This is a genomic window from Pseudomonas sp. MPR-R2A5 (assembly GCF_058793055.1).
In genome coordinates, this window is record NZ_JBXAFK010000012.1 from 1 (window position 1) to 56,983 (window position 56,983).

A 56,983-nucleotide genomic window follows, 5' to 3' on the forward strand; every position below is an offset into this window, starting at 1 on the left:
TTTTGTAGGAGCGAGCTTGCTCGCGAAAAACTCACAGGCGCCGCGTTGATTCAGGGAACACGCGTTATCGTTGATGTTTTTCGCGAGCAAGCTCGCTCCTACAAAAGGCCATGTACGCTTAACTGACTGGCATCACATTCAGTCTGTACCAGGTCAGAGGTATTTGAGCCACGCCAGGTCGCGGCGCCGGGCCTTGAGCCTGGCGAACCAGTGCACGGGCGGGTAGAGCGCCAGGGGCAACACCAACGCCATCAGCCACACCGCACCGATACTGTCGAAGCCGAAGTAGTTGCCATGGTTCAAGCCAAACAGCGCCACACAGGCGATATACAGCACTTTCAGCACATAAAGATGCAGCAGATAAAAGAACATCGGCACGCAACCAAACACCGCTAACACGTTGATCCAGCGTCGATGCCCCGCGCGTTCAAACGCCAGCAACAGCAACAGCCCAACCCCCAACGTCAACGCCAGGAACAGCAGCGAAGGTGGGTACTTGGTCACGTTGAAAAAGCTCATCAGCGTCTGCATGCCGCTGTCATACACCTGCCAGGGCTTTTCGCCATAGCCATTGAGCGCACGCAACAGCACGAACCCCGCCAGCGCACCCACACCGCCGAACAGCAAATGGCGCTGGCGCACGGCCGGCAATGCGGTATTGGCAAACCACGGGCCCAGGCCGTAACCCAGGGCAATCACACCGATCCACGGCAGCACCGGGTAGGTCGTGCGCAGGCGCAGGGTGTCGGACACTTCAATCCAACTGCGCTCATGCAGGATCGTCCACGGAACATGCAGCGCCGAGCCTGGATCGAAGTGCAGCCCATCCAGCAGGTTATGCCCGCCGATGATCACCAGCGCCAGCGCGATCAACAGCGGGCGCGGCAACCAGACCAGCACGGCGAGGGCGATCATGCTGATGCCGATCGCCCAGATCACCTGCAGATAGATCACGCTGGGCAGCAGCTGGAAGGTCCAGGCGAAGTTGACCAGGGTAAATTCCAGCACCACCAGGAACAGCCCACGCTTGAACAGGAATGCTGACACATCGCGACGGCCCGTGTATTTCTGACCGTACAACCAGGCGGACAGCCCGGTGAGCAGTACGAACACCGGCGCGCACAGATGGGCGAGGGTGCGGCTCGCGAACAGTGCAGGCTCGGTGCTGTCGAGGCTCATCGGGTCGGTGACCTGGCGGTGCAACAGGAAGGTTTCGCGTACGTGGTCGAGGAGCATGAACAGGATCACCAGGCCGCGCAGGGCGTCGATGGAGAGCAGGCGTTGGCGCAGGGGAACAGTGTCGGTCATAAGCAGAAATCACAGGGCCGGGCGAAAAAAACTGGATGTTATCCTATAACGCAAATGCCTGCGCTGCTGACGGTTAAGGTTTCAGCCACGCAGTCCTTCTGGTTCACTGTGAGGCACACAAGCAAGGGAGAGGCTGAACGTGAGTACTCGCAACAACGCGGTAATCCACACCCCGCAATCCGTCATCGCTTTCTGGCAGCAAGCCGGCCCCAAGCGCTGGTTCGCCAAGGACGCTGCCTTCGATGCCAGCTTTGGCGACACGTTCCGCGCCACTCACCTGCAAGCCGCCCGGCGCGAGCTGGAAGGCTGGCTGGACACAGCGGAGGGCGGCCTGGCCTTGCTGATCCTGCTCGATCAATATCCGCGCAATGCCTTTCGGGGAACCGCGCATATGTTCGCCACCGACCCGTTGGCGCGCCTGTATGCCCAGCGCATCGTCGACACGGGGCTGGATCAATTGATCGAACCCGCGTTGCGCGCGTTCTGCTACTTGCCGTTTGAACACTCGGAAAACCCGCAGGATCAGCAACGCTCCCTGGCCCTGAACCAGGCACTGGATGCCAACACCTATCGCTGGGCCAAGGAGCACGCCGCCATCATCGAGCGGTTCGGGCGCTTTCCCCATCGCAATGACGTGCTGGCCAGGCAGACCACCGACGCGGAGCACGCCTTCCTCAAGGCCGGTGGTTTCGCCGGCTGATCGACGGCCCGTCGCGCTGTTATTCCTCTCGGGAATGCCCCCATAAAAACCCTGCATTGTCTTTATGGCGGCGCATCTCGTAGCGTGGGGGCTCATCCAAGGAGATCGTCCCATGAGCCAAGGTCCGTTGCGTCTTTACGTTGATTCGCTGTTCACCAGCCCCTATGCGATGTCGGTGTTTGTCACCCTGCGCGAAAAAGGCCTGGCCTTCGACATGGTCACCCTCGACCTGGACGCCGGGCACAACCAGGCGGAGGACTTTGCCCAGTTGTCTGTGACCCAACGGGTGCCGACCCTGGTGGAGGGCGACTTTGCCTTGTCGGAATCGTCCGCGATCAGCGAGTACCTGGAGCAGGCTTACCCCGAGACGCCGGTCTACCCGGCTGATCCCAAGCAGCGGGCGAGGGCGCGGCAGGTGCAGGCGTGGTTGCGCAGCGATTTGCTGCCGATTCGCCAGGAGCGTTCGACGCTGGTGGTGTTCTACGGGCAAGCGATGCCGCCGTTGTCAGCGCCGGCCGAAGCCGCCGCGCGCAAGTTGATCGACGCGGCGCAGGTGTTGTTGGCGGGGAACCCGCCGTACTTGTTCGGGGAGTGGTCGATTGCCGACGTAGACCTTGCAGTGATGCTCAACCGCCTGATCCTCAACGGTGACAGCGTACCTGCCGAGTTGGTGGACTATGCCCGGCGCCAGTGGCAGCGCCCCTCGGTGCAAGCCTGGGTCAATCTGCCAAGACCCGTGCTTTAGGCCATTCCTGCGCCACGCGGCGGTCCAACTCTTCCCAATCGGCCATGCCCAGTACCCGCGTGGTGTTCAAGCCGCGCAGGTAACCGCGTAGCTGCTGGGCACTGGCATAGACGTGGTCCGGGTCGGCCATCGGGTCCTGCAGCACCTGTTCATAGTCAACCAGGTAATCGGCGACCCGATCGCGAAACTCCGGCAATACGGCATCGCGGATCCGGTCGAAGGTTTTCTGGTGGGGCTTCATGGCATGGTCCTTATAAATTTTATGTTCAGCACTATCGGTTCAGATGATAGTCACCATCGAAGATCGCAAGTTCTGTTTTTTCATGAAAAGCGGAAAATCATCCCCATCGACACGCCGTTCAAGGAAATCGCGCGATGAGGACGTTTATCCAGCTGGCTATGATGACCCTGATGCTGGGGGTTGTGGGCATGACCACCCCGGCAATTGCCGATGACCTGCGTAGCAGCCATTTGCTACCTATCGACGCTAGCGTAGACTCTCTGCGCCGCACGCAGTCGGTTGGGGTGCTGTACAGCGAAAATACGCTCGACAACCTCAACTACCTTGAGCGCTACCATACGATGGCCATGAACGGTGCCAAGGGCAGCCTTGATGCACGTATCCGCGAGGCGTTCGTTAACAGCTCCGACCCTGAACTGGCGATCGACTGGTTGATGAACTCGCTGCAAGGTACCTTCCTGTCGGTGACGTTTTACGACAGCCTGGATGCCTTGGTGCAGGCTCATCCTGATGTCGTGGTGATGCTCGATACCCATAACCAGTTGCTGACCCAGCAAAACGACCAGGTCGAGGCGCGGTTTATTGCGCGGTTCTATGATGCGAACCTGCAATACATCGCCAAGGCCGAAGGTTCGGTGCACAAGCAAGTGCCGTCGGTGTGGGTGCATGACAAGGCCGCGCCGGAGATTGCGGCGCAGATCGAGCAGCAGCGAGATGTGCAACAAGATGCCTTGAAGCAGTTTGATGCATCGCTCAAGGCGCTGGTCCAAGCAGGTTGATGTAAATTTTTCCTTTTCTATTTTTCAGGATTTTGTATGCGCTCTTTTTTTGTACCGGTTCTGGCTGTCGCTTCTTTGTTGCTGGCCGGTTGTGTCTCCGCGCCGAATTCGCCGAGCTTGACCCTGCAAACCGCCAAAACCCCCGAAGGCTATGTGCAATGCGTATTGCCCAAGCTTGAAAAGCACGACATCACCTCGACCGTGACGCAGAACTCGCGCCACGCCAAGGTGGTGCTGACCAGCAAGATCGCCGCCGATGATGTGCTGGAAGCCTACAAGTCCCAGGACAGCACCAAGGTGTTCCTGTATGAGCGCAAGCCGTTGGCGTCGACCATCACCCCTTCGCGCCTCGAACTGGCCGCCAAGGAATGCCAGTAATCACTGATCACGCAAGACCTTGCGTGGGAGGGGGTTGCCCCCTCCCGCAGTCTGATTGATGTAACGCCTAGGGTTTTGCTTCGTGGCTGAAGCTGTCGACCGTCTTGACCAGCCCTTGAGCCGCCAACGCCACCAATTCTGCGCCTTTCTCCACCGTCGCCAGGGCCGGGTCGGAACCCATGCGCCCGTCGGGGAAGCGGGCGCGGAAGTCCAGGGCTTCACGGATCGGCCCGGTATTGGCGATCTGCGGCGAATACGTGGCAGTCTTGATCGACTCCGGATAAGCCCACTGCGTCACCGCAATTTCCGACGGCGTGGCATGGCTGCCATGACCTACCGGGAACTGCCGATGGGCCAGGTCGTTGACGCCTTCCAGGTCCCACCAGTTCACCAGCTTCAGCGCGAACCCGGCCGGGCGGCGGGCGTAGCTGGCTTCGGCGTACAGCTCGGAAAAGGCCGCTTCAATCGTGGCGATATTGCCGCCGTGGCCGTTGAGGAACAGGATCTTCTCGAAACCATGCCCGGCCAGCGAGCGCACCCAGTCGCCAATCGCGGCAATAAAGGTGGAAGGGCGCAGAGAGATGGTGCCGGGGAAGCCCAGGTGGTGCTGGGCCATGCCGATATTGAAGGTCGGGCCGATCAGGATGTCGGCGTTCTCTTGCGCTTGATGGGCGATGATCTCCGGGCACATCCAGTCGGTGCCGAGCAGGCCCGTGGGGCCGTGCTGCTCGTTGGAGCCGATGGGGATCACTACCGTGCGACTGCGCTCCAGGAACTGCTCGATCTCGATCCAGGTGGACTTATGTAGCAGCATGCGACGCTCTCTTTTATCGGTGGGACAGGTTAGCCGCCACGGATTGTACGACTACTTGCCACCTGTTGGGGTTTACAGTTGAGGTACGTCGAGGACTTCAACCAGCGCTGGTCGGGGTACCACGAGAACATGAACTGCCCGTCCTTGAGTTTATCCACGACCTGGCGTGCTACCTGCGGGCGCACTGCCGGGCACCCCTGGCTGCGGCCGATACGGCCTTCGCGCTTGCTCCACAGTGGGCTTACGTAGTCGGCGGCATGAATCACCAGCGCGCGGTCGCGGGCCTGGTCATTGAAGCCCGGCTCCAGGCCATCCATGCGCAGCGAGTAGCCATGGGTGCCCAGGTAACTTTCCTGGGTGCGGAACAGCCCCAGGCTGGACTGGTGGCTGCCCTCGCGATTGGAAAATTGGGTGGCGAAGTTTTCCCCGGACTTCGCGCCATGGGCCACCAGGTCGCGCAGCACCAGGGTTTTCTTGCGCAAGTCGAAGATCCACAGCCGACGGGCGGTCGAAGGTTGGGAATAGTCAATCACAGCCAGGCGCTCGGAACGTTCCTCGCCATTATTGATCGCGCACTGCACGGCGCTCAGGGCGCTTTTCAGTACTGTGGGATTGAGTTCTGGAGCCGAGCGCGCCAGGCTGTTATACAAGGAAGGAGGGTTGCCATTGGCGGCGAGCGCAACACTGCTCAACATTGCCAGGCTCACAGTGATAAGGCCGAGACGGCACATAAAAGTCAGCATCTACAGTACATCCCCCCGCTGTGGATTGGAGCAAAGCCATTGTTCAAAAAACACGCATATTACGTGAGCATTTGCTTGCTCGTTGCACCATTGGTCGCGACAGCCGACGCGCTGATGGTGGATTCATTGCCAGTGACGGCGCCCAGTCCGGTCAACTCGGCCCCCATACAGCAGGCCCTTGCGCAGTTGCCTGGGGTCTGCCCCGAACTTGCCCCCCGGATCGACGCCGCCTTGCAATCGCGCCTGCAGGCGTTCTACCAGCAGCAGGGTGATGTACCGCTGTGGTCCGCCGACGAACGCCGCCAGGCCCTGCAATCTCAGTTGCTGATGCTGGCCGATGACGGCCTGGACCCCACCCACTATAGCCTGCCCCCGGCGAATGCCACGGCGAACCTGCTGTGCAACGATATCGACACCAGCCGCCAGTACCTGCAAGCCTTGCAAGACCTGCACTACGGGCGCCTGCAACAATCGCGCTTCGAACCGCTGTGGCATGCCCAGCCTCCCGCCCGTGACCCCAACACCGAAGTGCTGGGGTTTGCCGCCACCGGCCTGCAGGATATGGCCCAGGCGTTTGACCAGGCCCGTCCCAGCGCCGACTTGTATCGCAGCCTGCGCAATGTTTACTCCACGGCGCGCCAACAACCGTTGCCGCACTGGGAAGCGGTCGCCAGCGGCCCGTTGCTGCGCCCCGGCATGGAAGACCCACGGGTTCCAGAATTGGCGCGGCGCTTATACAGCGGCGGCTACCTGGCCCAGGCTCCCGCCGGCAACGGCAGGCAATACCGGGATGAACTGGTCACGGCCGTCAAAGCCTTCCAGCTCAGCCACTCCTTGCAATCCGATGGCGTTATTGGCGCGGGCACCGTGGCCGAACTCAATATCAGCCCAGCGATTCGTCGCGAACAATTGCGCATCAACCTGGAGCGCTTTCGCTGGCTGAGCCAGGACCTGGAACCCGAGGGCGTGCTGGTCAACGTGGCCGCCGCACAACTGAGCGTTTACCAGAGCGGCATTCCCGTGTGGCAAACCCGCCTGCAAGTCGGGCGTGCCGAGCGCCAGACACCGCTGCTCAAATCGCGCATCACCCGGCTGACCCTCAACCCCACTTGGACCATCCCGCCGACCATCATGCGTGAGGACAAACTCCCGGCGATTCGGCTCAACCCCGAGTACCTGCGCCAGCAGAACCTGCAAGTGCTCGACGCCGAAGGCCACCCGCTGGCCCCCGAACAGATCGACTGGGCACGCCCCGGCAACATCCTGCTGCGCCAGGAAGCCGGCCCGCGCAACCCGTTGGGCAAGATCGTGATGCGCTTCCCCAACCCGTATTCGGTGTACCTGCACGACACCCCCAGCCAGCCACTGTTCACCAAAGGCCCGCGCGCGTTCAGCTCCGGTTGCGTGCGGGTCGAGCAACCGCTGCTGCTGCGCGACCTGCTGGTGACGCCGGCGGAACGTGCTCGCACCGATGAATTGCTGGCCACGGGTGTGACCCATGAATTCCGACTGGCCACGCCGGTGCCGGTGTTACTGGGCTACTGGACGGTGGAAGTGGATCGCCAGGGCGGGCTGGTGTATGCGCCGGATATCTACGGGCGCGATCTGGTGTTGATGAAGGCTATGGGTTCCCAAGCCCTGTAGACGCGAGGCGCGCAATCACCAGGGTGACGGCCTGGTTCACCGTCAGCAGCGCCGTGTCGAGGGTCCATGGCGCTTCATCCCAAGCCTCATACTCATGGTCCAGGACCGACTGCCAGGTGGGCGGAACCAGGCCGGCGATGTCGCCTGCGCGGGTTTCCACGCGGCGTTGATGGACCTGTGGGTCAGAGCAGATCACCTGGATGTCGAACACGTCCACGCTAGCCTGCCTGGCCACGTTCGCCCATGCAGATCGGCTTTCCCGGACCGGATTCACGCAATCGGCTATCACCGTATGACCCAGTTGCAGATGACTCAGCGCCAGCGCATTGGCCACCCCATAGCCGCTCGTGCCCACATCTGCCGCCAGCACGCCGGCATTGCGAATCGCCTGCTCGATCACGTCGATGCGCAGGTAAACCGCGCGAGTCTGGCGCGCGAGTTCACGGGCGATGGTGGTCTTTCCGGTTCCGGGAAGGCCGCTGAAGACGATAAGCATGGTTCGGTCTCGATAAGTCTGGAGGGCCGGTTCAGGGTATCCTCCTGTTCACCCACCGGTCGACCCTAGGAGCCCAGCATGACCTTGCCGTTCGTGAAAATGCATGCTCATGGCGATGATTTCATCATCATCGACCGCCGTGGCCAGGACGACCCGATCACCGCGCAGGTTGCCCGCTGCCTGGGCAATCGCCACACCGGTATCGGTTTCAATCAACTGGCCGTGGTGCTCGACTGCGCCGATGCCGCTGCGCGTATCAAGTTCTGGAACCCCAATGGCACGCCCCTGGAGGCCTGTGGCAGTGCCACTCGGGGGGTGGCCGACCGCTTGATGCAGGAAACCGGCACCGATTCGATCGTATTGCGCACTGAGCGCGGGTTGCTGACGTGCGTGCGGGTGGCGGGGCAGCGGGTGTCGGTCAATATGGGCGCGCCATCGCTGGACTGGGCCGCAGTGCCGCTCGCCGAGCCGCTGGATACCCGAACCTTGCCGATCAAAGGCAGCCCGGCCGCGTGCAGCATGGGGAATCCACACTGCACGTTCTTTGTCGAGGATATCGCTGCCGTCGACGTCGAAGCGCTGGGCCCCGCCCTGGAAGTTCACCCGTTATTCCCGGCCAGGACCAATGTTCATTTTGTCCAGGTACTGGATCGCCGCCATATCCGCTTGCGCATCTGGGAGCGGGGCGGCGGCGTACCGCTGGGGTCCGGGTCGTGCTGCTGCGGGGCGGTGGTAAATGGTATCCGCCGTGGTTTGCTGGACGATACGGTTGAAGTGCACTGCGACGGCGGCACGCTCACCGTGCAGTGGGACGGGCAGGGTGGCGTGCTGTTGACCGGGCGTGTGGAGCCGATCATGCAAGGCACGGTGTACGCGATTCCGGTGTAGGCGTGCCGAGTACCGACAGGTTCATTTGGGGCCTCAACGCCATGGGCTGCACCCGGTCTAGCGCCGATAGGGTAAAGTCGGCAGCCCAAGGAAGACACTTCAGGTAACAAAACATGATGCTGTGGTTGCGGCGATCCGCCTTGAGTCTGCTGGCCCTGCTGGCTGTCACCCTGTTGATCAGCACCGCCCAGGCCGACACGGCACCTGCGAGCCCGATCAAGGTCGCGCTGGACCAGCGCGTGATCGACCTCACCAATACCCTCGATGCGACGGCCATCCGCCGCCTGACCGACCAGCTCGCGGCCCTCGAACAACGCAAGGGCGCGCAGATAGCCGTGTTGCTGGTACCCAGCACCGGCCGCGACAGCCTCGAAGACTTCACCAACCAACTGTTCCGCGCCTGGAAGCTGGGGCGCAAGGACGTCAACGACGGCATCCTGTTGCTGGTGGCCAAGGACGATCGCAAGGTGCGCATCGAAGTGGGGTATGGCCTGGAAGGTACCGTCACCGACCTGTTGGCCCACCGCATCATCGAAGAACACATCACTCCGGCGTTTCGCCAGGGCGACTACGCGGGGGGTATCCAACAGGGTGTGGACGACCTCAGCGTGCTGGTCGAGGGTGGCGACCTGCCGAAGGTGGCCAGCCCGGGGCTGCCGCCTCCGGCAATCGCGGTATTGCTGGCGTTCATCGTGGGCGCCATCGGCGGCGTGTTGATCAGCGCCGGCAAGCTGCCCTGGCGCCGGGCGCTGGTGGTCGCGGTCGCGGTGACGGTGCTGCTGGCGGTGTTCGCCGGTGGTCAGGATTGGCCGGTGTACCTACTGTTGTTACCGCTGACCCTGCTGATCGGCGGTGCCACATTCGGTGCATTGTGGATGGCGCGCACGGTGTTTTATGGCGTGCTGGGCCTGCTGGCCTACATTGCCGGGCTGGTAGTGACGGATCGTTACGTGGATGTCGATTTCATCCACTGGCTGGCGTTTCCCCTGGGCGCATTGGTGGTGCTGGGGATGTACCTGATCCTGTTTGTCATCATGAAAGATGCCTGGAAACGCAGCCGCGTGGGATGTGTTGCGCGAGCGCTGGCGGCGGTGGCGGTGTACGTGGTGGCGGGCGTGCTGTTCGAGCGCGGGCGTGATGGCTGGCTGTTTGCGATCCCGATTGCCTCATTCGTGGCGCTGTTTATCTTTGGCAAGGCCAGCGTTGGGTCGGGATCGAGCTCGGGCAGCGGTTCCGGTTCGAGCGCCAGCAGCTCAAGTTCCAGCAGCAGTTCGTCGGGAGGTGGCGGTTCCAGCGGCGGCGGCGGGGCGTCCGGCAGTTGGTGATCGCGAGTCGCGTAGCCCATCGACCTTGGGTGAGAGCTCCGGTAGTTGCAGTGCACGTCCTTAGGTGAGCCAGCACGGCGATCAGGGCAGCACGATATAGTCGTTCTGCTGCACGATTGGCCGGTGCGGCCCCTGCACAAGGTGGACATAGCGGCCGTCCACCAGGTCGATGGGGAGGCAGTCATCGATATCCAATACCCCGTCGGTGTGAGCCTGGGACCAGTGGCGCAGCATCTGTCGCTGACCCTTGGCTTTGGCTGCCTGTTTGTTGGGCGCGACCACCAGCAGGTAGTGATGGGCTTCGCCAAAGCTGTGGGCTTCATAGCCGCCCAGGTTGATGAAATACAGATGTTGCGCCCCGGCCTGGGGTGCCAGGGGGCTGAGCTCGACTGTCCAGCCATCGACACCCTCCACGGCCATCCAGGCATCGATATGCACACCCTTGGGGCTGCCAAACCAGGCGTCGCGCAATTGCGGGTAAGTGCCTTCCAACGTATCCGCCACGGCGAATACCACATCATGGACTTCGATCCGGGCGCGTGGGTGCTTGCCCCCGAGCATCACGACAAACAGCATTGCAGGTCCTTCCTGGCAGCTTGGCAAAGGGCAACCATACTTCGATTGAACCCTTTTGTCCGGCCAATGCCACACTGTTAACCCGCGAACTCATCATGAGATTGTCATGCGAACCATTGATCTGGCCGGCGTTCCCGTCCCTGTCATCGGCCAGGGAACCTGGCGCATGGGCGAGAACCCCGACCAGCGCCGCGCCGAAGTCGCTGCGTTGCAACTGGGGATCGACGAGGGCATGACCCTGATCGATACCGCCGAAATGTACGGCGAAGGGGGGGCCGAGGAGGTGGTCGGCGAGGCCATTCGCGGCAAGCGTGACCAGGTGTTCCTGGTGAGCAAGGTCTACCCCCATAACGCCAGCCACAAGGGTGTCCCCCGTGCTTGCGAGGCCAGCCTCCGGCGCTTGGGGACTGATTACATCGATCTGTATCTGCTGCATTGGCGCGGCCAGTATCCCCTTGAAGAAACGGTCGAGGCCTTCGAGCGGCTGCGAGAAGCCGGCAAAATCGGCCGCTGGGGTGTGTCCAATTTCGATGTCGCCGACCTGCAGGAACTTGCTTCCCCGGCCTGTGCCACCAACCAGGTGCTCTACAACATTGAAGAGCGCGGTATCGAATTCGACTTGCTGCCATGGTGGCAACAGCATCACTTGCCATTGATGGCTTATTGTCCGATTGCCCAGGGGGGTGGGCTGCTATCCAGCCAGACGCTCAAGCACATCGCTCACCTTCATGAGGTCACGCCTGCCCAGGTGGCCTTGGCGTGGGTGTTGCGCCAGGAGGGGGTAATTGCCATCCCCAAGGCCGTGACGCCCGAACACGTGCGCCTTAACGCCAGCGCCGCGAACCTGGTGCTGGATGAACACGATCTGGAGGCCATCGACCGGGTGTTCGGCGCGCCCAAGCGCAAGCACCCCCTGGCGATGGTCTGAGTGTCGCGCAGAAACGGCGCCGTCCCTGGCAGCCGTTTGCGCATCAGGCCGGGTCAGCCGGCCGCCGGGCTGCGCCAGTCGTCCGAGCCGGATGTACCGGAGACCTCATGGGTCCAAGTGATCTTGCGATAGCTGAAGTAGACGTCTTCGAGGTGGGTGAAATGCGCGTTGTCCGGGTCCTGGCAATTGGGCATGCGCGACTGGATGTCGACGATGGTCGCCCCTTCGAGTTCGATGGTGAAGTAGTGCTCCTGCGTGCCTGCCGCTGAGGTCCGCAGCCACTCCAGTCGGCACTTGACCTCTTCGCCGCTGGTGAGGGCGCTGAAGAGCAATGGCGATGACTTGTCGAAGACCTTGCTGATCATCAACGGTTTATGCACCCTCTGCCCCGTCGGTTGGCCCGATTGCGGGTCGCGGGGAATGATTACCTGGTGAGCAAACGCCTGCACGAGAATCTGGTCCTCATGACCTTCCTGGTAAATGCCACCTACCGAGTCCTGGGTAAAAGTGCCTGCCGTTATCAAACCTTGCTTGACACCGGTAATAGAAAGATACGCGGGTGTTGGCATGTCGGGTTTCCTTGCCTTATTGATAGGGAGTTCCATTCGGCGACGGGCCGGATGGGCACAACCCCTATAACAAGAAGCGTGCCTGAAAGTTGGAACTCCAATGAAATAAGGGGTTCGATGTTGCGTGCGCTTGTATTTTATAAGTTGCGGGGAGGCGGGGGCGATATTAACGGCTGGTATTTGCGCTTAAGTGCGCAATTAGTTGCTTGTTCTGTTTGGGCCGCTCTAATCAATGAAGTGCGAGCAGTCAGGGTGTTTTGCAACGGATTAAACTGCGCAAATTGCTGCGCAGGCCAGGTTTTATGGTGATTGTAGGAAATTCCTTAAGTAGGCGCATGTTGCTTGCTGAATGTTTTTTGCGTGACTAATGTTCGCTCGCTTCGTCACGTTTTTCACGAAGCTTCATGGCTTACTGGTGCGCAGCCAATACGCAGTTAGTTTGCCGGTCCTATCTTGGATAATCGTGCGCGGTTAAAAATGATTTACTCAGACACGCTTTGCGCTTATTACCTTGAGGTCGCCCGAACGCCATGTTCAGATGCAAGTTATGCCGGCAGTGAAGTGCGCTTCTCCAGCGAATATGAAGCCCTTGAAACCGAGCTGGCCAAGGCCCAATCGATCCACGGCGGCAGCCAGCCAGACTGGCAGCTCGTCAGGGTCATCAGCGAAGGCGTGCTGCGTCAGCATTCCAAGGATTTGCGGGTCGCGGCATGGTTGACCTGGGCGTTGTACCAGCGTGAATCTTTTCCTGGTTTGCTGGCAGGCCTGGGCCTGTTGCGTCATCTTTGCGAACAGCATTGGGCGGCTGTCCACCCCGCCAAGATGCGTACCCGTGGCGCAGCTTTCGGCTGGCTGGTGCTGCGCCTTGAGCCCCTGTTTGCGCAAACCCTTGCAATCGCGGATCAGCAACCACTGTTCCAAGCCATCCTTGAACACCTTTCCAGCCTGGATGAATGCTGGAGCGCATGCCTGGGAAGCGACGCGCCACTCCTTCTGCCGATTCGCAGGCAATTATCAGAGCGCCTGGCGCGCACGGCGCAATGCGGTCCCGAGCCGGCCGGTGTGACGGCGGTCGTTGCACAGGTCAAGCAGGCAGCGACTCAATTGCTCAAGCCGGAAGCTGCAATCGATAACGAAAAAGACGCACATAAGCGACTTCGCACCCTGCAGGACCAGGCTCGCCCATTGTGTACCTGGTGGCTGCGCCAGGACGCTACAGACCTGCGCGCATTGCGCCTGGGCCGTACGCTGGCCTGGCTGCCCCTGGTCAGTTACCCCGACGCCGACAGTGCAGGGATCACCAGCCTGCGTGGCCCCACATCCGACAAGCTCAACCGTTACCAGGAGCGTTTTGTCCAAGGTCATTACGCCGATCTGGTGCTTGAGCTTGAAGCGAGCCTGGCCAGTGCGATGTTCTGGTTCGACGGTTTGCGCATGCAGTGGGAGTGCCTCGAGGCGCTGCAGGCTCATCTGGCGATGTCCGAGGTGGAAGTCAGCCTCGCCCTGTTGTTGCAACGCCTGCCGAACCTCCTCGGGTTCTGCTTTCACGACGGCGTTCCGTTTGCGGATGCTGCGACTCGCGACTGGATTGCGCTGCAGGTGAATCGCCATTTGCAAAGAACCTCACCCTCGCAGATATCGATCGATGCCGACGCCGAGCCGTGGGAGAGGGCGTTGCAGGACGTCATGCCACGCTTGCGCAAGGACGGGCTCAAGGCCGCCGTCGGGGAACTCAGGCAGGGCCTGCATGCCGCACGCGGCGAGCGAGCGCGCTTCCATTGGCGTTTGGCCCAGGCCCGGTTGTGTGTACTGGCCGGCAAGTACGAGCTGGCGAGAATCCAGCTTGAACAGTTGGATCATGAACTGCAGCAGGCGGGGCTGGACCGTTGGGAGCCTGGCCTGGCGCTGCAGGTGGCGCAGTTGCTGTATCGCTGCTGCGACCTGTTGCCACAAAGCCATGCCGTGCGGGAGCGCAAGGAAGACACCCATCGCAGGTTGTGCCACTTCGACCTGGAAGCGGTACTTGAATAGGCTTTCGAGCCGCTCGAAAAAAAGGAGATAGACCATGGCCAAAGAAGGTTCGGTAGCACCCAAGGAACGCATCAACATCACCTTCAAACCTGCCGTTGGAGACGCACAGGAAGAAGTTGAACTGCCGTTGAAGTTATTGGTGCTGGGGGATTTCACCCAGCGTGAGGACTTGCGCAAGCTGGAAGACCGCAAGCCGATCAGTATCGACAAGAACACCCTGGACGAGGTGCTGGCCAAGCAAGCGCTGGAGTTGACGCTCAGCGTGCCCAATCGCCTCCAGGACGCGCCCGACGTTGAAGAGCTGGGCATACAGGTGCGGATCAATTCGATGCAGGACTTCAACCCCGCAAGCCTGGTGGAGCAGATTCCCGAACTGAAAAAGCTGATGACGCTGCGTGAAGCGTTGATGGCATTGAAGGGGCCACTGGGGAATACGCCGAGCTTTCGCAAGGCCATCGAGCAAGCCCTGGCCAATGATGAATCCCGTGCACGGGTATTGGCCGAGTTGGGGCTGGGCAGTTCCACCGTATGACTTTTTCAGGAAAAGGACACTGAACGATGAGCGCACAACATAAACCGCTGGCCACATCAACGGATGACAACGGCGGCATCCTTGACAACATTATTGCCCAGACGCTGCTGACGGTTGACGACGAGGCGTATGGCATCGCCAAGCGCGGGGTCTCGGCGTTTATCGAAGAGCTGGTCAAACCGCACAACAGCGGTGAGCCGGTCAAGAAACGCCTGGTCGATCGGATGATCGCCGAAATCGATGCCAAGCTCAGCCAGCAGATGGACGAAATTCTCCACCACCCGGATTTCCAGGCGCTTGAAGCCGCGTGGAAGGGCCTGCAGTTGCTGGTCGATCGCACTAATTTTCGCGAGAACATCAAGATCGAACTGCTGAATGTCGCGCGGCAGGACCTGTTGGATGATTTTGAAGACTCGCCGGAAATCAACCAGTCCGGGCTCTATAAACACATCTACAGTGCCGAATACGGTCAGTTTGGCGGCCAGCCGGTAGGCGCCATCATTGCCAACTACTTCCTCTCGCCCAGCGCGCCGGATGTCAAGCTGATGCAGTACGTTTCCAGCGTGGCCTGCATGGCCCATGCGCCGTTTATCGCGGCTGCCGGGCCGGGGTTCTTTGGCTTGGAAAGCTTTACCGGGCTGCCCGACCTGAAGGATCTCAAGGATCATTTCGAAGGCCCCCAGTTTGCCAAGTGGCAGAGCTTTCGCCAGAGCGAGGATGCCCGCTACATCGGCCTTACCGTGCCACGGTTCCTGCTGCGCACCCCCTACGACCCGTCGGAGTGCCCGGTCAAGACCTTTGCCTACCAGGAAAACGTGGTCAACAGCCACGAACACTATCTGTGGGGCAATACTGCCTACACGTTCGCCACGCGCCTGACCGATAGCTTCGCCCGGTTTCGCTGGTGCCCGAACATTATCGGTCCGCAAAGCGGTGGCATGGTGGAGGACCTGCCGTTGCACCACTTCCACAGCATGGGCGAAATCGAAACCAAGATTCCTACCGAGGTGCTGGTTTCCGATCGTCGCGAATATGAGCTGGCCGAGGAAGGCTTTATTGCCCTGACCATGCGCAAGGGCAGCGACAATGCCGCGTTCTTCTCCGCCAGTTCCGTGCAGAAACCCAAGTACTTCGGCACCAGCGCCGAGGGCAGGGAGGCCGAGCTGAACTACCGCCTGGGTACCCAGTTGCCGTACATGATGGTGGTCAACCGGCTGGCCCATTACCTCAAGGTGCTGCAGCGCGAGCAACTGGGCTCGTGGAAGGAGCGCACCGACCTTGAGCTGGAGCTCAACAAGTGGATTCGCCAATACGTGGCGGACCAGGAAAACCCCAGCGCCGAAGTGCGCGGCCGGCGTCCGCTGCGAGCCGCCCGTATTGTCGTCAGTGACGTCGACGGGGAGCCAGGCTGGTACCGCGTCAACCTCAGTGTGCGACCTCACTTCAAGTACATGGGGGCGGATTTCACCTTGTCCCTGGTCGGCAAGCTCGACAAAGAATGAGCAGGCACCAGGGGATGACACATTACTGCAGCCTATTCGAGCGCCTTGACGGCCAGGCACCTGCCCAGGCGAACAGCGTGGCGTCCATCGCGACGCACCTGGGCAAGATGCTCAGCACGCGTGCGGGCAGTGTCCAGACATTGCACGACTACGGCTTGCCGGATCTCAATGACCTGCGCCTGAGCCTGCACGAATCATTGAGCCGATCGCGCCTGTCGATCGAACGGTTTATCCAGGCCTATGAGCCGCGTTTGGCGAACGTGCGCGTAAGGCTATTGCCCCGCAACCGCGATCCCCTGGTCCTGGCATTTGCCATCGAGGCCACACTGCTCGCCAATGGAATCAGGCAACCGGTGGTGTTCAGTGCGCTTCTGGGTGATGGTGGGCAGGTCGAGGTTGCGCCGGATGACCTTTAATCGTTATTACCAAAGCGAACTCAGTGCCTTGCGTCAGCTGGGGCGACGTTTCGCCGAGCGCAATCCAGCCCTGGCACCGTTTCTCGCAGAGGCCGGCCAGGACCCGGACGTGGAGCGTTTGCTCGAAGGCTTTGCGTTTCTCACCGGCCGCCTGCGGCAGAAACTGGATGACGAATTACCCGAACTGACCCATTCGTTGATGCAGTTGTTGTGGCCCAACTACATGCGGCCTCTGCCATCGTTCAGCATCTTGCAGTTCGATCCGTTGAAACGGGCAGGGCCTGCTGTCCGGGTGGCGCGCGACACCGCAGTGGAAAGCGCGGCCATCAATGGCGAGCGCTGTCGCTTTCGGACCTGCTACAGCACCCAGGTCATGGCGCTGCAACTGAGCGCCGTGACGTATGTCTTCCAGGGTGAGCGAGCCCTGTTGGACCTGCGGTTGGACATGAGCGCCCCGGGGAATTTCAGTGAGTTGGTGTTCGACACGTTGCGGTTGCACCTGGCCGGGGATCGCCACGTCAGCCAGGGGTTGTACCTGGGCCTGCTGCGTCATCTCGACGGCATCGAGTTGTTGCTTCTCGGTGATGACGGCCAGCCCGTCAACGGGACCGATGGGCAGGCAATGTCGCTGCGGCTGTGTGCCAGCCAGGTACGCCCGGTGGGGTTCTGCGAAGAACAGGCGTTGATTCCTTACCCGGTAAATACCTTCCGTGGTTATCGCCTGCTGCAGGAGTATTTTGCCTTCCCTGACAAGTACCTGTTCGTGGATGTCGGCGGTTTGGATCGGTTGCATGGGGTGCCCCAGGCACTGCTCAAACGGGTGCGTGGCATGGTGATGCGTTTTGAACTGCGCACCCAGGGGCATGAGCCGCAACGCCCCAGCCTGGACAACGTGAAGCTCTATTGCACCCCCATCGTCAATCTGTTCAACCATGATGCCGTGCCCGTTCGCCTGGACGGCAAGCAGGATGAGTACCTGCTGGTGCCTGGGGAATATACCCGGGGCAACGCCGCGGTGTTTTCCGTGGACAGCGTGACGGGATGGCGCCCGGGTGGCCTGGGTTATCGGCATTACGTACCGTTCGAGTCCTTTGAACACGACACCGCCACCCCAGCCTCGAACATGGCCCCCAGCTACAGCCTTCGCCAGCGTGCATCGGCACAGCATGCCGGTCTCGACACCTGGATCGCGTTTGAGCGTGACCAGGGGCACGAACAGGAAACACTGTCGATCGAGTTGACCTGCACCAATCAGAACCTGCCGCTGCAGCTACAGGTGGGGCAGGTCAACCAGCCCTGCGAGCAGACCCCGGAATTTCTGGCGTTTCGAAATATCACCGTGCCGACCACGAGTCTTGCTCCGCCCCTGGACCAGGACTTCCTGTGGCGACTGATCAGCAACCTGTCGCTCAACTACCTGTCGTTGACCGATATCAATGCCCTGAAAGTCATCCTCGAAACCTACGACCTGCCGCGTTATCACAGCCGCCAGGCGCAGAAGATCAGTGCAAAGCGGTTGGGAGCGCTGCGCGGCATCCGGCACGAAGCCGTCGACCGATTGCTCAATGGCCTGCCGATTCGCGGTGTGCGGGTGGACCTGTCGATCGATACCCAAGGCTTCCTCGGCCAGGGCGAAACCTTTGTATTCGCTTCGGTGCTCAACGAGTTTTTTGCGCTGTACGCCAGCTTGAATTCGTATCACGAATTGCGAGTGATCAGCACACAAGGAGATGTGTACCTATGGCCACCCCGCATGGGCGAGCAGCCCCTGCTTTAACCGAACTGTCCCGTTTCATCCGCGAGTACTCGCTGTTCCAGGCGGTGTTACAGGTGATCGAGCGCTTGCGTGATGCCCATCCACTGCTGGATGAGGACGCGTTGTATGACCAATTGGAATTCCAGGCCAATCCAGGCTTGGGCTTTCCCGGACACGACATCGATCGAGTGGAGTTTTTTGTGGAGTACGGTCAATTGCGCGCGCGGCTTCGCCTCAATGTCCTCGGACTATGTGGCGCGGGGTCACCACTGCCCGCGTTCTACGCGGAGCAGGCGTACGCAGAGGTGTCAGGCGGTAACGCCACCCGGGATTTCCTGGACGTGTTTCACCACCGCCTGCAACGGCTGATGCTGCCGATCTGGCGCAAATATCGTTATCGAGCCTGCTTCCGACGGGGCGCCAGTGATGCGTTCTCGGCGCAGATGTTTGCCTTGATCGGACTGGGAGGCCAGGACATTCGTCGGGCGGCAGCGCTGGACTGCAAACGGCTGCTGCCTTACCTGGGGCTGCTGAGCCTGCGCGCGCATTCGGCGGCAATGATTGAGACTGTGATGCGCCATTACTTCAAGCACCGCCGGTTGTTCATCGAACAGTGGGTTGAACGCAGCGTGTCAATCAACGGACAGCAGCGCAATCGGCTGGGGGCGGCCAACCACACGCTCGGCCAGGACCTGGTGCTGGGGAGTCGGGTCACCGATTGCAGCGGCAAGTTCACCGTGCATCTGCTCGGGCTCGACTGGCAACGATTTCACCAGTTCCTGCCGACCGGGGAGGACTTGCGCCCCTTATGTGCACTGCTGCGCTTAACCGCGCGCGCACCGCTGGAATATGACGTGCGCCTGGTGCTCGCTGAAGGGGAGATCCGCGCGCTGCATATCGGCGAGCGCAATGTGTGTCGCCTGGGATGGACCAGTTGGCTGGGGCATGAGCGGGCGGATGGTGTGGTCACGCTGGCTGGCAATGCGCATTAAGGACTGATGATTATGATGAATGTAGACCTGCAACAATTGATACGGACATTGGCGGCGCAAACCCGCAGCGACCTGGAACGCTCGGCTGAACGTTGTATCGCCCGGGGCGGTCGCGAAGTGCTGGTGGAGGACCTGCTGCTGGCGCTGCTGGAGCACGCCGATGGCGTGTTGGCCAAGGCGCTGGCAGAGGCCAACGTAGCGCTGCACGAACTGCAGGCGACGCTGCAGCCAAAGACCGCGCAGTGTGCAACCCACAACCCGGTGTTCGCCCAGGCTTTGGTGCAGTGGTTGCAACAGGCGTTGATGGTTGCGCACCTTGAACTGGGGCGACATGACGTTGACCAAGGTGCCCTGTTGCTCGCGCTGCTACGTCATCCCCTGGAGCACGCCGGCAGCGGTTATCAAGGTATTTTGAGCCGTTTGGACGCTGATCGCGTACGTGACTTCTTATTGAGCCAGGGCGCACAAGTCCAGGCAGTGGTGGCTGAATCATGGTTGCAGCGTTTTACCCAGGACCTGACGCGCCAGGCCCGTGAAGGCTTGATCGACCCTGTCATCTGCCGGGAGGGTGAAATCCGGCAATTGATCGACATCCTCGTGCGTCGACGCAAGAACAACCCGATCCTGGTCGGAGAAGCCGGGGTCGGGAAAACGGCGATTGTCGAAGGCTTCGCCCTGCAAGTGGTCGCATCGCAGGTACCGCCAGCCCTCCAGGATGTGCGCGTGCTGACCCTTGATATGGGGCTGCTGCAAGCGGGGGCTGGTATCAAGGGCGAATTCGAGCGCCGCCTCAAGGGGGTGATCGACGAAGTCAACGCCTCGCCCCAGGCCGTGATCCTGTTTATCGACGAGGCTCATATGCTGGTGGGGGCCGCGGGGCCGGGTGGTGCGTCGGATGCCGCCAACCTGCTCAAGCCTGCGTTGGCCCGCGGTCAACTGCGGACCATCGCCGCCACCACCTGGTCGGAGTACAAGCAATACATCGAAAAGGACCCCGCATTGGCGCGGCGTTTTCAACCGGTACGGGTGGGCGAACCGAGTGTCGAGGCCGCGGTATCGATCCTGCGTGGACTGGTGCCGGTCTATGAGGCCAGCCATGACGTGTACGTGCGCGATGATGCGGTTGTCGCGGCAGCGCACATGAGCGCGCGGTATTTGGCCGGGCGCCAGCTACCGGATAAAGCGGTGGATGTGCTGGATACGGCGTGCGCAAGGGCTCGCACGTGCTTGTCGGCGCGGCCCGAAGCCTTGCAATGCCTTGTCGCCGAGCTTGCCGAAGGGACGCGGCAACACCTGGCGCTGCGCAGGGATGCCGAGGTCGGGCTGCCGGTCGATGAGGTGGCCCTGCAAGCCTTGAGCCTGCGACTGGATGCCCTGGAGCAGGAGCGCCAGGCCCTGGAGCAGTGCTGGGTTGAACAGCGCGAGCAGCCGACGGCAAGCCCGACGGTGTGCCCGCGCCTGGTGGCCCAGGTCATCAGTGCGTGGACCGGGATTCCCGTCGAGCAAGTGGCCCTTGAACCCAGCGAAAAAGTCCTGGGGTTCGCCGATGCCTTGCGAGCACGCATTCTGGGACAGGAGCCGGTCGTGCAGGCGCTTGATCGCAGCCTGCGGGCCGTAGCTGCCGGCCTCAACGAACCCGATGCGCCGGTAGGTGTATTCCTGCTGGCCGGCCCCAGCGGTGTGGGCAAGACCGAAACCGCGCTGGCGCTGGCCGACCTGCTGTACGGAGGCCAGCGGTTCGTCACCCTCATCAATATGTCGGAGTATCAGGAAAAACACTCACTGTCTCGATTGATCGGTGCACCTCCGGGTTACGTGGGCTACGGCGAAGGCGGTGTCCTGACCGAAGCGGTGCGGCAACGCCCTTATTCGGTGGTGTTGCTCGACGAGGTCGAGAAGGCAGACCCGGAGGTGTTGAACCTGTTCTACCAAGTCTTCGACAAGGGCTTGGCCAATGATGGCGAAGGGCGGGAGATCGATTTCCGTAATACGTTGATCCTGATGACCTCCAATCTCGGCAGCGACTGCATCAGTGAGGCGTGCGCCGACGGCCTGCGCCCGGACATCGAGGTATTGCAAGCCGCGATCCTCCCCGCGCTGCGGGCATACTTCAAACCGGCGTTGCTGGCCCGGATGCGGGTGGTGCCCTATTACCCGGTGACGGGTGAGGTGCTCAATGACGTGGCACGCCTCAAGCTTGCGCGCCTTGGCCAGCGATTACAGCAACGCCAGTTGGCGTTTACCCACACGCCCGAGCTGGTGGCGCACATGGTCCGGCTCTGCACACACGGTGACAGCGGAGCGCGCGCGATCGATCAGTGGATCGAGTCGGACCTGCTGCCGCAGATCGCTGATCGGCTGCTGACTGCAACGGTGGGCCATGCAGGTCTGTCACGGGTTCATGCACGGCTGGATAGCAGCGGTCGGCCAGTCTGCGAGTTCGGCCAATGATGAAAAGCCTGTTTACCCCATTACCCCATCCCCTGACCTATGCCGAGACCTTGCTCGGCTGGTTCTGCCGACTGGGCCATGAACACGACGAAACCACGCTGGCGGACTTGTGCGTGACCGGCGCTGCGCAACTGAGCCAGTGTGAACTCAGCCAGCTGTACCTGTTCGATGAGCCGGCGGGCAGGCTTGAGCTGATCGCCCAGCATCTCCACGGGGCACTGCCGCCGGGCGACCCAGCGTCGGGCCCTGGCTCCCAGCATGAACCTCTGTTGCACTACGTGCTGACCCAAGGGCAGCCCCTTACCCTGGATGACCTGAGCCAGTGCGTGCATGACACCGGGTTCCTGCCGGCAGTGGCGCAGCCTTGGCATTGCCTGTCCTGCATACCGCTGCTGGGGCGCAGCAAAACCATCATGGGGGTATTGCTGTGCGCCAGCCCGCGCCCAGCCCAATTGCAAGGTTATGTTGCCTCGCTGGCGCGCCTTGGCGGCTTCGCGCTGGCGCAATTGAGCCTGTTGCGACGGATGCAGCCCGCATCGGAGGTCACCCGGCTCAAATCGAGAGCGCCCGCCACTCGTGTGTACGGCTTGATCGGCAACAGTGTCGCGATGAACGAGACCTGCCGCTTGATCGGTAAGGTCCTGCACACGCCGTACACCGTGTTGCTGCGTGGCGAGACCGGTACCGGCAAGGAAGTGGTGGCGCGGGCCATCCACGCCGCCGGGCCGCGCAGCGCTAAAGCGTTCGTGGTGCAGAACTGCGCCGCGTTTCCGGAAGGCCTGTTGGAGAGCGAGCTGTTCGGCTACCGCAAGGGCGCATTTACCGGGGCCCAGCGCGACCACGTCGGGTTATTTGATGCAGCCCATGGCGGCACGCTGCTGTTGGATGAAATCGGTGACATGCCGCTCTCACTGCAGGCCAAGTTGCTGCGCGTTTTGCAGGAAGGAGAAGTGCGTCCGCTGGGGGCCAATGCTTCCCATAAGGTCGATGTCCGCATCATCGCGGCGACTCACCGTGACCTGCTTGCCATGGTGGCCCAGGGGACCTTCCGCGAAGACCTGTATTACCGGCTGGCGCAGTTTCCCATCGAGTTGCCGGCGCTGCGTGAGCGCGACGGCGACGCGCTGCAACTGGCGCGTCATTTCGCCGACGAGGCCTGTATGGCACTCGGTCGGCCAGCTGTTGGCTGGTCAAGCGCGGCCCTGGATCAACTGACGAGTCATGGCTTCCCCGGCAATGTCCGCGAACTCAAGTGCCTGGTGGAGCGCGCGGTGCTGCTGTGTGATGACGGTGTGATCCTGCCGCTGCACCTGGCGCTGTCGCCGCGAACGGAGGCCGCTGTAGAGACCACATTACGCCAGCGCCTGGAGAGGGTGGAGCGCATGGTCCTGATCGATTGCCTGCAGAAGAACCGTGGTAATCGAACACGCACCGCCCGTGAGCTGGGCGTCGCTCGCCGCACGCTGCTCTACCGGCTTGCCCGCTTGAATATTCCTGTTGGTGAAGCCAAGGGGGAGTGCTGAATGCCTTGTGTCTATGGGAGATACCCGATGCCTGATCGTCTGTGGCAAGCCATGTTGCTTGTGTTGTGTGTGCTGGGCGGCTGTAACGCCAATTATGTCTTCGATGATGCTGACTACCGTCCGTTGGGCGACCCGCAAGCGACCAGTCGCGGCCAGTGAATGGAGGACCCGAGCATGCAACTGGTATTTGAAGTGTATGACGGCGCTGGCACCGAGCCGCTGGCCGGCGCTCGCAAGACGTTTGCCGGTGTCGGCGGTGTGATCGGTCGCGGGGCCGGTTGCGACTGGGTGATCCCCGATGCCAGTCGACTGTTGTCCAGTCACCATGGGCTGGTGAGCTACCGTGAAGGTCGCTACTTTCTGACGGACATCAGCAGCAATGGCATTTGCGTGGCCGACAGTGGTGAACGCCTGAATAAAGGGCAGGCGCGACTGATCGCCGACGGTGATCTTTTTCAACTGGGGGCATTGGCGATACGCGCAAGGCTTATCGAGCCGCCGGCCCCGCCCGGCGCGCGGCGATTTACGGCACCGGGGCCGATTCCCGACGATGCTTTCCTGGCCCTGGACCCCATGCAGGCGCTGGATGATGAGGACCTCACCCATCCGTCATTGGACGGGCTGGATGCATTGAGTACTGTCGCCCAAGAACCGGGGCAGTGGATGACTCACAGCGCGGCGGACCGAGACCATCTGGTCTTGCCTCGATGGGTGGAGCCCGACCTGGAGGTGCCGCCGAGCCCGCAGGTTGTCACTGCGCCAGCGGACAACGAGTCCTTTTGGACGCTGTTTGCGGCAGCGCTGGGGATCCGCCTCGACGACGTTGACAGGCCAGCGCGAGAGGCATTGGCGATCAAGGTCGCCGGCTTGCTCAAGCTGAGTATCGAGGGGTTGCAGCACAACCTGCGCACCTGCGACGAACTGAAAAGTGAATCGAACCTGGCGCCCGCCGCTCCCGTTGTGAACAGCCCAAACCCCCTCAGGCAGTGCGCGGATGCCGAGACGGCGTTGGCCGCATTGTTGGGCATCAGCGAATTTGGCCAACTGCCCGCCGACCTGGCGATCACTCAAGTGCACCGGGATATGCAGACGCATCAGATTGCATTGCTGGCGGCATGTCGTGCCGCGGCGCGCAGCGCGCGGGAAGCGTTCGCCCCCAGCTATCTGCTGCTGTGTTTCGAGCGCCAGGACAAATCGCCCCGGTTCAACACCGACGGTGCCCAATGGCGCGCCTATCAACGTCACTACCAGCGCCTGGTCGAGGCTGAACCGCTCACGGGACACCTGTTGGGCAAGGACTTCGCCAGAGCCTATGACGAGCAGGTCCGCCTGATCTCCACCCTTCATGTGGACTACCCGGGATGATGATCATGTATCGAGCCGCCGTTGCATCCATGCTGGTGGTATTCAGCCTGTTGACCGGGTGCAGCACCCTGTCGCCTTTTTCTACCGTGACCAAGCTGGACCTGAAGCTGGTCGCCAGCGATCAGGTCAACCCCGACCTGCACGGGCGTCCCTCGCCGATCGTGGTGCACTTGCTCGAGCTGCGCCATCCCGTGGCCTTCGAGAACGCCGATTTTTTCAGCCTTTACGGGCGTGCCGAGCAAGCCTTGCCCAAGGACTGGGTAAGCAGCGAGGAGCTGGAAATGCGCCCCGGCGAACGGCTGGAGCTCAAGCTCAAGGTTGAACCGCAGAGCCGTTATGTGGGGGTGCTGGCCGCCTATCGAGACCTGCCCCATGTGCAGTGGCGAATGGTGGTGTCGCTTAACCCGCAGAAACTGACCCGGGCCAGCCTGGTGCTTGACAAGGCTGGCATCCGGGTCGCCAACCCGATTTCTGGTGCGAGGCAGGATTGATATGCTCGTTCATAAAGTCATTTGGCAGGAAGGCATGTTGTTGCGGCCCCAGCACCTGCAACACAACGATCGTTACTACAACCAGCAACTCAACCGCACCCGCCTGCTGGGCTGCGACACCTGGGGTTTCATCACCCTTGAAATCGACCTGCAGTACCTGCGCCTGGGCAAGATCGTCGTCAACCAAGCCAGTGGTGTATTACCCGACGGCAGCCTCTTTGAGTTGAGTGCCGCCGTGGAGCCGCTGGTCCTGCAGGTACCTGCCAACGCGGGCAGGCAAGGGATCTATCTTGCGTTGCCGTTGACGACCCACAACCAGATCGAGGCGCGCAAGCAGGACCAGGCCGATGTCTGGGCACGCTATATCACCTGGCCGATGGACGTTGGCGACTCCAATGCCGGTGTCGATTTACGTTGTCAGATTCACTGCGGCCGTCCGGACCTGCGCCTGCTGCTGGGGGAGCATCACAGTGACCAGGCGTGTGTGATGCTCAAGGTCGCCCAGGTTGTGGATTGCACGGATGAAGAGGGCGTGAGCCTGGACCCGGAGTTCAGCCCGACCTTCATGTATGTCCAGGGATCGGCTTATGTATCGTCGTGCCTCAAGGAGGTGATCAGCCTGCTGGCCTGCCGAGGCGACGCCATTGCAGAGCGTATCCAGGGCAACGGTGCCGCCGCCGGTTCGCAGATCGGCGACTTTCTGATGCTGCAACTGGTCAATCGTTGCGAGTGGGTCCTGCGTCACTATCTGGGCCAGGTTCAGGTTCGTCCGGAAACGGTGTTCCGCGAGTGCCTGTCGATGCTCGGTGAGTTATCGACGTTCGCCCATGACAGCAAGCGTGCCCCGTTGGACGTGCGGTATCGGCATAACGACCAGGGCGCCAGCTTTCGTGGGCTGATGGAGGGCATTCGCTCCATGCTGTCGATGGTGCTGGAGCAGCATGCCATGGAGCTCGCGCTGCAACAGCGTCAATACGGCGTGCTGGTATGCCCGGTGAGCGACCTCAAGCTGCTCGGCAGCGCGACCTTCATCCTGACGGCCAGCGCGCAGTGTGATTCGGATGAGCTTCGTCACCGTTTGCCGGCGCATCTGAAGATCGGCCCGGTGGAGCGTATACGCGAACTGGTCAACCTGCATCTGGCGGGCATCAAGGTCAAGCCGCTGCCGGTGGCGCCGCGCCAGTTGCCGTTCCATGCCGGCAAAACCTATTTCATGCTCGAACTCAGCGCCCGGGACATCACGCAACTGGAGCATTCGGGTGGGTTTGCCTTCCATGTCGGCGGCGAGTTTGCCGAGCTTGAACTCACCTTCTGGGCCATCAGGAACTGAACACTATGACCACGGACCGTGAATACCCACAGGACGAAAAAACTGTCCTGCTTGATCGTGAAGGACGGGGGCCGGCGCAGGGCGCGATCACCGACTTCCCCACGCCACCGCGCTTCGAGCAATTGGAAGACCGAATGATCTACGCGGCCCGCTTGCAGGGCGCGCAGACCTTCAATATGGGGCTTAACCCGCTGGTTGCGGTCGCTTGGGAATTACTGGCGGAGGTGGCCCGGCTCAGGAGCCATTGCGGTCGGGAAAGCTTGCAAACACTGAATGATCGGCTGTCGGAAGGGGTCACCCAATTCGAGACCCGTGCCTTACATGAGGGGAGCGAAAACGGCCAGGTCATGTCGGCGCGTTATGTGTTGTGCAGCGTGATCGATGAAGCGGTGGTGACCACCGCCTGGGGCAGTCGCAGCGACTGGTCGAAGGTCAGCCTGCTGAGCCGCTTCCATAACGAAACGTTCGGCGGCGAAAAGTTTTTCCAGCTGCTGGAGCGACTGTCCCGAGACCCGGTCAAGCACATTGCGCTGCTGGAATTGATGTACCTGTGCCTGGCGATGGGGTTTGAGGGTAAATATCGGGTCATGGAGCGTGGCGTGCTGCAACTTGAAGCGGTGCGCGATGCCTTGTATCGCCAGGTCAGGCATGTCCGGGGCACGCCGCTGCCTGTCTCTGTATTACCGCCACGGGTGGAGCCCGTACGCCATAAAGCCCCGCGCAAGCTGCCGACCCTTTGGGTTGGAATCCTTTGCCTGGGCTGCATGCTGGCGATCTATTCGGGGTTTGCCTGGGTATTGGGCAAAGAGCGCACACAGGTGCTGCAACCTTTTCAAATTTCGGCGCCGGATCTGACTCGGACGCCCCTGTAACGCTGGGAGCAATGAATGAACGCATTCTTCAAGGGCGCGGGCACCGTGCTGGCTACGATTTGGGTCTGGAGCTTGTTGCTGGTGCTTTCAGTCGCGCTGTTGGTATGGTTTTTCGGACCCTTGCTCGCGGTGGACGGGTATCGGTTCTGGGCCGCACCGACATCGCGCCTGTTGACCGTCTGCGTGATGTTTCTGTTGTGGGGGCTGGCGATGGTCCTGGCCGGCGGGCGCCGCGCCGCGCGGCTGAAAAAGCCCGGACACCAGGCGCATCATGAGCAACAGGGGCGCATCGAGGACGAGCAGAAACAAGTGCGTGGCCGCTTCAGGGAGGCGCTGCATACCCTGAAAACCTCTGGCCGGTATGCTGAACGCAGCGAGCGTTGGCGTGATGAGCTGCCCTGGTACCTGTTGATCGGCGAGGCGGGCAGTGGCAAGACGCGCTTGCTGGCGGCCAGTGGGTTGCCGTTTCCGCTGGACCGTGTCGAGCCGAGTTCGACGGGCCAGACCCGCTACTGTGATTGGTACTTTGCCGACGACGCGGTGCTGGTCGATACCGCCGGACGCTACCTGACGCAACCGGACGGTGCCGTGGATGCCGCGGGCTGGTTGACCTTGCTCAGGCTGCTCAGGGCGCGACGCCAGGTCCGCCCGCTCAATGGTGTCGTGGTGACCTTGTCGATGGAAACGCTGGTTGGCAGCCACCCGCTGGATCTGGACCATCACGCCCGTCACATTCACACGCGCTTGCAGGAAATCCAGCAGACGTTGCATGTCGATGTGCCGATCTACCTGGTCCTGACCCAGGCCGATCGGTTGACGGGGTTTGCCGAATACTTCGACTCACCCCAGGCCGACGCCGCCGAAGGCGTACTGGGTGAACAGCTGATCACCGGCAAGGCCGGCACTGAAGTCACCCAGGTGCGCCAGGCGTTCGAGACACTGCTGCAACGCCTGGGGGGGGAGTTGATTCAGCGCTTGCACGCGCAGCGCAGTGTCGAGCAGCGCGGGCTGACACTCGACTTTCCGCAACAGATGGCGCGAGTCGGCGAACGCCTGTGCGCATTTATCGAGCTGGCTTTTTCCGCGCATCGTTATCAACGTATCAACGGACTGCGCGGGTTCTATTTGACCTGCGCCGGTGAGCGCGGCTCGCACTTCATCCAGGGCTTGTTCAACCGGGTGATATTTGCCGAGGCCGGCCTCGCCGGTCTGCAGGGCCAGGAACAGCAGCGCATACGTCGCCGGCAAATCGGCGTGGCCGTGGCCGCAACCCTGATCATCGGTGCGGCGGGTTGGCTGTGGATGCACAGTTATTCGGTCAACCATCATCGCTTGCAGCAACTGGCCAACCTGGCGACGCCAGTTGCCTTGCCACTTGGTACGGACGCGACGCTGGCCGTGTTGCCGCTGCTGGATGCACGGCGGGCGGCGATCCAGGTTTTCCCCGCAGTGCAGGACGTGCCACTGGTGGAACGTGCAGGCTTGTATCAGGGAGAAGCGAGTCAGCCGGTGCTGGACAGCGCTTATGAGCAGGCCCTGCAACAGCAGTTATTGCCACGGGTGACCGAGTTGCTCGAAGAGCAGGTGCGTTCGAGCCTGGATGATCGCGAGCGGCTGTTGGACAACCTGCGTGCCTACCTGATGCTCACCTTGCGCGAGCGCCGTGATACGGCTTGGCTGGCGCAGCGAGTGGCTGGCCATTGGTCGGCACGTTATGCGGGCGATACGTCGACACAGCACCGCCTGAATGTGCACCTGGCGCAGTTGCTTGGGCAATCGTTCGTGGCACCGGTGGATGATCAACTGGTTGCCCTGGCGCGCCAGGCATTGCGCGGTGAGTCGTTGGCCGATGTGATCTACCGGGTGCTGCGCGAGCAGTCGCGTAACCTGGAACCCTTGCGCTTTGCCGAGGGCAAGGTATTTGCCGCCATCGATCATCCGATCCCCGGGTTCTACACAAAACGGTATTTGCAGTATTTCGAGACGCAGGGGCCGCGATTGGTGAATGCCATTGCCCAGGACAATTGGGTGCTGGGTGAAGGGACGGACTTGAGTGCCATGGATTTACGCCGGCTGATGCTTGAGCTCGAGCAGCGTTACTTCAGCGAGTACGCCGACGCCTGGAGTGAGGCATTGGGCCAGGTCAGCCTGCAGGCGACTGACGGCCTCAGGCAAGGTGCCGAGCAACTTGCCAGCTTGACGTCCGCCCAGTCGCCCGTGATCCAGCTGTTGCAGTTGGTCAGGGAAAATACCCGCTTGCTCCCTGTCAGCGAGCGACTGGATGAGGTGACGCGCCAGATCGGTGAGGTGGGCGCGGTGGCGCAGTTGGCAAGCGACGCGCTAATGGAGCAGTTGCCGCCGGATTCGGCCCGGCGTGCGTTGCAGCGCCGCTTCGAACCGTTGCACCAGATGCTGGACGAGCGGCAAAACCCCGGTGCCGAGTTAAGCCAGGCCCTGCGTCTGGCCGACGAGTTGCACCTGCAACTGACGGCCCTGAACCGTGAGAGTGCGCCGGAGCAGGCGGCCTTCCAAAAGGCTATACGGCGCATGGAGGGCCAGCAGGATGTGCTGGGCAATTTGCGTGATGCTGCTGCGCGTCTGCCACTGCCGCTGTCTGCCTGGTTCGAGGCCATTGCCGATGATGTCTGGCGCCACTGGTTGGACGAGGCCTATGTGTATGTGAACCAGCGCTATCAAAGCGAGGTATACGGTGTGTATGCCAAGGCCATTCGCCAGCGGTACCCGTTCAATGCCCACGGTACCAGCGATGTGGCGCTCAGTGATTTCACCGATTTTTTCAAGCCTCGAGGTGTGATGGCGCGGTTCTATGACAGTTACCTGCGCCCGTTTGTCAGCACCGAGGGCAGCCGCTACCGCTTGCGCGGCCTGGACGGGCGCAGCTTTCCGACATCACGTGCTTTCCTGGACCAACTGGCGAAGGCGCAAGTGATCCGGCGCGGTTTTTTTTCCGAGGAACAAGGAGGGTTGTCCGTGCGCTTTACCCTGGCCCCCTACAGCCTGGACCAGGCGGTCAGTCGCGCCATCTTGCGTATTGGCGATCAACAACTGGAATATCGCCACGGCCCCATCGTGCCCATGGCGTTTCATTGGCCCACCGAGGCCGACAACGGTCGCAGCAGCCTGGTCCTGGAGCGGGGCGCGCATCGACCCCTGGGGATCGAGAAAAACAGCGGAGATTGGTCATTGTTCCGCTTCTTCGATTTGATGCAGAGCGAGCCCGCCAATGGCCGAAACGCGCAGATACTCAAGTCTGACCTCTCGGGTTTGCGCGCCAATTACCTGTTGACCAGCCAGCGCATGCCCAACCCATTTCAAATCGCGGCCTGGCGCACGTTCCGCTTGCCGGAGCGTCTGTGAGCCGCCATCGCACCCCTTGGCGCAGTGCGGGGCGTACGCAGCGCGGCAAGGTCAGGGCGCGTAACGAGGACGCGTTCCTCGATTGCCCTCAACGCGGCTGTTGGGCGGTGGCGGACGGCATGGGCGGGCACCGGGCCGGGGATGTGGCCAGCCAATGGGTGGCCAGCAGCCTGGCGTCCTTGTCGGGGCAGGGTAGCCTCGATCAGCGCGTGGAAGCCGTTCGCCGATGCCTGCAATCGCTCAATTGGCAACTGGGCCATGTGCTGAGACGCCCCGCAGGTGATCTCGACGGCACCATGGGCAGCACCGTCGTCACGCTACTGTTGGAGGGCGGTCGTGCTGCCTGTGTGTGGGCGGGAGACAGCCGTTGCTACCTGTGGCGCGGGCAGAACCTGTATCAACTGTCCCGCGACCACTCCCTGCTTCGACAATTGATGGATGAACAACAGTTGAGCCTGGAGCAGGCCCGAGCCCACCCGGATGCGCGGGCCTTGACGCGGGCCATCGGCGCCCGTGAGCCCTTGAACCTGGAAGTGCTGGAGCTCAGCACTCGGCCAGGCGATGTGTTCCTGTTGTGCAGCGACGGTCTGTACCAGTCACTCAGTCATGGCGAGCTGGGACGTGCCTTGAGCATGGGCACGCCGCAACAGATGGTGGACCGGTTGTTCGCCGCCGTCATGCGCGGCACGGCGCGGGACGACCTGACTGCTGTGGTGGTGCAGTCATGAGCGCGACCGTGGCCCCACCCAGCCTGCTCGCCGGGCGTTATCAGCTGGAGCGGATACTCGGCAGCGGAGGCATGGGTGTGGTCTACCGCGCCCGTGACTTGCTGCACGAACAATTCGGCGAACCGTGTTCCAGTGTGGCCTTGAAGGTCCTCGGCGAAACCTTTGCCGAGTGCCCGGACGCCCATGTGCTGTTGTACAGCGAGTTTGCCCTGGCCCGCGGCCTGCGACATGAGCGGGTGGTGCGCATGTATGGATTCGACGTCGATATCAACCGGCATATCGCGTTCTTTACCATGGAGTTGATGCACGGCATGACCCTGGACCGACTGCTGCTCGAATACCCCGGTGGCATGCCTTGGCGAGAACTGCAACCGATGGCGGTGCAGTTGCTCGACGCCATGGCGTATACCCATCGCCTGGGTGTGCTGCACGGCGATCTGAAGCCGGGCAACGTCATGGTCAGCGAGGAGGGCCTGCGGTTGTTCGATTTCGGCCTGGGGCAGTCGCTGCTCACGACCGGGTTGCCGGGCCTGAGCCGCGGCCATATCGGTGCCTGGACACCCGCTTATGCCGCGCCGGAGCTGCTGGCCGGCGATGCGCTGTCAATGGCCGCCGACCTGTACGGCGTGGCGTGCGTGCTTTACGAGATGGCGCAAGGACGGCGGCCGGTGGAGCGCTCATCCGCTGAGTCACTGCCGCGGCCACGGCAATGGCCTCGGCATTATTGGCCGGCGTTACGCACGGCGCTGGCCCTGGACCCCGAGCGTCGCACCATCAGCGTCGCTGAGTTGCGTGAGATGATGGGCTGCCCGTGGCGCCGTTGGTTTGTGTAGCGCGGTGTCAGCTGTTCACGTCGTGCAACCGGCAGTAGTCAGCCCAGCTCATGCCGGCCATCTGCGCCACTTCCTTGTGGACTTCGAGGCGTTGGGCTTCGAACGCCTGGGCTGACTCCGCTGTCAGCTTGAGTGTCAGCTCCCAGGCAAACAGCCCCTGGCGCTCGGCTTCAGCCTCGAAGGCTTCGTGCAGGTGCTCGGCGCGGTATTGCGCCAGGGTTTCGCCTTTGGCCTGGGCCGCCAGCGGGTTCAGGGTATCCAACTGCGTGACGATGTCGGGATGTTCTGCCAGGAATCGGTCCAGGGCGAGCTGGTGGTTATCGCCGGGTTGTGACAAGGCTGTGCTCCAGGTTGATAAAGGGGTCAGGGTCGAGGTGCAGTCGCGTCCAGTGTCCGGCGCCACGTTAACGGATGGCGGGTGCCGGCTGGCAGAACGGGCGGATCGTCGATCTGCGCGTCGAGGACCAAGGATGGGCCAACCCAGGAAGTTCGACAAGCATAACGCCCCGAAATGAATGCCGAAAAAAACCGGGTGGCGCTGCAAAAGCCTTTCGCTCCCGCTATCAGGACGTGTAGCGTTAGCCGGTGTTTTCGGCCCTGCCTCCCAGGGACGGTAAGCGACGGACAGAGGGATGGGTCATGGCGCAAACGCTGTTCAAACTGTTCTTTACCCAGCGTCTGGCCGCCCTGGCCAGTACCGAGTCATTGCGTGCGATCCGCGAGGGGCTGTTGTGGATCCTGCCGTGCCTGCTGGTGTCGGCCGCCTTTCTGATCCTGTCCGAATGCGCTCGCGTGCTGGGGTTCGCCCCGTCGTTGGTGACCTTCCTGGCGGGGCTGCATAACCAGATCAGCTCGGTGATCCCGCTATTGGTGGCGGCCTCCATCGGTTACATGCTTGCCATTCAATATCGGCTGCCACAGTTGCCCGTCGCCTTCCTGTGCCTGGCCCACGTGGTGGTGGCGACCTTTATCCTGCGTGATTACCCGCGCACCTCGGCCACCTTCGTACTGTTTATCGCGATTGCTTCGCCGCTGCTCAATGTGCCCGCGATCGCCTGGCTGCATCGCTATCGCTGGACCCGCCTGGTCAACGAGGACCTGGTGACCCACAACCTCAGGGGCACCATCAATATGGTGATGCCGGGGGCAATCACCTCACTGGCCTTGGTGGTGGTGCTGTCGATGCTGTTGCAGATTCCCTATGTGGCAGAGCTTCAGGGGCCGCAGGTGATCGATGCGCTGGAATCACCCTACGGCAGCGGTTTGTTCGTGACCCTGATGAATTCGCTGTTGTGGTTTTTCGGCATTCACGGTGTGTACGCGATGCAGCCGTTGTTCGATGTGCTGGACCAGGCGGTGGTGCTGAACCATGCCGCCTTGGCCGCCGGAGAGCCGATCAAGTACCTGCTCAACAGTGGCCTGCTGGGCAGTTTCGCCTTTATCGGTGGCTCGGGCGGGGCGCTGTGCCTGTTGGTGGCGATCCTGCTGTTTTCCCGGAGCCAGTCCATGCGCCTGTTGGCAATAGCCAGCTTGCCGTTGTCGTTGTTCAACGTCAGCGAAGTGCTGCTGTTTGGTTTGCCGATTATCCTCAACCCGCGCTTGTTCATTCCGTTCCTGCTGGTGCCGGCTTTCAATGCGATGGTGGCGCTGACCGTGGTGCAGCTCGGCTGGGTGTCGCCCGCCGTGGTCAGCGTGCCATTTACCGCGCCGGTGCTGTTCAATGCCTACCTCAGCACCCACGGCGATCTGGCCGCGGTGGTGCTGCAAGTCGCCCTGCTGGTGATCGGCACCCTGATCTACGCGCCCTATGTGCGCGCGATCCATCGTCAGCCCACCGAAGGCGGTACGGTGTACCTCAAGTCGTTGGACATGACCTTTCGCGGCCTCGAAGAAAAAGGCCGCCTGCTGGAGTTGGACCCGGTGCTCGCGTCCCACAAGCTGCTGGCGCGCCAGGCCAACGAACTGAGCCGCATCCAGCAGATCAGCGATTATGAGTTCTACCTCGAGTTCCAGCCCCAGGTCTCGACCCGCACCGGCCTGTGTACCGGCTGTGAAGCCTTGATGCGCGCCCGGGATGCCCAGGGTACCGTGCATTCGCCCTGGGAATTTCTGCAATGGCTGGCCCAGGCGCGACTGATGCCGGATGTGGATGTGTGGGTGGCGTCCCAGGCCGTGCGTGAGTACCAGAAGTGGCAGAAAGTCGGTTTTGCCTTGCCGATGACGATCAATATTTCCAGCGCCACCCTGACGGATGCTGCCTATGGCGAACGCCTGGTGGAAATCCTGGCCCAGGCCCACGGGCAGGTGTCGGTGGAAATCACCGAAGACGCGTTGGTCAGTGATATCCAGGTCACGCGCCAGACCCTCCAGAAACTGCAAGCCATCGGCGCCAAGGTCTATATCGATGACTTTGGCACCGGGTATTCCGCCTTGAGTTACCTGCACCAGTTTCCGGTGGACTTCATCAAGATCGACCGCAGTTTTGTGGTCGCCCAGCACGAGCCCAAGGGCGCCCAGGTGCTGACCGGCCTGTTGCGCTTTTGCGAGGCGTTGAACCTCGGAGTGGTGGTCGAAGGCGTGGAGACCGCCGAGCAGTTGGCCTTCCTGAACTCAGGCAATGAGCTGATTATCCAGGGCTGGTATTTCAGCAAGGCGCTGCCAGGCGATCAATTGCAAGGCTTTGTGCGCAATCGTGCCAGCCTGGCCGAGGCCTAGGCCGACTCGTAGCCGCCACCGGTCCGGGCGATCTCTTCGAGCAACCCGTCTATGCGCGCCAGGCGTGCGCGGTTGTCGTGGTCCCAGGGGTGAAAGCCGGGTTTGAAGTAATGCAGCCACGGCCGCAGCATCCTTGGGAACACCCCCTTGGGACCGTAGAGAAACTTGAGCATGCGCCAGAACCCCTTTAAATGCCCTCCGGCTTTGCGGTCGGCAATCAGCAAGCGTACGTGGAAATCAAACACCACCAGCCAGAAGAGCAGGGTGGTGGTGAGCATGGTCCCGGTGCGCAACAGATAGCGCAGTGGCCCGGGCTTGACCACGGTGTTCCACACATCGAACGCCACGGCCTTGTGCTCGGTTTCTTCCAGGGCGTGCCAGTACCACATCTGCTGGTAGCCCTTGTGTGAGTCGCCAAAGCGCGACGGGTCGCTGAGCAGTATTTCCGCGAGCATCGCGGTGTAGTGCTCCAGGGCGATGGTTACTGCCAGGTTGAAAGACGGCGGCAGGTGTTTTTTCTGCAGGTCGAGGATGAATTTCAGACGTCGGTCCAGGGTGTGCGCCGGCAGCCCCGCCGCTTGCAGCAAATCGTTATAGGCCACGTGTTCGCGGCTGTGCATGGCTTCCTGGCCGATAAAACCCTGGATCTCTTTCTTCAACTGCGGGTCATGGATGTGCGCGCGGTAGTGGCGCACGCTGTCCATGAAAAACAGCTCCCCTTGGGGAAACAGCAGCGACAGGGCATTGAAGAAGTGCGTGATGAACGGGCCTTGCTCATGCCAGTTCTTGATGCGTTCAGCCGGTAAGGCAAAGCGGATATCGCGACGGATAGGCAGCATGGTGCGTCCTCCTGTTCAGAGACGGGATTCGTCGTTGGTTTCAAGCATCGGCCTGCGTGGTTTGGGCGCCATGCGTCTGCTGGCGAGCACTACCAAGGCCTGATAGGCCGCCGGCAGGCAGCGCGCGAGCAGGTCGAGGCAATACGCGTCGCGGCCAATCAGCACGCGGCGCTTGTTCTTGCGCACACCTTGCAGGATCACCTTGGCGGCCTGATCGGCGTCGGTAATGAACAGCTTCTCGAAGTCGGCACGGGCCTGCTGTTCGCTGTGGATCAAAAAGCCGGTCATGTTCGCGTCGATACGGCTGCTGCGGCAGATATCGGTGCGAATGCCACCTGGGTGTACACAGGTGGCCGAGACGCCGCACCGTTGCAAATCGAGCTCCTGGCGCAGGGCTTCGGTAAAGCCGCGCACGGCGAATTTGGTCGCGTTGTAGCCGCTCATGCCGGGCTGGGCAAACAGGCCGAAGACGCTGGAGGTGTTGATCACATGGCCGTCGCCGCTGGCCTTGAGGTAGGGCAAAAATGCCTTGGTGCCATGCACCACGCCCCAGAAGTTGATGCCGACGATCCATTCCAGGTCGGCATAGTCCACGCCTTCGACGGTGCTCGACAGCGCCACGCCGGCATTATTGAAGATCAGGTTGACCTGGCCATGGTCGGCCGCACAGCGCGCGGCCCAGTCTTCCATGGCCTGGCGGTCGGACACATCCAGCACCTGGGTGGTGACGGTCACAGGCGACAGGGTCGAGGTCTTGATCAAGGCCAGGGTCTGCTCCAGTCCCTGGCTATTCTTGTCCGCCAGCGCCAGGTGACAGCCTTCCCTGGCCAGGGCCAGGGCCAATGCGCGGCCCATACCCGACGCCGCGCCGGTAATCGCCGCTACGCGGCCGTTGAATGACTTCATGACAGGCTCCTTTCGACACCGGCATTGGGTGCGGCTATCGCGCGCGGTGGTGCGTTGACCGGCGCCAGGCCGACGATATAGTCCTTGAGCACAAAGTGCCGGGTGACCTGCTTGAAGCGCCAGGTCGAACCGGGCCACAGCGTGGTGTTCTTGCCGGTACGGGGATCGAGATACCAGCTGCGGCAACCGCCGGTATTCCAGATGGTGCGCTTGAGCCTGGCCTGCAGTTGCTGGTTGTAGGTGTGCTCCACGGCGGGTTTGACGTCGACCGTGGCGATGCGGTGTCGCTGCATGTGCTTGAGCGCATCGAGGATGTAGGCGACCTGGGCCTCGATCATCAGAATCATCGAGTTATGCCCCAGCCCGGTGTTGGGCCCGATGATCAGGAACAGGTTCGGATAGCCCGGCACCGTGGTGCCTTTATAGGCATGTGCGCCATCGCGCCAGGCATCCATCAGGTCGACGCGGTCGCGGCCGATGATGCAATCGCGGGGCAGCGGGTCGGTGGCCTGGAAGCCAGTGCCGAAGATCAGGCAATCGGCGGGGTGTTTTTTACCGTCGGCGGTGATCACGCCATCGGCTTCGATGCGCAGCACACTCTCGGTCACCACCTCGACATTGCTGCGTGACAGCGCCGGGTAATAGTCGTTGGAGATCAGCACGCGCTTGCAGCCGATGGTGTAGTCCGGGGTCAGGGCCTTGCGCAGGGAAGGGCGGGCCACTTGTTTGTGCAGGTGGCGCAGGGCGATTTTCTGCACCATCTTCATCAGCCGTGGGTGCAGGGCAAAGCCCACCACGCGACCTTCCAGCGCCCAGTAAAAAGCACCGCGTACCAGGCGCTGGGTGAAAGGCAGGTGCTTGAAGGCCCAGCGTTCGGCGCGAGAAATCGGTCGGTCGGGCTTGGGCATGATCCACGGCGGGGTGCGTTGGAACAGGTCCAGATGGGCCACCTGTGGCGCGATCTGCGGCACGAACTGAATGGCACTGGCGCCCGTGCCGATCACCGCCACGCGCTTGCCCTTCAAGAGGTAGTCGTGGTCCCACTGCTGGGAGTGGAAGCGCTTGCCCTTGAAACTCTCCAGCCCCGGAATATCCGGCAGCGCCGGGCGCGACAGCGCCCCCATGCCCGATATCAGCACCCGCGCGCTGACCTGGCGCCCGTCACTGAAACGCAGTTGCCAGCGTTGCTGCTGCTCATCGAACACGGCGCGTTGCAGGCCCATGTTGAAGCGCAGGTACGGCATCAGCTCGAATCGCCGGGCGCATTGCTCCAGGTAAGCGCGGATTTCCGTTTGCGGCGCGAATTGGCGCGTCCAGTCAGGGTTGGGCGCAAACGAAAACGAATAGACATGGGACTGCACATCGCAGGCGCACCCTGGGTAGTGGTTGTCGCGCCACGTGCCGCCGAGCGTCTCGGCCTGCTCGGCGATAAAGAAGTCGGTCAGGCCGGCCTCCTTGAGCTGGATGGCCATGCACAGGCCGGCGAAGCCTGAACCGATGATGGCGATGTCGATGGATTCGCTGTGGGCATTCATAGGCAGTCCTTCATGGGCATCGAATGTGCTCCTGTTTTTTGTTTTGTCTTTTAGATAGAACACCATTGCAAAGGAAAATTGAATTATTTATTTTAAAAAAGATTTTAAATAATCTACCTGAAAATATCGCCTACGCTAGTCCCTGGCTCCTTATGTGCGACCTGTCCGACGGACGCGAGGGTATGCACGAAGTTTAGGTCCCGGGTGTGGACGATGGCTGAGGCCTTGATCAATACCGGTCGGGCGGTCGGCAGCAGGGAAGCAGAGGACCGAGCTATGGCTGTTGAATGGGTTATCGCTGCGGGTGTGCTGGTCGGTGCGAGCGCGGTGTTATGGGGGTTCAGTACCTGGATGACACGGCGCATCGAAGCAGCTGTTCCAGGCAATGGGCGTTTCGTCGATGTCGAGGGCGAGCGCTTTCACTATTACGAGGAGGGCGAAGGCCCACCGCTGGTCATGATTCACGGGCTGATGGGCAGCAGTCGCAACCTGACCTATGCCTTGTCCGGCCGATTGCGTGAGCACTTCAGGGTGATCACCCTCGACCGCCCGGGGTCGGGTTATTCCACCCGTCACACCGGTACGCCCGCCGACCTGCCGGCCCAGGCCCGGCAAATCGCCGCCTTTATCAAGACGCTGGGCCTGGACAAACCGCTGGTGCTGGGGCATTCCCTCGGCGGTGCGATTGCCCTGGCGCTGGCCCTTGACCACCTCCATGCGGTATCGGGGTTGATTCTGGTGGCGCCGCTGACCCATCCCCAACGTTTGTTGCCACTGGTGTTCCTGTCATTGGCGGTGCGCCCGGCGTGGTTGCGACGCTGGATGGCGCATACCCTGACCATGCCCGTCGGCCTGCTGACCAAAGGCTCGGTGGTCAAAGGCGTGTTCGCCCCTGATGCCGCTCCAGACGATTTCGCCACGCGCGGTGGCGGCTTGCTCGGCATGCGCCCTGACAACTTCTATGCCGCCTCCACCGAGATCAACCTGGTCAACCAGCACTTGCCGGACATGGTCAAGCGCTACCCGCAACTGACCCTGCCCATCGGCCTGATCTACGGCGCACAGGACAAGGTGCTGGACTTTCAAAAACACGGCCAGGCCCTGGCCAGCAAGGTGCCGGGGCTTAAGCTGCAAGTGGTGGAGGGGCGCGGACACATGTTGCCAATCACGGCCACCGAGCGTGTGGCCGTGCTGGTGGAGCAGGTTGCCAAGCGCGTGCGACCGGCGCAAAACGCCACGCTGTTGCATCCGCCATTTGCCCTGGCGAGTAAATAATTGGTTACCCGACTTGCGGTTCAACGGCGTCAATTGCCTGGCCTAGACACCTGACTAAACAGCTGAAAAAGAGACTGATCGGTCACGGAAAAAAGCGCTCGAGAAACTAGTTGACGACCTAACGATTCCGCGCTATTTATTTAAAAAAATTATTTCAATGTCTAATTTGAAATAATTTTTGAAATGCCTAAGAGCGAATAAAATAATGAAAAAAACGTCTTTTATCGCATGGTTGGTTTCTCGGGGCAGTCAGCGTTCCGTGAACCTGTTTGTCGCCCCATTCGTTTGCCTGCCCACCGACTGCATTCGGAGGCTGCCATGAACCAGGCCCTGGCAGCTCCAAGCATCTGGACCGACGGCAAGCGCCACCTGTGGTGGCTCGGCATCATGCCGCTGGCAACCCCCTTGCTCTCCGGCGCTCTCGCCATCACCACCGGCGTACAACAATTGTGGTGGGTCGGCGTACTGGTGATTTTTGGCCTGATCCCGTTGATCGACGGCCTGCTCGGTGAAGACGTCAGCAACCCGCCCGAGTCCGCCGTCAGCCACCTTGAGTCCCAAGGCTACTACCGCTGGATCGTCTACACCGGTGTGCTGTTTGTCATCGCTTCGGTGGTCATCACCGGCTGGCTGGCCGCTGGCGGTATCGACTGGATCATCAACGGCGGCCTGCTGCACGCCACCGCCACGCTGGACCCTTCGAGCTGGATGGCACAGGCCGCTGCGTATATCACCGAGCGCACCCAGCTTCACGGTCAGATCAGCGTATTCACTTACCTGGGCATGGCCATGTCCACGGGGGCTGCCACCGGCATTGCGATCAACACCGCGCATGAACTGGGGCACAAGCCCAAGCCGTTGGAAGTGTTCCTGGCCAAGGTCACGCTGGCCCCTACGTTCTATGGGCACTTCTACACCGAACACAACCGCGGCCATCACGTACGTGTCGCTACCCCGGAAGACCCCGCCAGCTCCCGCCTGGGTGAGAGCTTCTGGGCCTTTCTGCCGCGCTCGGTGTGGTTCAGCGCCCGCTCGGCGTGGAACCTGGAGCGCGAGCGCCTGCGCAAACTCGGCCTGCCGGCCTGGCATTGGAAAAATGGTGTGCTCAGTGCCTGGATGTACAGCGTGGTGCTGTGGGGCGCGATGATCGCCTGGTTGGGTTGGGCAGTGGTGCCATTCCTGATCATCCAGGGCATCTACGGCTTCTCGTTGCTGGAAGTGGTGAACTATGTCGAACACTACGGCCTTAAACGCCAGAAGTTGCCCAACGGTCGTTATGAGCGTTGCTCGCCACGGCATTCCTGGAACAGTAATCGAATTGTCACCAATATCTTTTTGTTCCAGTTGCAACGGCATTCCGATCACCATGCCAACCCCACGCGTAGTTATCAGTCGTTGCGTCACTTCGATGAATCTCCGCAACTACCCTACGGTTACGCGAGCATGATTGTCTGGGCCTATGTACCTTACTTATGGCGACGACGGATGGATCATCGTGTGCTGAATCATTATGGCGGTGATATCACGCTGACCAATCTTCAACCTTCACAGCGTTTGAAGTACTTGGAAAAGTACAGCGGCACGACCCAGTCATTTTGATCTGAAGGAGTACGTTATTTACGGCGTTCGTGATCTGTGTATTGCGCAGGTTGCTATCGCCCTGGTGTTACCGATTTTATGGCAAGCAAGTTGTTTGACCCGAACAAAAATAATTTCAAGGGAAGGACGTACACCATGCAAGCACCTGCCAAGTTCACCACGCATATCGTATTGGCTGCGTTGGGTTTGATTGTCTATCAACAGGCCCAGGCCGCACGTATCGAACCGGCCGGCAGTGCCTTTACTGCCCAGGGCCCCATCAGCTTTTCCAAGGGCGCGCTGATCAGCGCCGACTGCACCATCAAAGTCGCCGGTAAGGTTGCCGCCGATGGGGCGTCGGTGAATGTCGACAAAGTTGAATTCGATGGCGGCCTCAAGTGCAGCCGGGTCGAAGCCATCAACTTGCCGTGGGTATTAATTGCCAAGGACACAAAAAGCGGCTCGATGTCGAAGATCAGCGTAGATGTGCACGCCTTCGGCCTGGGCGGCAAGTGCGGCCCTTCCACGGCCGACGGCACCTGGGATAACGCCACCGGAAAGTTGGAAGCCGCCAATGTTCCGATTGGCGAAGACTGCAAGATCAAGACGGTGTCGATCAAGATGCCACCGAACTTCAAAGTGGTTGAGTAGTGGTTGGATGTTGTAGCGGTAATTGAATTGAGATTTGGCTGGAAAGGGAAGTTCTGCAGTTTCACCGTGACCTCTCGTTCATGGCCATTACCCCGGGCGAAATGAATTCGCCATAACATGTGAGGAAAAACAATGAAAAGCTTGAAAACCCTCGTTTGTGTAACGTCTTTTGCTCTCAGTTTCGGTGCAGCATCGATGGCCAGTGCGGCATCGATCGTTCCGAATGGACCGTTCACCAACTTGACCGGCACCATTACCGTACTTTCGCCTTCTTCGTCCGCCCCTGTTACTTGCACCCTTACTGCGAGCGGCACTGTTGCAGGTGGTGTGGCGACTATTTCAAGCGCTAGTTTCACTGGCGGCATTCTGTGTCCACTGGCGCAACTGAAAAGTCTCCCTACCCCAGGTTGGGTGTTGACCGCTACTAGCCTCAGCGCCGGTACCCTGTCCAATGTGGGCTACGTGATCAATGGTGCTCCTCCGCTGATTCCTCGGTCGGACTGCGGCCCTACCAGCATTGCTGTGACCTGGAATCAATCCACCCACGTTCTTGGCGCAACCAATCAAACCCTGCTTGGTCAGGGAACCGGCAACTGCACTATTCAATCGCTGACTGTTAACGCACCAGGCCTGACCGTTCAATAACTCGTTGGGTTAGAACCAGGGGCTGATCACCCGCTGTAGGCAGGTGCCTCGAAAGGGGCACCTGTTTGAAGTAAATAAGGCGACACCCGTAGCATCTTAAAAACGTATCAGCGATATGACGCGCAGGTGCTTCCGCGAGTGCTTGGGTTTTTTAAGACGCTTCCGCAGAGTCGGCCGTTGATAATAATAAGGAGTGCCGCATGAACAATAAGAAACTACAAGTGCAGGTCGCACTGGGGCTGGCGTTGTTGGGTGGAATAGCGGTAACGGTGCCGGTTCAGGCCGGTGGTTTTGCTACTCCGACTGTAGGTGCCGCTGGTTGGGGGCGTGGGTTCGGTGGGGGATCGCTGTTCAAGGGTGATCCAAGTGCGGCTTACAACAACCCTGCGGCAATGGCGTTTATCGATCAAAGCGTTGCGCAGTTCACCATTGACTACGCTCGCATCAATATCAAATACAAAGGTCAGGCCTACGACCTCAATGGTAACCCTCTGGAAAAAACACCTTTGAACCCGGACGGGTCTTTTGGTACGCCTTATTCCCAAGGTGACGGCGGTGAGGGTGGTTTTACCGCCTGGCTGCCTACCGGTTTCATGGTTATACCGATCAATGATCGCTTTGCTTTCGGCCTGAGCCAAGTGGTGCCTCAGGGTATGCGCAGTACCTGGGACGAGGACTGGAAGGGGCGTGATTTTGCCGTCGACACCAAGATCGAAACGGTAGGGCTCACGGGCTCTCTATCGTTCAAGGTCACCGATCGGTTCTCTATTGGTGCAGGGGCAATCGTCCAGCACACTAAAGGCTTCGTCAGCCAGAACATTGACCTGCTGGGGGCGGCGGCCGCCTCGCCAGCGGGCATTCCTTTCCCGTCAGGCGTGGGCAACGCATTGATGCGAGTCAAGGTCGATAACACGTCCGTTGGCTGGTTCACAGGCGTCGTCTGGAAACCCACCGAACGTGACACTCTGGGTTTGAACTACCACGCGAAAATCAAGAACAAGATGGAGGGCAAATACAACATTCGGGCTGATGCTGCGTTGAAAAGCCTGATGACTGATCCCGCGTTGCCCGATGGCACGACACTGGTGGGGGTCTTGTACCCCGGCTTGAGATTGCAACCGGACGGCGCCAACGCCGAGACTCGGCTGGATATCCCGGCGAATGCTTCCTTTGACTGGGTGCATGAAGTCAATGAACGGTTGACCCTGGGCGTCAGTGCGACCTGGACCCAATGGTCATCCTTCAAGGCTCTTACGCTGACATCGGACGGTAACCTGATCGTATCGATTCCCTACAAGTATCGCGATGCCTGGCAGTACTCTTTCGGCGGCGATTACAAGCTCACTGACGACCTGACCTTGCGCAGCGGTGTGTCGTTTGACCAGACCCCCACACGCAACTCAACACGTGATCCGCGTATCCCCGACGGTGACCGGATCTTCGCTTCGCTTGGGTTCGGCTACAACGTAAGAGCCATTCCTGGTTTAAGTGTTGACGCGGCCTACTCGCGGCAGTTTGTACAGGAGGTCAACCTGAAGACACACAATCAAGACCGCCTGGGTGGCTCGCGACTTGATGGAAAATCCGAGGGCAAGGGCGAAGTGGTCAGTGTGTCAGCGACCTATCGGTTCTGACCTAAACGGTGTGACGGCGTCATGAGGTAGTTGGCGCATCCGGCTGCCTCTTCATGTTGTCACTTATCGACGGGTCGCCCATGCGACCCGTTGCGATTTCCTGATGAACAAACCTGAGAGGCTGATCCATTCATCCGCCATTTTTTTTGCCCGTACATTAAATAAAAATTTCAAAACAAAATTTGAATTTATCTTTCCGAGTTTGTAGTGTGGCGTTACGCCGCAGCTCATTTCGATCTGCACCCACGTTTGCCACGCCCTGAATCGAGTCGAGGTATCTCCATGGTTATCTGGTTATTGGTGGGTTTCGCAGCCGCGATTGCCCTGGCGTATCGACAAGCCGCCGCCACCCTGTGGTTGGGCGCTGGCCTGGTCTGGCTGGCGGCGGGTTACCTGTTCAATGTGGTCGCCGCTTTCGGCACCACCGTCGCGGCGGTGCTGGTGGTGGTGCCGGCATTCCTGATGACGATCAAACCCCTGCGCCGTACCCTGTTGACCAGCAAGGCCCTGGGCCTGTTTCGTACGATCATGCCGGCGATGTCCGACACTGAACGCGCGGCGATCGAGTCCGGCACCGTGTGGTGGGACGCCGAGCTGTTCAGCGGCAAGCCCAACTGGCAGCGCCTGTTGCAAGCCGCGCCAGCCAGCTTGAGTGCCGAGGAGCAAGCCTTCCTCGACAATGAAGTCGAAACCCTTTGCGACATCGCCAACGACTGGGAAACCACCCAGGTCTGGCAGGACATGTCCCCCGAAGGCTGGCAGTACACCAAGGACGCCGGCTTCCTCGGCATGATCATTCCCAAGCAGTACGGCGGCAAAGGTTTCTCTCACTATGCGCACTCGCAAGTGGTGATGAAGCTGTCGACGCGCTGCTCGGCGGCGGCGATTTCGGTGATGGTGCCCAACTCCCTGGGCCCGGCGGAGTTGCTGCTGCACTACGGCACCGATGCCCAACGCAATTACTACCTGCCGCGCCTGGCCCGGGGTGAAGATATCCCGTGCTTCGCGCTCACCAGCCCCTATGCCGGTTCCGACGCGGGGGCGATCCCGGACCTGGGCATTGTCTGCAAGGGCCTGCATGAGGGGGAAGAAGTACTGGGTTTCAACGTGACCTGGGACAAGCGCTACATCACCCTGGGGCCCATCGCCACTGTGCTCGGCCTGGCGTTTCGCGCCGAGGACCCGGACGGTTTGCTCGGCGCGCCCGGTTCACTCGGCATCACCTGCGCGTTGATCCCGACCTCCCATCCCGGCGTCAACAGTGGGCGCCGTCACTGGCCGTTGAATGCGGTGTTCCAGAACGGTCCTACCACCGGCAAGGATGTTTTCATTCCTTTGGAGTGGGTCATCGGCGGCCGCGAGCAAGTCGGCAACGGCTGGCGCATGTTGATGGAGTGCCTGGCCGCTGGCCGGGCGATTTCGCTGCCATCGGCCAACGTCGGCCTGGGCAAGGTCGCGGTGCGCGGTACCACCGCGTATGCGGCGATGCGTAAACAGTTCGGCCTGCCCATCGGCAAGTTCGAAGGCGTGCAGGCGCCGCTGGCGCGCATGGCCGGGCATTTGTATGCCTGCGATGCGGTGCGCAAGGTCTCGGTGGCCTCTCTGGACGCGGGCGAGAAACCCTCGGTGATCTCGGCCATCGCCAAGTACCACGTCACCGAGCGCGCGCGGATGATCGTCACCGAGCGCGCGCGGATGATCGTCAACGACGGCATGGATATCGTCGCTGGCAAAGGCATTTGCATGGGCCCGAATAATTTCCTGGCGCGTGCCTACCAGCAAAGCCCCATCGCCATCACGGTGGAGGGCGCGAACATCATGACGCGTTGCCTGATCATCTTTGGCCAGGGCTTGATCCGTTGCCATCCCTACGTGTTCCGCGAGATGGAAGCGGCGCGCAACCCGGATCGGCGCAAGGCGTTGGAAGACTTTGACCGCGCGATGTTTGGCCATGTGAGTTTTGTGCTGGCTAACACGGTACGCGCGGCGGTGAATGCGCTGACGGGCGGCCGGCTGATTTCCGTGCCAGCCAAGACCGACCCGGCGCTGGCGTCCTATTACCGCCAGGCTAATCGGCTGTCGGTGGTGCTGGCATTGATTTCGGATATTTCCATGGGCGTGCTGGGCGGGGCGCTCAAGCGCAAGGAAAGTATCACCGGGCGCCTGGGCGATATCCTGTCGCAGTTGTACATCCTGTCCTGCGTGCTCAAGCGTTTTGAGGACGATGGACGGCCCCAGGCGGACCTGCCGCTGGTGCATTGGTCGGCCCAGGACGCCTTGTTGCGCGCCCATGAAGCCCTGGCCGAAGTGCTGGATAATTACCCATCGAAAGCGGCTGCTGCGGTGCTGCGAGGCTTGACGTTCCCGTTCGGTATCCCGCTGCGCAAACCCTCGGATCACTTGCTGGCCCAGGTCGCCGATGTGGTGCAGACCTCCGGCGAAACCCGCGACCGTTTGTTGGCCAATTCCTACATCCCACGTCCGGAAATCGACAAGCTGGCCTACGGCGAACTCGGCTTCCGCCTGTTGCCGCAGGTGGAATTGATCGACGCCCGACTCAAGCCGGCGATCAAGCAAGGCCTGCTCGAACCGATGCCGATTTCCGCCACGGCCTTTACCGCCTGGCGCGTCAAGGCGCGGGCGCTGGACCTGATCAGCGCTGACGAAGACGCCTTGCTGGCGCGCTATGTGGAATATGCCGACCACGCGATCCAGGTGGATGACTTCCCCCAGGACTTCGGTTTGCTGGAGGCGTTGCAGCAGCGCAGGCAGGCGTTGGAGCCGGCGCCCAAGCGGCGCAGCAGCCAAAGCGAAAACGCCTCGGTCAATTAGGGCAAACCCGGTCAATGTGGGTGGGGGCTGGGTCCAATGCCAGTCAGTTAAGGTTTTTTGTAGGAGCGAGCTTGCTCGCGAAGAACGTCTAAGCAACGCGTTCATTCTGGATAAACGTGGTGGTCCTGAGTTCTTCGCGAGCAAGCTCGCTCCTACATGACTGGCATTAGGGCTTGCCCCCTCCCACATTGGATCGGGTTTACAAGGTCAGAATGTGTTGTGAGTGAATGCGGATATGAGTGACAGCTACCTATCGTTCGTCAATTCCCCCTGGGGCCGGCGCCTGGCCCAGGCGGTGGGCTTGCCTCAGCCCGTGCCGTTGCAGCGCCATCGCAGCGGCCAGCCAGGCCTGGCCAACCCGGTGATCGTCGCCGGGGCAGGGCGGCTTTCCACGCGAGTGCAACAGGTTTTCAGCGCCACCGACACGGTCACCGCCGCGCCGGCGACGCTCAAGGCGCCGTCCACGGTCAAGGTGCAGGGCGCAGTGTTCGATGCCAGCGCTGTGGTCGACCTGAAACAGTTGGATGAGCTGTACGAATTCTTCCACGCCAACGCCAAACGCCTCGGCCAGCACGGTCGGGTGGTGGTGTTGGGCACGGCGCCCGAACACTGCGCGAATCTGCCCCAGGCCATCGCCCAGCGTGCCCTCGAAGGGCTGGTGCGGTCGCTGGCCAAGGAGCTGCGCCGCGCGATCACGGTGCAATTGCTCTATGTGGCGCCAGGTGCGGAGGACGCACTGGACAGCAGCCTGCGTTTCTTCCTGTCGCGCCGCTCGGCCTACGTCTCCGGGCAGGTGGTGCGCCTGGAAAAACCGGTGGACGGCCACCCCAGCGTCAACTGGGATAAACCCTTTGCCGGCCGACGCGCGCTGGTTACCGGGGCTTCCCGTGGCATCGGCCTGGCGATTGCCCAGGTACTGGCCCGCGACGGCGCCCACGTGGTCTGCGTGGACGTGCCCCAGGCACAGGAGTCGTTGCAGCAAGCGGCCGCCAGCGTCGGCGGTTCGGCGTTGCCGTTGGACATCACCAGTGCGGATGCAGGGGCGTTGTTGCAGGCCCATGTCAGTCAGTACGGCGCCTTCGACGTGGTCGTCCACAACGCTGGGATCACCCGCGACAAGACCATCGCCAAGATGACCGAAGCGGCCTGGCGCAGCGTGCTGGCGGTCAACCTGGAAGCGCCGCTGAACCTGAGCAACGCCTTGTTGGAAAACCAGGGGCTGAACCCCGGTGGGCGCATCGTGTGTGTGTCGTCGATCTCCGGGATTGCCGGCAATCTCGGGCAAAGCAACTACGCCACCTCCAAGGCCGGCGTGATCGGCCTGGTACAGGGCCTGGCCCCGAGAGCGGCAGCGCAGCAGATCACGGTCAACGCGGTGGCGCCCGGTTTTATCGAAACACAGATGACCGCGAAGATCCCGCTGATGATCCGCGAAGCCGGGCGGCGCATGAATTCCCTGTCTCAGGGTGGGCAGCCGGTCGATGTGGCCGAAACCATCGCCTGGCTGGCCCATCCTGCCTCGGGTGGGGTCAATGGCCAGGTCGTCCGAGTGTGCGGCCAAAGCCTGCTGGGAGCCTGAGTCCATGGACTACATCACACAGATCATTGACCCACCGCCCTCGCGCACCCAGCTGTTGCTCGACGGCGTACGCGCCTTGCGCAAGCCCAAGCTCGACGGTGCGCCGCTGTTGCCCAACGAGCGTCTGGTGCGTTCGGCGGTGGCATTGTCTGGCGCCGACATCGACGCTTATGGGCGTGCTTGTGGGTTCCGGCGCGAGCAGGGGGTGCCGCTGTCGTACCCCCATGTGCTGGCGTTCCCCCTGCACCTGATGGTGTTGACCCGTCCGAGTTTCCCGTACCCGGCCAGCGGCATGGTGCACCTGGCCAACCGCATCCGGCAGCACCAGCGCCTGCATGAAGGCCAGGCGCTGCGCCTGGAAGTCTTTTGCGAACGCTGGGTGGCCCATGCCAAGGGCCAGGCGCTGAGCATCGCCACCCGCGCCTACAGCAACGGCGCCCTGGCGTGGGAAAGCGACAGCCTGTACCTGCGCCGCGAGGTCAAAGACCCGGTGGGCGAGCCGTGGGGTGACGCCCTGCCGTTGCAGGAAGAAGGCCTGCTGCGCACCCAGCGCTGGATGCTGCCCGCCGACCTGGGGCGGCGGTTTGCCAGGGTCTCGGGGGACTTCAACCCGATCCACACCTCACTGATCGGCGCCAGGCTCTTCGGCTTTCGTCGTGCCATCGCCCATGGCATGTGGACCCTCAGCCGTGCATTGGCCGCTCAACAACCGCCCGGTGGCCTGGATCAGGCCCAGGCCCATTGCGACTTCAAGCTGCCGATCTTTCTGCCCGGCCAGGTCGCCCTATGGCAACACCCCGTGAGCGGCCCGCGCCGCGAATTCGAAGTGCGCAATTTCGCCGGCGACAAACCGCATATGCGCGGGCTATTTGTCTGGAATGAGAACCCTACATGAGTGACTACAGCTTCAACCCGGCCCCGACCCGCCGCGTGGCGATCATCGGCGGCAACCGCATCCCGTTTGCCCGTTCCAACACGGTATACGCCCACGACAGCAACCAGGATCTGCTGGTGGCTGCGCTGCAAGGCCTGGTCGACCGCTACAACCTCCACGGCCAGCGCCTGGGCGAGTTCGCTGCCGGCGCGGTGATCAAGCATTCGCGGGATTTCAACCTCGCGCGTGAGTCGCTGCTGTCGACCACCTTGTCCCCGCAGACCCCGGCCTACGACGTGCAACAAGCCTGCGGTACCGGTCTGGAAGCGGCCTTGCTGGTGGCGAATAAAATCGCCCTCGGCCAGATCGAAGTCGGCATTGCCGGCGGCGCCGATACCACTTCCGACGCGCCCATCGGCATCAATGAGTCCCTGCGCCACACCTTGCTCGCGGCCAACCGTGCCAAGGGCATGGGCGACAAGTTGAAGGCGCTGCTGAAGGTGCGCCCGTCGATGTTTTTCAAGCCGCTGCTGCCGCGCAATGGCGAGCCGCGCACCGGCTTGTCCATGGGCGAGCATTGCGAAGAAATGGCCAAGCGCTGGCAGATCAAGCGCCTGGCCCAGGATGAGCTGACCCTCACCAGTCACCAACGCCTGGATGCCGCGTACAAACGCGGTTTCTTCGACGACCTGATCAGCCCCCATCGCGGCCTGGCGCGGGACAACAACCTGCGCGCCGACGCCAGCCTGGAGAAACTCGCCGGGCTGTCCCCGGCCTACGACCGCCAGAACGGCACTCTCACGGCGGGCAATTCCACGCCACTGACGGATGGCGCCTCGGTGGTGCTGTTGGCCAGCGAAGAATGGGCGGCGGCCAATGGCTGGCCGGTGTTGGCCTACCTGCGCACGGGCGAGACGGCGGCGGTGAATTTTGTCGACGGCACCGAAGGCTTGTTGATGGCGCCGGCCTATGCGGTGCCACGCATGCTCAAGCGCGAAGGCCTGAGCTTCGCCGACTTCGATTTCTTCGAGATCCACGAAGCCTTTGCCGCCCAGGTGCTGTGTACGCTCAAGGCCTGGGAGGACGCCGAGTATTGCCGCGAGCGTCTAGGCTTGGAGGCGCCAATGGGTACCATCGACCGCGCCAAAATGAACGTCAACGGTGGCTCCCTGGGCTGCGGCCACCCGTTTGCCGCCACCGGAGGCCGGCAATTGGCGACCTTGGCCAAGGCCATCCATGAACGCGGGGGTGGACGCGGCCTGATTTCCATCTGCGCGGCGGGCGGGCTGGGCATTACCGCCATTGTCGAAAAGTAGCTCTATCAAAAACAACAACAAGGAGACTGCCATGAACGCTATCAGCCTGGAACAGACCGAACGGGTCTGGTTGAACGCTTACCTGCCCGGCGTCCCGGCGGACATCGATGCCGGTATCGAAGACTACCCATCGTTGCGCGAGGTGTTCCTGGAGCACCTGGAAAAATTCCGCGAGCGGGTCGCCTACGTCAGTATCGGCACGGAAATGACCTACGCCGACTGGCACGTGCAGGGCGTTGCGTTTGCCGCCTGGCTGCAAGGCCAGGGCGTCAAGAAGGGCGACCGCGTGGCGTTGATGATGCCCAACTGCTTGCAGTACCCGATCTGCCTGCTGGGCACCCTCCTGGCCGGCGCGGTGGTGGTCAACGTCAACCCGTTGTACACCGCCCATGAGCTCAAGCATTTGCTCAAGGACAGCGGCGCCGAAACCGTGGTGATCTTCGAAAACTTCGCCCACACCCTGGAAAAAGTCATCGCCGGCAGCAGCGTCAAGCGCGTGGTGGTGGCGGCCATCGGCGACTTGCTCGGCACCTTCAAGGGCGCGGCGATGAACTTCATCCTGCGCCGCGTGCAAAAGCAGGTGCCGGCGTTCAACCTGCGTGGCTCGGTGCGTTTCAACCAGGTACTTAAACAGGGGCGGGCGCTCAACCACTTCCCGGTCGCCATGGCGCTCGACGACCTGGCCTTCCTGCAATACACCGGCGGCACCACGGGGGATGCCAAGGGCGTGATGCTCAGCCACCGCAATATCATCGCCAACCTGCTGCAAGCCAAGGCCTGGGTCGGTGATCAACTCGACCAGGACAAGCAGGAAACCAACGTCACCCTGCTGCCGCTGTACCACATCTTTTCCCTGACGGTGAACTGCCTGATGTTCATGTGCCTGGGCGGGCGCAACATCCTCATTGCCAACCCCCGTGATGTGAAACGGGTGCAGATGATCCTGCGCAAGGAGCGTTTCAATGGCATCGCCGGGGTCAATACGTTGTTCAACGGCCTGCTGGAGAATAAGGAGTTCTGCGCGCGGGACTTTTCCGACCTGCGCATGGTGATCGCGGGCGGCATGGCCACGCACACGGCGGTGGCCAAGCGCTGGAAGGAAGTCACCGGCCTGCCGATCATCGAAGGCTATGGCCTGACCGAATGCTCGCCGGTGGTGAGCATCAGCCCCATCGACATCTCACGCATGCGCGAGATGGAGTTCACCGGCAGCATCGGCGTGCCGCTGCCGTCGACCTGGGTACGCTTCATGCGGGAAGACGGCGAACTGGCCGATATCGGCGAACAAGGCGAACTGCAAGTGCGCGGTCCGCAGGTGATGCAGGGCTACTGGAAACGGCCGAACGAAACCGCCGAAGTGCTGGACGCCGAGGGGTGGTTGTCGACCGGTGATATCGGCGTGATGGATGAGCGCGGCTATATCCGCCTGGTGGACCGCAAGAAAGACATGATCCTGGTCTCGGGCTTCAACGTGTACCCCAATGAAATCGAGGATGTGGTGGCGCTGCACCCCGGCGTCGGCGAAGTCGCGGCGATCGGCGTGGAGGACGGCGTGACCGGCGAGAGGGTCAAGATCATCGTGGTACGCAAGGACCCGAACCTGACCCAGGAACAGCTCCTGGCCCATTGCCGGGAATACCTGACGGGCTACAAGGTGCCCAGGTATGTGGAGTTTCGCAGCACCGAGTTGCCCAAGACCACGGTGGGTAAAGTACTGCGCCGAGCGTTACGCTGATTCAAATGTGTGTACGTGATCTAGAAATGTGTAGGTGATCTAACAGGATGCAGGTGATCTAAAAGGATGTAGGTGATCTAACAGGATATAGGTGATCTAAAAGGATGTAGGTGATCTAACAGGATATAGGTGATCTAAATGTGGGAGGGGGCTTGCCCCCGATGGCGGAGTGTCAGCCCGTACAGTTTTAACTGATGCACCGCCATCGGGGGGCAATGTCGAATCGTCGCACCGCCCCTCCCACCTGCTCAAACCGTGCCCACTGTTACCCAGCGCTCTTCCTGGGCCGCCACGCGAATCGCCGTCGCCAACCGCTCCACTTCCCACGCCGCCTCAAAGTCAGTGCCGTCCGCCCCCTGGCCGGCCAGCGCCATCATCAACTCCTGCACCTCCAGCGTCTTCAGTTCGTTGTAGCCCAACTGATGCCCGGCAGCCGGGCTGAACGCCGCATAACCCGGCAGGGCAGGGCCTGCCAGCAAGCGCTGGAAACCGTCCTGGCCGGCACGGCACAGGCGCAGTTCATTCAAGCGCTCCTGATCGAACGCCAGGGTGCCCTTCGTGCCGCTGATCTCGAAACTCAGGTGGTTCTTGTAGCCATGCTTGAGCCAACTGCTGCTCACCGTGCCGCGTGCGCCGTTGGCGAAACGCAGCAGGGCGTGAATCTGGTCATCCACTGCGATGGCTTTCAATTCGGTACTGCCTTTGATCGCGGGGCGCCGGGTATGAACCGTCTGTGTATCCGCGCACACACTGAGCACATCGCCGACCAGATAGCGCGCCATCGACAACAAGTGGCTACCCAGGTCCGCCAGGGCGCCACCGGCGTGTTCCACTTCGCAGCGCCATGACCAGGGTGACGCCGGGTCGGCCATGAAGTCTTCGCTGAACTCGCCCTGGAAACTGATGATCTCGCCAAGGTCGCCATTGGCGATCAACTGCCGCGCCAGGCCGATCATCGGGTTGTGCTGATAGTTGTAGCCGACCCGCGTCACCACCCCGGCCGCGCTTGCCGCACGGCGCATGGCATCGGCCTGTTGCAGGCTGACGGCCAGGGGTTTTTCGCAGTACACCGCCTTGCCTGCGGCAATCGCGGCCATGGCCATGGGGTAGTGCAGGTGGTTGGGGGTGGTGATGGCCACCACGTCCACCGACGGGTCGTTGACCAGCGTTTGCCAATCGCCATGGGCCCGGGCAAAGCCCCAGGCGCTGGCGCAACGCTGGGCGCGTTCGGTGTCGGCATCGGCCAGGGCGGCCAGTTTCAGGGTGACGGGCAGTTCAAATACCGCGCGGGCGTTGTTGAAGGCCAGGGCATGGGCACGTCCCATGAAGCCTGTGCCAATCAAGCCGATTCCGAGTTCGCGCATCGCCGTGGTCCTTTGGATTATTGTTTTCAGGAACACTATTAATGGAATAAAAATTCCCAAAATTCAAGATATGGAAAAATTAATTCATTAGGCGCGCGCTATCATTCCGGCTGATGTGGCTATATTCAGCACGTGGCCAAACGCCGTCAGTTAACAAAAGATAACGTAGCGCCGATTGTCAGACGATTCGAAAGCCCGATAGGATGGCCCCTGCTGCCTCCAGGCGCTCTAGATTGCAGGTTTCAGAGCCCAGGAAGGCAGCACGACCTAACAATAATAATGGGAGAAAGGTCTATGAGTGAGCCTGTCATGGGTTGGGTTGTTTGCCGCCCACGTGCCGCACGCAGGGTTGCGTTGCTGGCCACAGCGCTCTCGCTGTTTGGAGCCGTCGCGTTGCCGACCGCCGTCCAGGCCGCCAGCGATACCCCCGCCGCCGCGGTGTTTGCGATTGAATCCCCCAAGGCCGCCAAGGGCCTGATGATCGACGTGGTCCATGCCGGCAAGCGCCTGGTGGCGGTCGGTGATCGCGGGCATATCCTCTATTCCGATGACCAGGGCACTACCTGGACCCAAGCCAAAGTTCCCACCCGGCAACTGCTGACGGCGGTGTATTTCGTCGATGACCAGCACGGCTGGGCGGTCGGCCATGATGCGCAAGTCCTCGCCAGCACCGACGGCGGTGCCACCTGGAGCCAGCAATACCAGGACCTCAAGCGCGAAGCGCCGTTGCTCGACGTATGGTTCAAAGACGCCAGCCACGGCCTGGCCGTCGGTGCCTACGGTGCGCTGATCGAAACCACCGACGGCGGCAAGACCTGGAACGACGTCAGCGACCGCCTCGATAACGAAGACCAGTTTCACCTCAACGCCATTGCTTCTATCAAGGACGCCGGCCTGTTTATCGTGGGCGAGCAGGGCAGCATGTTCCGCTCCAGCGACGACGGCCAGACCTGGGAAAAACTCGAAGGCCCCTACGAGGGCTCGCTGTTTGGCGTGATCAGCACCGCTCAACCGCAGACCCTGCTGGCCTATGGTTTGCGCGGCAACCTGTACCGCTCCACGGATTTCGGCAGCACCTGGGAGCAGGTCGAATTGAATGCCGCGCGCGGCGCCCTGGAGTTCGGCTTGTCGGGGGCGACCTTGCTCGATGACGGCTCATTGGTGGTGGTCGGCAACGGCGGCAGCGTGGTGGTCAGCCATGACGACGGCCAGACCTTCAGCGTATTCAACCGCCCGGACCGCATTTCGTTGTCGGCCGTCACGGCGGCAGGCAACGGCAACTTGATTCTGGTCGGACAGGGTGGTGTTCGCGTCGCCACGCCCACCGGCGCCGAACCGACAAAACAATAAGAAGGCGGGGAAAGAATGAGCAGTCATCACAACGATAAAGCGACCTTTCTTGAGCGCCTGATCTTCAACAACCGCCCGGCGGTTATCGTCATTTGCCTGCTGGTGAGTGTGTTCCTGTTCTGGCAGGCGACGTTGATTCGCCCGTCCACCAGCTTTGAAAAAATGATCCCGCTCAAGCACCCCTTCATCGAGAAGATGATGGAACACCGCAACGACCTGGCCAACCTGGGCAACACGGTGCGCATCTCGGTGGAGGCCAAGGACGGTGACATCTTCACGAAGGAGTACATGGAGACCCTGCGCCAGATCAACGACGAGGTGTTCTACATCTCCGGCGTCGACCGCTCGGGCCTCAAGTCGCTGTGGAGCCCCAGCGTGCGCTGGACCGAAGTGACCGAAGAAGGTTTTGCCGGTGGTGAAGTGATCCCGCAGAGCTACAACGGCTCGCCGCAAAGCCTCGACCAACTGCGCAACAACGTGCTCAAGTCAGGCCAGGTCGGGCGCCTGGTGTCCAACGATTTCAAGTCGAGCATTGTCGATATCCCGCTGCTGGAGTCCTACCCGGACCCGCAGGACCAGGGCAAGCTACTGGCCCTGGATTACCGCAAGTTCTCCCATGAACTGGAAGATAAGATCCGCAACAAGTTCGAAGCGCAGAACCCCAACGTCAAGATCCATATCGTCGGCTTTGCCAAGAAGGTCGGCGACCTGATCGACGGCCTGGTGATGGTGGTGCTGTTCTTCGGCGTTGCGTTCGTCATCACCCTGGTTCTATTGCTGTGGTTCACCAACTGCCTGCGCAGCACGGTCGCGGTATTGAGTACCACGCTGGTGGCGGTGGTCTGGCAACTGGGCTTGATGCACTTCTTCGGCTTCGGGCTGGACCCGTATTCGATGCTGGTGCCGTTCCTGATCTTCGCCATCGGTATTTCCCACGGCGTGCAGAAGATCAACGGTATCGCCCTGCAATCCAGTGAGGCCGACAACGCGCTGACCGCCGCGCGGCGTACCTTCCGGCAACTGTTCCTGCCGGGGATGATCGCGATCCTCGCGGATGCCGTGGGCTTTATCACGCTGCTGATCATCGATATCGGGGTGATCCGTGAACTGGCCATCGGCGCATCCATCGGTGTGGCGGTGATCGTGTTCACCAACCTGATCCTGCTGCCGGTGGCGATTTCCTATGCCGGCATCAGCCAGCGCGCCATCGCCCGCAGCAAGAAGGACGCACACCGCGACCACCCGTTCTGGCGCCTGCTGTCGAAATTTGCCAGCGCCAAAGTGGCGCCGGTTTCGATCCTGCTCGCGCTGGTCGCCTTCGGCGGCGGCCTCTGGTACAGCCAGAACCTGAAGATCGGCGACTTGGACCAAGGCGCGCCGGAGCTGCGCCCGGACTCGCGCTACAACAAGGACAACAACTTCATCATCAGCAACTACTCGACCAGTTCCGACGTGCTGGTGGTGATGGTCAAGACCAAGGCCGAAGGTTGCTCGCGCTATGAAGCCATGGCGCCGATAGACCAGTTGATGTGGAAGATGCAGAACACCGAGGGCGTGCAGTCGGCGATCTCGCTGGTGACCGTGTCCAAGCAGATGATCAAGGGCATGAACGAGGGCAACCTGAAATGGGAAACCCTATCGCGTAACCCGGATGTCCTGAACAACTCCATCGCCCGCGCCGATGGCCTGTACAACAACAATTGCTCGCTGGCGCCGGTGCTGGTGTTCCTCAACGACCACAAGGCCGAAACCCTCGACCGCGCGGTGCATGCGGTGCAGGCGTTCGCCAAGGAGAACAACAAGGACGGCCTGGAGTTCATC

General features: G+C 61.4%; 49 protein-coding genes (1 of these 49 cut by a window edge). 37 read left to right on the forward strand and 12 right to left on the reverse strand.

Going from position 1 to position 56,983, the window contains the following annotated elements:
- Nucleotides 1–153: 153 nt before the first annotated feature.
- Nucleotides 154–1,308, reverse strand: coding sequence for an acetyltransferase domain-containing protein (locus AC1Q6I_RS11335; protein ID WP_102624753.1), 1,155 nt, complete (start codon nt 1,306–1,308; stop codon nt 154–156).
- A gap of 163 nt (nt 1,309–1,471) precedes the next feature.
- Here AC1Q6I_RS11335 and AC1Q6I_RS11340 point away from each other — a divergent pair, with 163 nt between their 5' ends.
- Both AC1Q6I_RS11340 and yfcF read left to right on the forward strand, forming a co-directional pair.
- On the forward strand, nt 1,472–2,008 hold the full coding sequence (locus tag AC1Q6I_RS11340; protein WP_102624767.1) for a DUF924 family protein: 537 nt from the start codon (nt 1,472–1,474) through the stop codon (nt 2,006–2,008).
- A gap of 112 nt (nt 2,009–2,120) precedes the next feature.
- Nucleotides 2,121–2,753: a glutathione transferase gene (yfcF, locus tag AC1Q6I_RS11345; RefSeq protein WP_024075969.1), complete on the forward strand. Its 633-nt coding sequence runs from the start codon at nt 2,121–2,123 to the stop codon at nt 2,751–2,753.
- Here yfcF and AC1Q6I_RS11350 read toward each other — a convergent pair.
- A complete protein-coding gene (locus tag AC1Q6I_RS11350; protein ID WP_024075968.1) occupies nt 2,728–2,994 on the reverse strand; it encodes a hypothetical protein in 267 nt (88 codons plus the stop codon). The two genes, yfcF and AC1Q6I_RS11350, sit on opposite strands and share 26 nt — an antisense overlap.
- Before the next feature lie 134 nt (nt 2,995–3,128).
- On the opposite strand from AC1Q6I_RS11350, the gene AC1Q6I_RS11355 reads away from it, so the two are divergent.
- Complete coding sequence (locus tag AC1Q6I_RS11355) at nt 3,129–3,773, forward strand: hypothetical protein (RefSeq protein ID WP_024075967.1); 645 nt, start codon at nt 3,129–3,131, stop codon at nt 3,771–3,773.
- 36 nt (nt 3,774–3,809) lie between these two features.
- Entirely contained in the window at nt 3,810–4,151 is a 342-nt protein-coding gene (locus AC1Q6I_RS11360) for a hypothetical protein (RefSeq protein ID WP_024075966.1), read from the forward strand.
- A 67-nt stretch (nt 4,152–4,218) separates the two neighbouring features.
- Here the strand turns inward: AC1Q6I_RS11360 and AC1Q6I_RS11365 are convergent, their stop codons facing one another.
- Both AC1Q6I_RS11365 and AC1Q6I_RS11370 read right to left on the reverse strand, forming a co-directional pair.
- On the reverse strand, nt 4,219–4,965 hold the full coding sequence (locus tag AC1Q6I_RS11365) for a creatininase family protein (protein ID WP_102624754.1): 747 nt from the start codon (nt 4,963–4,965) through the stop codon (nt 4,219–4,221).
- Between the two features lie 29 nt (nt 4,966–4,994).
- Nucleotides 4,995–5,708, reverse strand: a complete 714-nt coding sequence (locus AC1Q6I_RS11370) for a murein L,D-transpeptidase catalytic domain family protein (protein WP_024075964.1) — start codon at nt 5,706–5,708, stop codon at nt 4,995–4,997.
- Between the two features lie 39 nt (nt 5,709–5,747).
- On the opposite strand from AC1Q6I_RS11370, the gene AC1Q6I_RS11375 reads away from it, so the two are divergent.
- Nucleotides 5,748–7,352 (forward strand): L,D-transpeptidase family protein, encoded by a 1,605-nt coding sequence (locus tag AC1Q6I_RS11375; RefSeq protein ID WP_102624755.1) that lies wholly within the window; start codon nt 5,748–5,750, stop codon nt 7,350–7,352.
- On the opposite strand, the gene AC1Q6I_RS11380 is transcribed toward AC1Q6I_RS11375, so the two are convergent.
- Nucleotides 7,330–7,848 carry a P-loop nucleotide/nucleoside kinase family protein gene (locus AC1Q6I_RS11380; protein ID WP_102624756.1) on the reverse strand — a complete coding sequence of 173 codons (519 nt, stop codon included), beginning with the start codon at nt 7,846–7,848 and terminating at the stop codon, nt 7,330–7,332. The two genes, AC1Q6I_RS11375 and AC1Q6I_RS11380, sit on opposite strands and share 23 nt — an antisense overlap.
- Before the next feature lie 78 nt (nt 7,849–7,926).
- On the opposite strand from AC1Q6I_RS11380, the gene dapF reads away from it, so the two are divergent.
- Entirely contained in the window at nt 7,927–8,736 is an 810-nt protein-coding gene (gene dapF, locus AC1Q6I_RS11385; RefSeq protein WP_069076340.1) for a diaminopimelate epimerase, read from the forward strand.
- Between the two features lie 113 nt (nt 8,737–8,849).
- Nucleotides 8,850–10,061: a TPM domain-containing protein gene (locus AC1Q6I_RS11390; RefSeq protein ID WP_069076341.1), complete on the forward strand. Its 1,212-nt coding sequence runs from the start codon at nt 8,850–8,852 to the stop codon at nt 10,059–10,061.
- Nucleotides 10,062–10,142: 81 nt separating this feature from the next.
- Here the strand turns inward: AC1Q6I_RS11390 and AC1Q6I_RS11395 are convergent, their stop codons facing one another.
- Nucleotides 10,143–10,637 (reverse strand): DUF1543 domain-containing protein, encoded by a 495-nt coding sequence (locus tag AC1Q6I_RS11395; RefSeq protein WP_024075959.1) that lies wholly within the window; start codon nt 10,635–10,637, stop codon nt 10,143–10,145.
- A 106-nt stretch (nt 10,638–10,743) separates the two neighbouring features.
- On the opposite strand from AC1Q6I_RS11395, the gene AC1Q6I_RS11400 reads away from it, so the two are divergent.
- Nucleotides 10,744–11,565 (forward strand): aldo/keto reductase, encoded by an 822-nt coding sequence (locus tag AC1Q6I_RS11400; protein ID WP_102624757.1) that lies wholly within the window; start codon nt 10,744–10,746, stop codon nt 11,563–11,565.
- Between the two features lie 53 nt (nt 11,566–11,618).
- Here the strand turns inward: AC1Q6I_RS11400 and AC1Q6I_RS11405 are convergent, their stop codons facing one another.
- A complete protein-coding gene (locus AC1Q6I_RS11405) occupies nt 11,619–12,134 on the reverse strand; it encodes an Hcp family type VI secretion system effector (protein ID WP_024075957.1) in 516 nt (171 codons plus the stop codon).
- Between the two features lie 477 nt (nt 12,135–12,611).
- On the opposite strand from AC1Q6I_RS11405, the gene tssA reads away from it, so the two are divergent.
- The 16 genes from tssA to AC1Q6I_RS11485 are packed head-to-tail and all read left to right on the forward strand — an operon-like array spanning nt 12,612 to nt 32,334.
- Nucleotides 12,612–14,165 (forward strand): type VI secretion system protein TssA, encoded by a 1,554-nt coding sequence (gene tssA, locus AC1Q6I_RS11410; RefSeq protein ID WP_102624758.1) that lies wholly within the window; start codon nt 12,612–12,614, stop codon nt 14,163–14,165.
- A 34-nt stretch (nt 14,166–14,199) separates the two neighbouring features.
- Nucleotides 14,200–14,697 carry a type VI secretion system contractile sheath small subunit gene (tssB, locus tag AC1Q6I_RS11415; protein WP_069076343.1) on the forward strand — a complete coding sequence of 166 codons (498 nt, stop codon included), beginning with the start codon at nt 14,200–14,202 and terminating at the stop codon, nt 14,695–14,697.
- A gap of 26 nt (nt 14,698–14,723) precedes the next feature.
- Entirely contained in the window at nt 14,724–16,199 is a 1,476-nt protein-coding gene (tssC, locus tag AC1Q6I_RS11420) for a type VI secretion system contractile sheath large subunit (protein WP_102624759.1), read from the forward strand.
- 14 nt (nt 16,200–16,213) lie between these two features.
- Nucleotides 16,214–16,615 (forward strand): type VI secretion system baseplate subunit TssE, encoded by a 402-nt coding sequence (gene tssE / locus AC1Q6I_RS11425; protein ID WP_102624760.1) that lies wholly within the window; start codon nt 16,214–16,216, stop codon nt 16,613–16,615.
- On the forward strand, nt 16,605–18,392 hold the full coding sequence (gene tssF, locus AC1Q6I_RS11430) for a type VI secretion system baseplate subunit TssF (RefSeq protein WP_102624761.1): 1,788 nt from the start codon (nt 16,605–16,607) through the stop codon (nt 18,390–18,392). The genes tssE and tssF overlap by 11 nt, the downstream gene beginning before the upstream one ends.
- Complete coding sequence (tssG, locus tag AC1Q6I_RS11435; protein ID WP_024075951.1) at nt 18,356–19,363, forward strand: type VI secretion system baseplate subunit TssG; 1,008 nt, start codon at nt 18,356–18,358, stop codon at nt 19,361–19,363. Before tssF ends, tssG begins: the two co-directional genes overlap by 37 nt.
- Nucleotides 19,364–19,375: 12 nt before the next feature.
- Nucleotides 19,376–21,814, forward strand: coding sequence for an AAA family ATPase (locus AC1Q6I_RS11440; protein ID WP_102624762.1), 2,439 nt, complete (start codon nt 19,376–19,378; stop codon nt 21,812–21,814).
- Nucleotides 21,811–23,337: a sigma-54-dependent Fis family transcriptional regulator gene (locus AC1Q6I_RS11445; RefSeq protein WP_069076346.1), complete on the forward strand. Its 1,527-nt coding sequence runs from the start codon at nt 21,811–21,813 to the stop codon at nt 23,335–23,337. Before AC1Q6I_RS11440 ends, AC1Q6I_RS11445 begins: the two co-directional genes overlap by 4 nt.
- Nucleotides 23,338–23,364: 27 nt before the next feature.
- Nucleotides 23,365–23,496, forward strand: a complete 132-nt coding sequence (locus AC1Q6I_RS11450) for a hypothetical protein (RefSeq protein WP_024075948.1) — start codon at nt 23,365–23,367, stop codon at nt 23,494–23,496.
- A 15-nt stretch (nt 23,497–23,511) separates the two neighbouring features.
- Nucleotides 23,512–24,702, forward strand: a complete 1,191-nt coding sequence (gene tagH, locus AC1Q6I_RS11455; protein ID WP_102624763.1) for a type VI secretion system-associated FHA domain protein TagH — start codon at nt 23,512–23,514, stop codon at nt 24,700–24,702.
- Between the two features lie 5 nt (nt 24,703–24,707).
- Nucleotides 24,708–25,193 (forward strand): type VI secretion system lipoprotein TssJ, encoded by a 486-nt coding sequence (gene tssJ, locus AC1Q6I_RS11460; protein ID WP_069077420.1) that lies wholly within the window; start codon nt 24,708–24,710, stop codon nt 25,191–25,193.
- Between the two features lies 1 nt (nt 25,194).
- Nucleotides 25,195–26,523, forward strand: a complete 1,329-nt coding sequence (gene tssK / locus AC1Q6I_RS11465) for a type VI secretion system baseplate subunit TssK (protein WP_102624764.1) — start codon at nt 25,195–25,197, stop codon at nt 26,521–26,523.
- A gap of 5 nt (nt 26,524–26,528) precedes the next feature.
- Complete coding sequence (gene icmH / locus AC1Q6I_RS11470; RefSeq protein ID WP_024075944.1) at nt 26,529–27,395, forward strand: type IVB secretion system protein IcmH/DotU; 867 nt, start codon at nt 26,529–26,531, stop codon at nt 27,393–27,395.
- Nucleotides 27,396–27,410: 15 nt separating this feature from the next.
- A complete protein-coding gene (tssM, locus tag AC1Q6I_RS11475; RefSeq protein WP_102624765.1) occupies nt 27,411–30,773 on the forward strand; it encodes a type VI secretion system membrane subunit TssM in 3,363 nt (1,120 codons plus the stop codon).
- Entirely contained in the window at nt 30,770–31,501 is a 732-nt protein-coding gene (locus AC1Q6I_RS11480) for a PP2C family protein-serine/threonine phosphatase (protein WP_102642548.1), read from the forward strand. The genes tssM and AC1Q6I_RS11480 overlap by 4 nt, the downstream gene beginning before the upstream one ends.
- Nucleotides 31,498–32,334 (forward strand): serine/threonine-protein kinase, encoded by an 837-nt coding sequence (locus AC1Q6I_RS11485; protein ID WP_102625092.1) that lies wholly within the window; start codon nt 31,498–31,500, stop codon nt 32,332–32,334. Before AC1Q6I_RS11480 ends, AC1Q6I_RS11485 begins: the two co-directional genes overlap by 4 nt.
- A 7-nt stretch (nt 32,335–32,341) precedes the next feature.
- Here AC1Q6I_RS11485 and AC1Q6I_RS11490 read toward each other — a convergent pair whose 3' ends face one another.
- Nucleotides 32,342–32,671: a DUF6388 family protein gene (locus AC1Q6I_RS11490; protein WP_024075940.1), complete on the reverse strand. Its 330-nt coding sequence runs from the start codon at nt 32,669–32,671 to the stop codon at nt 32,342–32,344.
- 302 nt (nt 32,672–32,973) lie between these two features.
- Here AC1Q6I_RS11490 and AC1Q6I_RS11495 point away from each other — a divergent pair, with 302 nt between their 5' ends.
- Nucleotides 32,974–35,049: a PTS sugar transporter subunit IIC/EAL domain-containing protein gene (locus AC1Q6I_RS11495; RefSeq protein WP_102625093.1), complete on the forward strand. Its 2,076-nt coding sequence runs from the start codon at nt 32,974–32,976 to the stop codon at nt 35,047–35,049.
- Here AC1Q6I_RS11495 and AC1Q6I_RS11500 read toward each other — a convergent pair.
- The 3 genes from AC1Q6I_RS11500 to AC1Q6I_RS11510 are packed head-to-tail and all read right to left on the reverse strand — an operon-like array spanning nt 35,046 to nt 38,329.
- Entirely contained in the window at nt 35,046–35,888 is an 843-nt protein-coding gene (locus AC1Q6I_RS11500) for a metal-dependent hydrolase (protein ID WP_102625094.1), read from the reverse strand. The two genes, AC1Q6I_RS11495 and AC1Q6I_RS11500, sit on opposite strands and share 4 nt — an antisense overlap.
- Nucleotides 35,889–35,903: 15 nt before the next feature.
- Nucleotides 35,904–36,794: an SDR family NAD(P)-dependent oxidoreductase gene (locus tag AC1Q6I_RS11505; protein ID WP_102625095.1), complete on the reverse strand. Its 891-nt coding sequence runs from the start codon at nt 36,792–36,794 to the stop codon at nt 35,904–35,906.
- Complete coding sequence (locus tag AC1Q6I_RS11510) at nt 36,791–38,329, reverse strand: flavin-containing monooxygenase (RefSeq protein ID WP_102625096.1); 1,539 nt, start codon at nt 38,327–38,329, stop codon at nt 36,791–36,793. The genes AC1Q6I_RS11505 and AC1Q6I_RS11510 overlap by 4 nt, the downstream gene beginning before the upstream one ends.
- A gap of 276 nt (nt 38,330–38,605) precedes the next feature.
- Here AC1Q6I_RS11510 and AC1Q6I_RS11515 point away from each other — a divergent pair, with 276 nt between their 5' ends.
- The 10 genes from AC1Q6I_RS11515 to AC1Q6I_RS11560 all read left to right on the forward strand — a co-directional run bounded on the left by AC1Q6I_RS11515 (nt 38,606) and on the right by AC1Q6I_RS11560 (nt 52,448).
- Complete coding sequence (locus tag AC1Q6I_RS11515) at nt 38,606–39,604, forward strand: alpha/beta fold hydrolase (RefSeq protein ID WP_256581240.1); 999 nt, start codon at nt 38,606–38,608, stop codon at nt 39,602–39,604.
- Between the two features lie 318 nt (nt 39,605–39,922).
- On the forward strand, nt 39,923–41,203 hold the full coding sequence (locus tag AC1Q6I_RS11520; RefSeq protein WP_069076356.1) for an alkane 1-monooxygenase: 1,281 nt from the start codon (nt 39,923–39,925) through the stop codon (nt 41,201–41,203).
- 135 nt (nt 41,204–41,338) lie between these two features.
- Nucleotides 41,339–41,833, forward strand: a complete 495-nt coding sequence (praA, locus tag AC1Q6I_RS11525) for an alkane oxidation protein activator PraA (RefSeq protein ID WP_102625098.1) — start codon at nt 41,339–41,341, stop codon at nt 41,831–41,833.
- Nucleotides 41,834–41,965: 132 nt separating this feature from the next.
- On the forward strand, nt 41,966–42,478 hold the full coding sequence (gene praB, locus AC1Q6I_RS11530; RefSeq protein WP_024075932.1) for an alkane oxidation protein activator PraB: 513 nt from the start codon (nt 41,966–41,968) through the stop codon (nt 42,476–42,478).
- Between the two features lie 200 nt (nt 42,479–42,678).
- On the forward strand, nt 42,679–44,112 hold the full coding sequence (locus AC1Q6I_RS11535) for an outer membrane protein transport protein (protein WP_024075931.1): 1,434 nt from the start codon (nt 42,679–42,681) through the stop codon (nt 44,110–44,112).
- 282 nt (nt 44,113–44,394) lie between these two features.
- The gene (locus AC1Q6I_RS11540) at nt 44,395–46,944 is read left to right on the forward strand and encodes an acyl-CoA dehydrogenase (protein ID WP_102672931.1); all 2,550 of its coding nucleotides are present in this window, start codon (nt 44,395–44,397) and stop codon (nt 46,942–46,944) included.
- Between the two features lie 235 nt (nt 46,945–47,179).
- Entirely contained in the window at nt 47,180–48,523 is a 1,344-nt protein-coding gene (locus tag AC1Q6I_RS11545; protein WP_102625099.1) for a 3-oxoacyl-ACP reductase, read from the forward strand.
- A 4-nt stretch (nt 48,524–48,527) separates the two neighbouring features.
- Nucleotides 48,528–49,418 (forward strand): MaoC/PaaZ C-terminal domain-containing protein, encoded by an 891-nt coding sequence (locus AC1Q6I_RS11550; protein WP_069076360.1) that lies wholly within the window; start codon nt 48,528–48,530, stop codon nt 49,416–49,418.
- The gene (locus AC1Q6I_RS11555) at nt 49,415–50,713 is read left to right on the forward strand and encodes an acetyl-CoA C-acetyltransferase (protein WP_024075927.1); all 1,299 of its coding nucleotides are present in this window, start codon (nt 49,415–49,417) and stop codon (nt 50,711–50,713) included. The genes AC1Q6I_RS11550 and AC1Q6I_RS11555 overlap by 4 nt, the downstream gene beginning before the upstream one ends.
- A gap of 31 nt (nt 50,714–50,744) precedes the next feature.
- Nucleotides 50,745–52,448 (forward strand): AMP-binding protein, encoded by a 1,704-nt coding sequence (locus tag AC1Q6I_RS11560; RefSeq protein WP_024075926.1) that lies wholly within the window; start codon nt 50,745–50,747, stop codon nt 52,446–52,448.
- Between the two features lie 248 nt (nt 52,449–52,696).
- Here the strand turns inward: AC1Q6I_RS11560 and AC1Q6I_RS11565 are convergent, their stop codons facing one another.
- Nucleotides 52,697–53,812 carry a Gfo/Idh/MocA family protein gene (locus AC1Q6I_RS11565; protein ID WP_024075925.1) on the reverse strand — a complete coding sequence of 372 codons (1,116 nt, stop codon included), beginning with the start codon at nt 53,810–53,812 and terminating at the stop codon, nt 52,697–52,699.
- A gap of 309 nt (nt 53,813–54,121) precedes the next feature.
- Here AC1Q6I_RS11565 and AC1Q6I_RS11570 point away from each other — a divergent pair, with 309 nt between their 5' ends.
- Both AC1Q6I_RS11570 and AC1Q6I_RS11575 read left to right on the forward strand, forming a co-directional pair.
- On the forward strand, nt 54,122–55,162 hold the full coding sequence (locus AC1Q6I_RS11570) for a WD40/YVTN/BNR-like repeat-containing protein (protein WP_069081340.1): 1,041 nt from the start codon (nt 54,122–54,124) through the stop codon (nt 55,160–55,162).
- A 15-nt stretch (nt 55,163–55,177) separates the two neighbouring features.
- Nucleotides 55,178–56,983 carry the 5' portion of an efflux RND transporter permease subunit gene (locus AC1Q6I_RS11575; protein ID WP_024075923.1) on the forward strand. The gene runs 570 nt beyond the window's last position, so the window shows 1,806 of its 2,376 coding nt (coding positions 1–1,806); it begins with the start codon at nt 55,178–55,180; its stop codon lies off the right edge, out of view.

Bases quoted from the DNA above. Each gene is read 5' to 3' on its own strand.
- AC1Q6I_RS11335 (WP_102624753.1), bottom strand. From the start codon at position 1,308: ATGACCGACACTGTTCCCCTGCGCCAACGCCTGCTCTCCATCGACGCC.
- yfcF (WP_024075969.1), top strand. From the start codon at position 2,121: ATGAGCCAAGGTCCGTTGCGTCTTTACGTTGATTCGCTGTTCACCAGC.
- AC1Q6I_RS11350 (WP_024075968.1), bottom strand. From the start codon at position 2,994: ATGAAGCCCCACCAGAAAACCTTCGACCGGATCCGCGATGCCGTATTG.
- AC1Q6I_RS11355 (WP_024075967.1), top strand. From the start codon at position 3,129: ATGAGGACGTTTATCCAGCTGGCTATGATGACCCTGATGCTGGGGGTT.
- AC1Q6I_RS11360 (WP_024075966.1), top strand. From the start codon at position 3,810: ATGCGCTCTTTTTTTGTACCGGTTCTGGCTGTCGCTTCTTTGTTGCTG.
- AC1Q6I_RS11365 (WP_102624754.1), bottom strand. From the start codon at position 4,965: ATGCTGCTACATAAGTCCACCTGGATCGAGATCGAGCAGTTCCTGGAG.
- AC1Q6I_RS11370 (WP_024075964.1), bottom strand. From the start codon at position 5,708: ATGCTGACTTTTATGTGCCGTCTCGGCCTTATCACTGTGAGCCTGGCA.
- AC1Q6I_RS11380 (WP_102624756.1), bottom strand. From the start codon at position 7,848: ATGCTTATCGTCTTCAGCGGCCTTCCCGGAACCGGAAAGACCACCATC.
- dapF (WP_069076340.1), top strand. From the start codon at position 7,927: ATGACCTTGCCGTTCGTGAAAATGCATGCTCATGGCGATGATTTCATC.
- AC1Q6I_RS11390 (WP_069076341.1), top strand. From the start codon at position 8,850: ATGATGCTGTGGTTGCGGCGATCCGCCTTGAGTCTGCTGGCCCTGCTG.
- AC1Q6I_RS11395 (WP_024075959.1), bottom strand. From the start codon at position 10,637: ATGCTGTTTGTCGTGATGCTCGGGGGCAAGCACCCACGCGCCCGGATC.
- AC1Q6I_RS11400 (WP_102624757.1), top strand. From the start codon at position 10,744: ATGCGAACCATTGATCTGGCCGGCGTTCCCGTCCCTGTCATCGGCCAG.
- AC1Q6I_RS11405 (WP_024075957.1), bottom strand. From the start codon at position 12,134: ATGCCAACACCCGCGTATCTTTCTATTACCGGTGTCAAGCAAGGTTTG.
- tssA (WP_102624758.1), top strand. From the start codon at position 12,612: ATGATTTACTCAGACACGCTTTGCGCTTATTACCTTGAGGTCGCCCGA.
- tssB (WP_069076343.1), top strand. From the start codon at position 14,200: ATGGCCAAAGAAGGTTCGGTAGCACCCAAGGAACGCATCAACATCACC.
- tssC (WP_102624759.1), top strand. From the start codon at position 14,724: ATGAGCGCACAACATAAACCGCTGGCCACATCAACGGATGACAACGGC.
- tssE (WP_102624760.1), top strand. From the start codon at position 16,214: ATGACACATTACTGCAGCCTATTCGAGCGCCTTGACGGCCAGGCACCT.
- tssF (WP_102624761.1), top strand. From the start codon at position 16,605: ATGACCTTTAATCGTTATTACCAAAGCGAACTCAGTGCCTTGCGTCAG.
- tssG (WP_024075951.1), top strand. From the start codon at position 18,356: ATGGCCACCCCGCATGGGCGAGCAGCCCCTGCTTTAACCGAACTGTCC.
- AC1Q6I_RS11440 (WP_102624762.1), top strand. From the start codon at position 19,376: ATGATGAATGTAGACCTGCAACAATTGATACGGACATTGGCGGCGCAA.
- AC1Q6I_RS11445 (WP_069076346.1), top strand. From the start codon at position 21,811: ATGATGAAAAGCCTGTTTACCCCATTACCCCATCCCCTGACCTATGCC.
- AC1Q6I_RS11450 (WP_024075948.1), top strand. From the start codon at position 23,365: ATGCCTGATCGTCTGTGGCAAGCCATGTTGCTTGTGTTGTGTGTGCTG.
- tagH (WP_102624763.1), top strand. From the start codon at position 23,512: ATGCAACTGGTATTTGAAGTGTATGACGGCGCTGGCACCGAGCCGCTG.
- tssJ (WP_069077420.1), top strand. From the start codon at position 24,708: ATGTATCGAGCCGCCGTTGCATCCATGCTGGTGGTATTCAGCCTGTTG.
- tssK (WP_102624764.1), top strand. From the start codon at position 25,195: ATGCTCGTTCATAAAGTCATTTGGCAGGAAGGCATGTTGTTGCGGCCC.
- icmH (WP_024075944.1), top strand. From the start codon at position 26,529: ATGACCACGGACCGTGAATACCCACAGGACGAAAAAACTGTCCTGCTT.
- tssM (WP_102624765.1), top strand. From the start codon at position 27,411: ATGAACGCATTCTTCAAGGGCGCGGGCACCGTGCTGGCTACGATTTGG.
- AC1Q6I_RS11485 (WP_102625092.1), top strand. From the start codon at position 31,498: ATGAGCGCGACCGTGGCCCCACCCAGCCTGCTCGCCGGGCGTTATCAG.
- AC1Q6I_RS11495 (WP_102625093.1), top strand. From the start codon at position 32,974: ATGGCGCAAACGCTGTTCAAACTGTTCTTTACCCAGCGTCTGGCCGCC.
- AC1Q6I_RS11500 (WP_102625094.1), bottom strand. From the start codon at position 35,888: ATGCTGCCTATCCGTCGCGATATCCGCTTTGCCTTACCGGCTGAACGC.
- AC1Q6I_RS11505 (WP_102625095.1), bottom strand. From the start codon at position 36,794: ATGAAGTCATTCAACGGCCGCGTAGCGGCGATTACCGGCGCGGCGTCG.
- AC1Q6I_RS11510 (WP_102625096.1), bottom strand. From the start codon at position 38,329: ATGAATGCCCACAGCGAATCCATCGACATCGCCATCATCGGTTCAGGC.
- AC1Q6I_RS11515 (WP_256581240.1), top strand. From the start codon at position 38,606: ATGGCTGTTGAATGGGTTATCGCTGCGGGTGTGCTGGTCGGTGCGAGC.
- AC1Q6I_RS11520 (WP_069076356.1), top strand. From the start codon at position 39,923: ATGAACCAGGCCCTGGCAGCTCCAAGCATCTGGACCGACGGCAAGCGC.
- praA (WP_102625098.1), top strand. From the start codon at position 41,339: ATGCAAGCACCTGCCAAGTTCACCACGCATATCGTATTGGCTGCGTTG.
- praB (WP_024075932.1), top strand. From the start codon at position 41,966: ATGAAAAGCTTGAAAACCCTCGTTTGTGTAACGTCTTTTGCTCTCAGT.
- AC1Q6I_RS11535 (WP_024075931.1), top strand. From the start codon at position 42,679: ATGAACAATAAGAAACTACAAGTGCAGGTCGCACTGGGGCTGGCGTTG.
- AC1Q6I_RS11540 (WP_102672931.1), top strand. From the start codon at position 44,395: ATGGTTATCTGGTTATTGGTGGGTTTCGCAGCCGCGATTGCCCTGGCG.
- AC1Q6I_RS11545 (WP_102625099.1), top strand. From the start codon at position 47,180: ATGAGTGACAGCTACCTATCGTTCGTCAATTCCCCCTGGGGCCGGCGC.
- AC1Q6I_RS11550 (WP_069076360.1), top strand. From the start codon at position 48,528: ATGGACTACATCACACAGATCATTGACCCACCGCCCTCGCGCACCCAG.
- AC1Q6I_RS11555 (WP_024075927.1), top strand. From the start codon at position 49,415: ATGAGTGACTACAGCTTCAACCCGGCCCCGACCCGCCGCGTGGCGATC.
- AC1Q6I_RS11560 (WP_024075926.1), top strand. From the start codon at position 50,745: ATGAACGCTATCAGCCTGGAACAGACCGAACGGGTCTGGTTGAACGCT.
- AC1Q6I_RS11565 (WP_024075925.1), bottom strand. From the start codon at position 53,812: ATGCGCGAACTCGGAATCGGCTTGATTGGCACAGGCTTCATGGGACGT.
- AC1Q6I_RS11570 (WP_069081340.1), top strand. From the start codon at position 54,122: ATGGGTTGGGTTGTTTGCCGCCCACGTGCCGCACGCAGGGTTGCGTTG.